Raw genomic sequence first — 57,671 nt, 5'->3', positions numbered from 1 at the left:
CATAATGCTTCATAACCTTTTAATCAATTCATTATCATGGCATTACTGAACATCCAGTGCTGATAATGTTTACAATCATAATGTCTCTATTGTAATACGAATATGACGACACTTCACCCTATTCAAACCATTAAACCCATTTAATCTTATTATTGAGACCTATATTTGTGCATTGCCCATTCGCCTTAAAATTCGAATTAGCTGACGAAGTTAACCTCATTTCACCCAACACATGCAAAGTGTCGAACGTGACGGCTAAAACCACACATTTACCTACATTTTATAACCGCGAACAACAATAATCTGCCCCGCAACCAGACAACAGACAGACAAAAATAGAAATATACACACTAATCGGCACTTCAGCTCGCACGTGCATCCAAACCATCAAAAGTTACACTTTTCTTATAAAAAGCTAGCCAATCGAGTGAAATATGTGCATAATGTATTCAATCAATCAACCGAAGGACATTATCATGAAAGAATTTGTAGCCGTTTTTACTGTTTTAACAACTTTAGCTATCACAAGTGGTGTTTTACCATCAATCGCTAGCCTATAGTTTTAAAATTCCGAAAACAGCATGGAAAAGTTTCTTGTTTTATACTATTTGTTTATATTTTATATATAAGTATTTATAAATAATCGAAAACTTCTCTATGCTGTTTTTTTTATGCCTAAAAACCCTATCTTTCACTCACTTCCCCGCTAATCTCATCTGAAAGATAATATTGTTTACACTCGCTATTACCTCGTTAATAATTCAAATTTTATTTATATTCTGCAACTTTATTTGTTAAAACTTCGATATAGCTAAAAGAAATCATTTTCTCTTTCCGTATACTCTGCACTTCTTTATATGGATAGATATACCTGAGGTAGTTTGGGTATGTAGAAAGGATTAATAAGTTTACTGATGATGAACATGGATATTATTTATTTACTCGATTTAGCGGGTACTGCCGTTTTTGCGATTTCAGGCGTACAAGTCGCAGGGCAGATGCGCATGGATCCATTTGGTGCAACCGTATTAGCAGCGGTTACCGCGATTGGCGGTGGCACAATACGTGATGCTATTTTAGATGTAGGCCCCGCATTCTGGGTTCACGACCCCGTTTATCTCAGCGTTATTATTCTGACGTCTTTGTTCACCATTTTGTTTGCTAACCGTAATCATCGTATGCCACCGATATTACTGCCCCTTGCCGATGCAGCAGGTTTAGCCTTATTCACCGTAATAGGCACGCAAAAAGCCTTAGCTTATGGCGCGCCGGGAATGACAGCCGTGGTCATGGGTGTGATCACGGGTGTCGCAGGCGGTATCATCCGTGACCTATTAGCGAGTCGCGTGCCGATGGTATTACAAAAAGACATCTACGCGACAGCTTCTGTTCTAGGAGGGGTGGTTTACACTGGTTCACTATTCATTGGTATCGGTGAAGGTTTCGCTATGTTACTCGCCATGACAGGGGTGTTTACACTCCGAATGGCCGCTGTACATTGGCATTTAAGATTACCTATCTTTATTTTAAAGCATCATCGTTCTTAAACGACGCTATTCACCAGCCTAAAATGAAAAAGCCCGTTATGACAGACATCATAACGGGCTTTATTTTTTAGTCGCGATTAGCCAAGGGTAATGCGCGCAAACTTACGTTTACCGACTTGGTATACAGCAGTACCAGCAGCAGGCACAAAACGTGTGTCTTCTACTTTCTCGCCATCAATCTTAACAGCGCCTTGCTTAATCATGCGCATCGCTTCTGACGTACCTGATACTAGACCAGCTTCTTTTAGCAAGTTAGCGATAGCCAATGCATCACTTACTGCAAAATCAAATTCTGGCATTTCATCTGGGATGGCATTTTTAGAAAAACGCTGAGTGAAATCATTATGAGCACTTTCTGCTGCAGCTTCATCATGGAATCGCGCAATGATTTCTTTTGCTAATGAGATTTTGATATCACGCGGATTAACAGCATCTGCCGCGATATCGGCTTTGAACTGTTCAATTTCAGCTAATGGGCGGAATGATAGTAATTCAAAGTAGTTCCACATCAAATCATCAGTGATAGACATAATCTTACCGAACATGTCATTCGGCGAATCAGTCACTCCGATGTAGTTGTTCGATGACTTAGACATTTTTTTAACGCCGTCTAGACCAACAAGCAGTGGCATCATGATCACAGTTTGTGGCTTCTGACCTTCCGCTTTTTGCAGTTCACGACCCATTAATAGGTTGAATTTCTGATCCGTACCGCCAAGTTCAACATCAGATTTTAGGGCAACTGAATCATAGCCTTGTAGTAACGGATACATGAATTCGTGGATCGCGATACCTTGATTAGACGCATAGCGTTTCTTGAAGTCATCACGTTCTAGCATACGTGCAACGGTTTGTTGCGACGCTAAACGGATCATGCCCGCAGCACCCAATTCGTTTAACCACGTTGAGTTAAACTCAATACGGGTTTTTTCTTTATCTAGGATCTTAAATACTTGGTCAGTATATGTTTTCGCATTAACCAGAACATCTTCACGCGTCAGTGGTGGACGTGTTGAGTTTTTACCCGACGGATCACCAACAGTAGCAGTGAAATCGCCAATCAAGAAGATAACTTCATGACCAAGATCTTGGAATTGACGTAACTTGTTTAAGATAACAGTATGGCCTAAATGCAGGTCAGCACCTGTTGGATCAGCACCTAATTTAATTCTTAGCGGACGACCTTCTTTCAGTTTTGCAACTAGCTCTTCTTCAACTAGGATTTCTTCTGTTCCACGTTTAATTTCGCGTAACGCATCATTGATTTGCGTCATAATGTTAAGCTCCACACTTATTACCTAAATATAATGACTCTATAGTACTGGATAGCGTTACAATTGAAAACCGTTGCCAGTCGGCAATAGCGTTAATTTACTGATAATTTTTTTTGCACAGGCCTTAAGATTTGTTAGAATATGTGACTTATTTTTATATTCTCACAAGGTAGTGCGTTCTTATGTCATTCGGTAACCGTTTTAAGCAATTACCAAAACAGCACCGAACCTTCATTGTCATTATCTTGGGTTTGATCCTTACCTTGCTGTTTCTCCCTGTATCCACCAGCGCACCGCAATCTTCAGATGCTGAAGCGTTCTATATTTATCAGGTTGGTGATCGTTACAGTTTAAAATTACCGACGATCGTCTCGACGGCAAACAAGCCCGTTAAAACCCTATTAACCAGTGAAGAGATCATCGTTAGATCTGGCGATAACTTGTCATTAATCGGTAAACGTGGGCATTTATCAGCCAAAACCATCTATGAAATAGACCGATTATCCTCAGCAAAACGCTTACGCAGTATTTATCCTGGACAAAAACTAACCATCACCACCAATGATGCAGGCCAGTTTATCGCGCTTTTTTACCCTTATAGCGCAACAGAATCTTTATATATCAATAAGACCAGTGATGGTTACGATACCAAGACCGTTAAAAATAAGGTTGAAGTACGCGAGCAATTTGCCCGCGCGGATATCACCAGTAACTTCTGGAATGCTGGGGCAAAAGCCGGTATGCCCGCAAAACAAATCATGAACTTAGCCACAATATTTGGTTGGGATATCGATTTCGCTTTGGACATTCGTGCAGGCGACAGTTTTGCCGTCATTTATGAAGAGCAATTTATTGATGGTGACTTTGTTTCTACGGGACATATTTTAGCCGCCGAATTTATTAACCAGGGTGATAAGTTCCAAGCCGTCCGCAATAGTGATGGCAGTTATTATACGCCGTCAGGACGCTCGATGCGTAAAGCCTTCTTACGTGCGCCCGTCAACTTTAAATATATCAGTTCGAGCTTTAATCGTAATCGCCGCCATCCCGTTACCGGTAAAGTGCGTGCCCATAATGGCATTGATTATGCCGCAAAAACCGGTACGCCGATTGTCTCAGCGGGTGACGGTAAAGTCATTGCATCAGCTTATAATCGCTTTAACGGTAATTACGTCTTTATTAAACATAACACCAATATTGTCACTAAATATCTGCACATGAATAAGCGTAGTGTCAAACAAGGACAACGTGTTAAGCAGAATCAGAAGATTGGTACGGTTGGTGCGACAGGCCGTGTTACCGGTGCCCATTTACACTATGAATTCTTGGTTAATGGTAAGCACAAAAATCCGAAAACAGTGTCACTACCAAAAGCAGATTCATTACGTGGTAATGAGAAAACCAAGTTTGTCTCGAAAGCAAAAGGTATCATTGAGCAGCTGGAAAACAACGCGAAATTATACAGCTCAATCGAGCTATAAAATACACAACAGGTGTAGGAAGCGACAATGCGAAACAAACGTGAGTTATATATCGGCCTGATGTCTGGCACCAGTATTGACGGTATTGATGCGGCGTTGGTCGCATTTGAAGATGGCAAGTGTCAGTTGCTGGCTCAGCATTTACAGCCAATGCCAACGACACTGACCGCGAAACTGCATCAATTATGTCGCCCACACAATGATGAGATAACCGCGCTTGCAACCCTGGAGCAACCGCTTGCTCAAGCCTTTGCACTTGCTTGTCAGCAGTTACTGGCTAAAACACCTTATACAGCCAGTGATGTAACAGCCATTGGTTCTCACGGCCAAACCATACGTCATCATCCCGAGCACGGTTTCACCTTACAAATTGGTGATGCTAATATCCTTGCTGCGTTAACCAACATTGATACCGTTGCAGACTTTAGACGCAAAGATATGGCGCTTGGTGGTCAAGGTGCACCTTTAGTCCCCGCGTTCCATCAAGCCGTGTTTCAACACCCAACACTCAATCGCGCAATTATTAACATTGGCGGTTTGGCCAACATCACTTACTTACCCAGCTTAGAACAAGATAAACCTGTTATTGGCTATGATACCGGCCCCGGTAATACCCTACTTGATACTTGGTTTACGACAAAAAACAAAAGTACAAAAGGCTATGACGAAAATGGGCAATGGGCGAAGTCCGGCGTTATTATCCAGCCTTTATTAAGCTTATTATTACAGCACCCCTATTTTGCGCTGCTCCCGCCTAAAAGCACTGGCCGAGAATTATTTAACTTAGCCTGGTTGCAGTCTTATTTAGATAGCGATGTAGATAATACGCGTCAAATATATTCAGATGCCAACGTACAGCGCACATTAACCCGCTTCACAGCGGTATCTATTGCGAATGAAGTGACTAAATTGCAGAAAGCCAGTACGCTTAATAACGGTAATACTCTTGATAAAAATACTGAAGTCTATATTTGTGGTGGCGGCGCTGCGAATCCATTACTGATGGCGGATTTAGCCCAGCTCTTACCGCATAGTCCAGTAATGACGACAGCCGAGATTGGTATTGATCCCGATTGGGTGGAAGCCATTGCGTTCGCTTGGCTAGCCAAACAACATATGCATAAGCAGCCGGGTAATCTACCGGCAGTCACAGGGGCTAGTCGTACAGCGATTCTAGGTGCGTTTTATCCTGCGGGTTAATAGCAATATCGACTAAATTATAGATAAAAAAATAGAGCCAAACGGCTCTATTTTCACAACTGTGCCATCACTATTGATATAACAGCTATTGATACAACAACTATTAATACAACAATGGCTTGCTACATTAGCAATTAAGCTTGTGTATCAATTGTTGGTGTCGCTGCTGGTGCTGCTTTAGAGATCATCACCATTGCAGGTCGAATTAGACGACCGTTTAGCTCATAACCTTTTTGCATAACAGTAATCACTGTATTTGGCGCAACGTCTGCACTTTCAATCATGCTCATCGCTTGATGTAATTCAGGATTAAACGGTTCGCCTTCAGGATTAACCGGCTTAACACCAAATTTAACTAACGCAGATTCCAGTGATTTAGCCGTTAGCTCAATACCTTCAATCAGTGGTACAAGTGCTTCATTTGATTTGTCAGCATGTTGTAGACCACGTTCCATGTTATCAATAACAGGCAGTAGTTCATTTGCAAATTTTTCTAACGCGAATTTCTTTGCTTTATCAACATCAATCGCAGCACGGCGACGAATGTTATCAGCGTCAGCTTTAGCGCGTAATGCAGCATCTTTAAATTCAGCTGCTGATGCTTTTGCTTTTGCAAGTTCAGCTTCTAGTGCAGCGATGCGTGCAACAGACTCATCAACTTCTACAGCTACTTCTTCAACTGTTACGTCTTCAGCTGTAACACCTTCAATGACAGGCTGTGCTTCTGTTACTAACTGTTCTTCAACTTGCTTTTCAGCCTGTACTTTTTGATCTTCGCTGCTCATTACTTTCTCCGACATTCAATTCAGCATACTTTATATAAGTACACTATATTACAATTAAGGGTTTATACCGAAATATAATGGGGATCCTAACACGAGATTCAAGTCAAATTCATATCTAGTTATCCTCCAGCGCAAAATAGTGCAAAAACATAAGCTAATTTGCTCACTCGGGGCTATATATATATCGTCTTTATACTTTGAATCTTGAAGTCGCTTAAGTATATACTGAATCTATACTTAATTAGTGGAATCAAGGCAATGAAGAGAGAGTTCAAAACCATCGGGTTAATCGGCAAACCTAAACACCCAGAAACAACTAAAACCCTTATTGCCCTACACAATTTTTTAACCAAACATAAATATAACGTGATAGTGGATAGCCGAGTGTCCCAAGATCTGGGTATGGCAGAAGTTGTATCACGCCCATTGATGAATTTAGGCGAAGAAGCCGACCTCGCCGTCGTTGTTGGCGGTGACGGTAACATGTTAGGTGCTGGCCGCGTATTATCGCGTTTTGATATTGCCGTTATCGGGGTTAACCGCGGTAATTTAGGCTTTTTGACCGATCTTGATCCTGAAGCCTTCGACGAGCATTTACTGGGGGTATTAAAAGGTGAGTACATCTCGGAAAAACGTATTTTATTAAATACCTCGATTTCTCGCTACGGTATGTTAAAAGCAACCAACCTTGCTTTTAATGAAACAATCTTACATCCAGGTAAGATCCCAGCCATGATCGAGTTTGAAGTCTATATCGATGATAGCTTTATGCTCAGTCAACGTGCCGATGGCTTATTGGTATCAACACCAACTGGTTCAACCGCCTATTCATTGTCTGCAGGTGGCCCGATTGTATCGCCAAATTTAGAAGCGATAACTTTAATGGCCATGTTCCCCCATACTCTTTCGAGTCGTCCCATTGTGATTAGTGCCAATAGTACGGTTCGCTTAGTGGTGTCACCGAATAATGAAGAGAATATGATGGTCAGTTGTGATGGTCACGTGCACATAGGTGTACTGCCAGGTGATGAAATTATCATCAAACGTGATAAAAACCACCTGCATTTGATCCACCCAAAAAGCTATGATTATTTTAAAGTGTTACGTGAAAAATTAGGTTGGGGCAGTAAATTATTTTAACCTCTGCTCGCTAACGGTAAGGCTTAGCCCCAGTTAAGCCTTACTTCTCACCAACTTTTCCTTATTTCACGCTTACCGCAGCCTTATTCCACTCTTACCTTAATATGGCCCTAATCTAGATCACAAATCAAAAATAAACACGACTTATAAAAGCAAAGTATTTACAGTTATAGGCTTGCGCATATATACTGTATATAAACCCAGCCTGATAAAATAAACAGGATACGCATGCTAACGCAACTCACTATTCATAATTTTGCTATCGTTAAATTTTTAGAACTTGAACTGAAGTCGGGAATGACTACCGTAACGGGTGAAACCGGTGCCGGTAAATCAATTGCGATTGACGCATTAGGCCTTGCTTTAGGTTCTCGTGCAGATGCCAGTACTGTGCGCCCCGGTGAAAAGAAAGCCGAAATAAGCGCTATTTTTACCGTTGAAGCAAGTTCTCTCGCCTACAAGTGGCTAGTCGAGCACGAATTGAATAATGAAGATGAATGTATCCTGCGTCGTATTATCACCGCAGAAGGTCGATCTAAAGGTTATATCAATGGTATCCCAGTACCATTACAACAACTTAAATCACTGTCTCAGTTCTTGGTTCAGGTACATGGTCAACACGCCCACCAAACCTTGCTAAAGCCTGAAATTCAATTAGCGATCCTCGATGGTTATGCCAGCCATACCAAATTACAAACCAACGTGCGGGATAGTTATCGCTTTTGGCATAATCTTGCCAATGAAGAAAAGAAGCTATTACAGAATCAGCAACAGCGAGCTGCCCGTCAGCAGCTATTACAATACCAAGTATCAGAACTCGATGAATTTGGCCTTGCAGATGGTGAATACAATCAAATTGAAGCTGAACATAGATTACTCGCAAACAGCACTGAGTTAGTAGAAGAATGCATGAGCAGTGCCGATACTTTGTATGAAAATGAAGACAACACTATCTGCAGCATGTTGCAAGTCGTTACCCATCGATTAGAAAACTTGCTCGACATGGACCCGAAATTAAAATCCATCACCGATACCTTGCAAGAAGCCGTAGTGCTGGTAGAAGAAGCCGGTAATGAACTACGCAGCTATACGGATAATCTAGAGCGCGATCCGCAGCAATTTGAATACCTCGATGAACGTTTAGGTAAAGCCTTAGAACTTGCGCGTAAACACCAAGTGCCCGCCGCTCAACTGGCAAGCCACCATCACATGCTAAAATCTGAATTAGATAATATTGCTGGTGATGATGAGCGCATTGAGACCATCAAGCTAGAGTTGCAAGAATCACAAGTGAAGTATCATCAACAATCAGAAAAATTATCCCTTAGCCGTCAAAAATACGCTAAACAGTTAAATAAGCTGATCACAGCCAGTATGCATGAACTGAGCATGGAAAATGGTTGTTTCGAGATCACGCTTGAAAACGATGGACAAAAAGCGCCAAACCCACAAGGTTTAGACAATATTAACTTTTTAGTTTCAACCAACCCGGGTCAACCATTACAGCCACTGGGTAAAGTAGCATCGGGTGGTGAATTATCACGTATCAGCTTAGCTATCCAAGTTATTACTGCGCAGAAGATCTCAACCCCTACATTGATTTTTGATGAAGTCGATGTGGGTATTTCAGGACAAACGGCCTCAATTGTCGGCAAGCTATTACGTCAATTAGGTGATAAAACCCAAGTTATGTGTGTCACCCATTTACCGCAAGTGGCATCAAAAGGCCATCAACAAATGTATGTGAGTAAAACTACCGACGGTAAAACCACTGAAACTTGTATGATTGCCTTAAGTCAGGAAATGCGTATTGAAGAGTTAGCCCGATTACTGGGTGGTGATAAGATCACCGCATCAAGCCTAAATAATGCGGCCGAAATGTTAGTTTAACCTCGCACAATCAACATAATGCGGGGAACTAATCTCTGCATTTAACTTCTAATCAGCGTATCGTTAAGTAAGTCGGTGAAATACACCGATTTACTTCACTCGCCAGCCGAGTTATTATTTACCTTTCTATATGGACTTAATTAGCAAAATACTTATGCGCTTAAAACACTTACTTATTGCAGGCTTGGCTATCTTTAGTTTATCGGGCTGCTCAATTCTAGAAAAACTGGTTTATAAAATTGATATCCCACAGGGTAACTATGTTGAGGATAACCAAGTAGACAAATTACGTGTTGATATGACAAAAGAGCAAGTCACGTTTGTACTTGGTAGCCCAATGCTGGTTGATTCATTCGATCATGATGTGTGGAATTACTTATATCACTTCAAAACGGGTCGTGGTGTCGTCACCAGTAAACAGCTGGTATTAACGTTTGCAGGTGATAACTTGAAAACCGTGGTTGGTGATTATCCACTCAACCCTGACTTTTCAACACCGCTCGGTCAATAGCGTTAAGTTGCTAGATAAGCGCGATTTGTAAGTTAAATTGATAAGTTAGAAGGATAGGTATAAGCAAAAAAATCACAATCTGCACGAGATTGTGATTTTTAATATGCCAATGTTATTACTTTATTTTTTGACCGGTCTTTTCGTGCAGTCGCCCTTCTTCTTTGGCTTTTCCTGCTCTGCGCTTGCGCATTTCTTTTGGATCGGCAGTTAACGGTCGGTATATTTCAACCCGCTCACCGTCTGCGACTACAGTATCTAGTTTGATTAAACGGCTGTAGATACCAATTTTATTCACCGTAAATTCTATCTCTGGATATTTAATTAATATCCCAGACGCTGCAATCACTTGCTGTGCTGTCGCACCTTGGTCTACGCTAACCTTAAAGGTAATTTGTTCTTTCGGTAATGCATAAATCACTTCAACATTAATTTTGGTCGACACCATAAACCTCTTTTGCACGATCTGTAAAAGACTGCACCATGTTATTCACTAAATCAGAGAAAATACGGCCAAACGCCACTTCCACTAACTTACTGCTAAACACAAACTCTAAATCGAGTGTTACTTTACACGCTGTTGCATCTAATGCTTTAAACGTCCAACCACCGGTCAATTTTTTAAATGGACCATCTACTAGATCCATTTTCACTTGTTGTCCTGGTATCAGGGTATTTCTGGTGGTAAAGGTTTTGCTAATACCGGCTTTGGCAACATCAACCGCTGCCGTCATTTGGTTATCATGCTCATCTAAAATACGTGTACCAGTACAACCTGGTAAGAAATTTGGGTATGCATCAACATCGTTTACTAAATTAAACATTTGGTCAGCGCTATACATTAACAGTGCGCTGCGCGTTATCCGTGGCATACATGTCCCTATCTTCAAACTATAATCTAAAAATCAAATCGTTTACTAAAGGCTCAATATCACTCTACCATTAGTAATAAGCAGGCAACTTTAGCATTTATCTAGCTAAAATTCATTTGTTATTCCGCGCAAAGCAAGACAAGTACTAGGATAAAATGCGATTTTGTTATAATATTTATAACATTAAATTCCGTCAATGATGGGTGCATAAAGATAAATTATGGCTAAGAACAAACCAAAAAACAGCGAAAACACCATAGCGAGAAATAAAACCGCTAGTTTCGAATATAAAATCGAAGACCGCTTGGAAGCTGGATTAGAACTCCAAGGTTGGGAAGTTAAATCATTACGCGCAGGTAAAGTAAATATTACCGAGAGTTATGTGTTTATTAAAAACGGTGAAGCGTTTATGTCTGGTGCGCAGATCATGCCACTCGACGCAGCATCGACACACGTAGTTTGCAACCCGACTCGAATTCGTAAGTTGTTATTAAACAAACGTGAATTAGAAGTACTAGCAAGTAAGGTTGAGCGTCAAGGTTACACGATTGTCGCCACCTCTATGTACTGGAAACAGGCTTGGGTGAAAGTTAATATTGGCCTTGCTAAGGGTAAAAAAGAGCACGATAAACGTTCAGATGTGAAAGATCGAGAATGGAAAATAGACAAAGAACGAATGATGAAGCACAAAGTTCGTTAATTTGTTGCAATTCCAAACTAAAGGCGTAGAATTTTAGTTCTGGGGTCGATTTAGGATTCGACGAGATTCACGAAACCCTAGGTGCATGTCGAGGGGCGGTTGGCCTCGTAAAAAGCCGCACTGTTATAGTTGCAAACGACTCTAACCACACTCTAGCAGCTTAGGCTCGCTAGCCATCATTTAGAACCCTGCTTGAGGGTCCCTAATATTGTATGGTCATTAAATATCAAGATCGTGTGGACTCTTCGCTCGTAGAGAAAGCACTAAACACAATCGAGCACGCTTTTGTTCGGCCTGTCACTCGGCTTAATAAAAAGTTAAATTAATAGAGATGACTAAACATGTAGTACCGCGGATGTAGGTTTTTCGGACGGGGGTTCAACTCCCCCCGACTCCACCAAACGCAAGTTAGAACGGCACCCTCCTAAGTGTCGCAGCCCATTGAATGGTTTGATTCAATGGGCTTTTCTTTATCTGCAGTTTGATGAAATGGATTTTAAACCATTGATTTTAAAGGATGGAATTGATATGAGCATGAACAAAATAATACCAGTAATTTTCATTTGTCTATCGATTCAAGCTTGTAGCGGTGTCGGCGATAAATTAAAATCGGATGATCCATCGATACTTGGCGCACCGAAAGCAGAAAAAAAACAAGAAAAGAATGGCCTCCTTGCCATTACAGAATTCATGGCAGTAATGACGCTGCTAAAAACCCAAGTAGACTAAACGATAGTATTAGGTGTTTATGAGATTTTTACCGTTAATTATATTCATCTGCTTGTTGAATCAAGGTTGTAGCACCAACGCCAACCTGCCAATGAACCAACCAAGCAGTAATATCCAATCTTTTGCACCTGCCAGCATTGAAGATGCAACAGCAGAACAACCAATTAGCGTTGATGACCTGGATATCGATAAGCAAAAGACAGAGACAGAAACTAAAGACGAAGTGTTAGAAGAACCAAAAACAGGCAATGTTGATGGTGATATTAAAAACATGTCGGACACGAGCGACTTTATGCCAGAACAAAAGTCTTACTGGATGTAAGTTGTCACAAATATAAAAAAGCCCATTGAATCGCGTATTCAATGGGCTTTTTGCTTTGTATCGATTAACCAACACCCAAGATCTAAAAAGCCTCCAAACGAGGAGGCTTTTACTAACTTCACTAAGCTATAATATTAACTGGCTAAGATTAGAAAGAGTAACGAGCACCAACGATGAATTCGTCTGCGTTAACGTCATTCTTACGATCAGCAGAAATATCTGAACCTAATGCAATTTTATAGCCTGCGTATGCAGCTACATCACCAATATAACGGCCATATTCAAATGCTACGAAGTTAACATCTTGACCTTGATCGTCGCCATCAAATTGTAGATAGTTATATGAAACACTTACTTTATTTTCGCCAAAGCCATAAGATGCAAATGCATCAACAGCATTGAAATCTTCATTGTTTACAGAACCTTTTTGTACTAGACCTGAAACTAAAACTCCAGCATTAGTATAGCGAGCACCAAGCATGTATACATCTGATGAATCTGTATCGCCCACAGCGGTTTCTGTTGCTGCATAACCAGCACTTACTTCAACACTTGGTAGCAATTTATAAGCAACCATAGCACCGCCGCCTTGTGCATTCTCTTGTAAGTTAGCAGAAGCGTTAAATGTTAAATCACCTTTAACTACGCTATAAAGCACTGTATCTTCAGAACGGTCACCGCTTGCTGAAAATTCTTCGTTTGTGTAACCACTGTAAACTTCAGCTACATCGGTAAAGTTAGTTAGATATGTAACAGCATTATCTTGTGTACCGTATGTTAATGTACCGTGCGCAGTTTCAACACCAACATATGCATAACGAAGGTTATTAGCAACACTAGTATCACCACCATTACTAGAACCATCATCCTTTTTTTCTTGTGTAAATTCATATTCAAATTTACCAACAGCAGTTAAAGCTTCATTAATTTCATGCTTACCTTGACCACCGAAACGAACACGTGATTTATCATTGAAATCACTATCAGTAAGCGCGCCTCTTGCTTCTACACGACCACCAAAAGAAAAATCGTCAGTGTTGATATTTGCAGCCAGTGTAGGCATAGATACGATTGCAGCCAGAGTAAGAGATAATGCTTTATTTATGTTGTTCATGAACAGTTCCATTTTGCTTGAGTTGATAATGATGTTGATGTTGATATCCCAATATGTTTAAATCGCAGATTAAGGCCAAATTTATACACACAGAGGACCATAAACATTTTTATCATACTTAATTGTAGATAGTAAGTTTATTCTACTGTAATTACGATACTTTACCTTGATCACTGTCAGTGTATTAGTTAGCTGAATAAGACTTAAGCAGCAAATACACTCTACGAACAACTTCAAATTCCATATAATAATCTATTTCACTGTAATTAATAACGTAAATACAACATAAGTTGAGTCTAATATTGGTCTACACGTCCCATCTGCTTCGTCGTAATCTCAGTTAATTTCCCGTGTTTAAATGTGAACTGCACATCAAATTGACCACCAACAGACGCATTCAAAATATAATGATTACGTCCAATCTGCTCCGACGATTTTTCTTTGCTGATCAATGTCATCACTTCTGCATATTGCATTTCAATACCGCTAATCAATAACCCTCCACCGCTAAGACGAAAGAAGTCCTCAGCTTTGGCATAAGATAGTGACGAAAAAGACAGTAACGTGACACACATTAATCCGAGATACTTTAATTGCATAAACTCACCTTAAGTTCACTAAATGTAATCAATACATAGCATGTTAAATACCAGCGATGAGTCGTCATGCATTGTTTTGTTACAGACACAAAAAAGCCTACTGAGTATTTATCTCAATAGGCTTTCTTTATGATCTGTAATTCACAGGCACTAATTCAATGCTTTAACGCTATCTCGCTCAACCAAGGTAGGCTCTAATTCGATGATCTGATTAATTTCAGACTTGTTGTTAATTTTTTCGAGCAACATATCCACTGCTTTTTGCCCTAAACGATGTTTAGGCTGGTGAATAGTGGTTAATGACGGGGTAATGTATTTCGCCAACTTAATGTCATCGTAACCAATAATAGACAGATCTTGCGGTACCGAGATACCCAGCTTACTGGCGCTATTAATCACGCTCATCGCCATCATGTCATTGCAGACAAAGAGCGCTGTTGGTAATGGACCATTGGCAACCATTTCAGCAAAGGCTTTTTCTCCACCTTCACATTCAAAGTTACCCGCGGTCACCCAGTTCGGATTTATCGCCAAACCCGCTTCTTCCATTGCTTGGGTAAAACCAGCAAAACGTTGCTGTGCAGTTAGCTTATCTAATACACCGGTAATACAGCCAATGTCAGTATGGCCTTTAGCAATCAAATGCTGAGTAGCCATATAACCACCACGATGGGAGTTATCTTGGATCTTATCGCACGAAAAATTAGTTGGGCCCCAATCCATCACCACTGTCGGTACTGGTTTATGACGTTCAAACAGATTAAAACCTTGGCTTTCAACTTCACTGCACATCAACATGAGTCCATCGACACGCTTCTGTAACAACGTATCAAGGTTGGCGTGCATACGGGCTATATCACCTTCGGTATTACAGAGAATAAGCGTATAACCATGTTCATAGCAACGGCGCTCAACACCTTTCAATACTTCACCAAAGAAGGGATTGGTTGAGGTGGTGACTAACATACCAAAGGTTTTGGTATTCTGGACTTTAAGACTACGTGCTAATGCCGACGGTGCATAACGCAACTCATCAACCGCGGTTTTTACCCGCGCAGACACATCTTCACTAACATAGCGTGTATTGTTTAATACATGACTCACCGTTGACGTGGATACGCCCGCATGTCTTGCTACGTCTTTAATTGTTGCCATTGGCTAATATTGTCCATCATCTTGTATAAAGAAATTAGAAGGTTATTAAATAAAAAATTGTGTAAATAAGGCAGCGCAATACTCGCTACCAGTCCTTACGCTAATCTTGTAACGCTAAAAACGCTGTAACTTCCGCTTTGCTTGGGATCGATGTTTGCGCACCAACACGGGTAACAGAAATTGCAGCGGCTGCATGGGCAAAAATAATCGCGTCATCTAATGCTAACCCAGCTTGCAGGCCAGCTAACAGTCCACCATTAAACGTATCACCTGCCGCGGTGGTATCAACAGCTTCAACACGGAAACCTTTTACTTGTTTACCCGTGCCAGCCTTGCTGATCCATACGCCTTGACTGCCTAACGTGATCATCACTTCGCTAATGCCTTTAGCATGCAATACATCCGCAGCGACTTGCGCCGATGCCATATCTGTTACTTTAATCGCCGTCAACAATTCCGCTTCGGTCTCATTGGGGGTGATCAAGTCAACCAGCGATAATAATTCATCTGTTAATGGCTGTGCAGGTGCAGGATTTAATACTACACGTGTTCCCGCTTGTTTAGCTATTCTAGCGGCTTGGGTGATAGTTGCAATCGGTGTTTCTAATTGCATCAATAGTGTATCAGCTTGCGTGATTAATTCACGGTGTGGCGCTAGACGCTCTGGGGTTAAACAAGCGTTGGCTTCAGCCGAGATACAAATGCTATTTTCACCGGTTGCTGCCACTTGGATCATGGCGATACCGGTTGGCGTACCTTGTTCCGTCATGACCGCTTGGGTATTAATACCGTCACGGTCAAATTCGATAATCATATTCGATCCAAAGCTGTCATCACCAACACAAGCGATAAACGCAATTTCAGCACCTAAACGTGCAGCGGCAACAGCCTGATTCGCACCTTTACCGCCAGGGATCACAGCATAGCTATGCCCGAGTAACGTTTCGCCTGGACGCGGGAAAGAAGCCACTTGTAAAACATGATCAGCGTTGACGCTGCCTAACACAACTAACTTATTCATAAAGAAGCCTTAATACTTGTAACTGGAGAGAATAAAACATGACTTAATCGCACGATAGTTAATGCACATACTATTAAGTCATATTTTTCATATGTTGAATTGAAAAATAGGCAGAGGATAACGACGCGCGCTATCCCCTGCTACATTATTACTTGGTGATAACTTTAAGTGGTACCGCGATACTTTTTTCTACCGGTAAACCTTTAAGTACTTTATCAGCAGCTTCAACACCCAGCGCACCGATTAATCCAGGTTGCTGTGCAATAGTCGCGCCTAAAATACCGCGATTAACCGCAGCGATACCGTCTTTAGTACCATCAAAGCCAACGATTAATACGTCTTTACCCGATGCTTGCACAGCGCGTAATGCACCTAATGCCATTTCATCGTTTTGCGCGAATACAGCTTGTACATCAGGGTTAGCAGCAAGCATGTTTTCCATTACGTTAAGACCTTTAGTACGGTCAAAATCAGCTGGTTGACTAGCGAGCAGATCCATCTTGTTTTTATCAACAGCTTGCATGAAGCCTTGACCACGTTCACGTGCTGCAGAAGTACCAGCGATGCCTTCTAACTGAATAACTTTGGCATTAGCGCCAATCGTATCAGTGATATATTGACCGGCCATTTCGCCACCAGCTACGTTATCAGAGGCAATGTGACTCACGACTTTACCGCGACTTGCACCACGATCGAGTGTTAATACCGGAATACCAGCACGGTTAGCCATACGGATAGCATTTGATACGGCATCTGAATCAGTTGGGTTGATCAGAATCGCTTTCACGCCACGTACTGTTAGATCTTCAACGTTCGATAATTCTTTGCTTGGATCATTTTGCGAGTCCAACACAATTAATTTATAACCTAAAGCTTCAGCTTTATCTTCCGCCCCTTCTTTCATTGTCACGAAGAAAGGGTTGTTTAGCGTCGATACGACCATGGCAATAGAATCTTGCGCCATCACAGTTGCACTAAAAGATGCTGAAACGAGAGCAGCAGAGATCAAGGTTGCTAATTTTTTCATTACATATACCTTCTGTTAGTTCTGCTGCCTCGATAGGGTATGAGGTTCACAGGTTTTGTTATGATTATTTATCGTGTTTTACTATTTTTGTTATTATTCTTGTCTTTATTTCGGTCTATTTCTTTTTCGTTTCGACTAATACTGCAAGTAATATAACTACAGCTTTAGCAATCATTTGGAAATATGAAGATACATCCAATAGGTTTAAGGCGTTATTCAAGAAACCGATAATCAATGCACCAATTAACGTGCCCATAATACGGCCTTTACCACCAGCAAGACTGGTACCACCGACAACTACCGCAGCAATCGCATCTAACTCATAACCCATACCAGCTGTTGGTTGCGCAGATGAAAGACGTGAAGTCACAATAAGACCCGCTAATGCAGCTAGTACACCACAAATCGCATACACACCAATTTTCACTTTATCTACGTTAATACCTGATAGACGTGTCGCCGCTTCATTACCACCAAGCGCATAAACATAACGACCAAAGCGTGTGTGGTTGAGTAAGTACCATACCGATGCAAACACAATAACCATTAACCAGATTGGCACTGGCACACCTAATAAGTAACCCGTACCGATCCACGAGAAGCTATCCGCAACATCAGTAAAACCAGTTGAAATGGGGCGACCGTCAGTATAAACCATCGTCACACCGCGTAATAATGTCATGGTAACCAGTGTAGCGATAAAGGCTTGCACCTTACCTTTGGCGATAATAATACCGCTCATGGCACCCAATGCTGCACCCGCAAACAATGCCACAGGTACGGCAATCATCACAGACACTTCCATGGCGATTAAAGACGCTGCAAAAGCACCACAGAGGGCTAATACCGAGCCAACACCTAAATCAATACCACCAGTTAAAATAACCAAGGTCATGCCCACAGCAATAATCGCGCTCACTGATGTTTGACGTAATATGTTTAAAATATTGCCCATGGTGAAAAAGTGCGGGTTCAAGAAGGACACCACCACAATCAACAAAATTAAGGCAATTAATGATTTTTGTTCAAAAAGCCATTCTTTGGTAAAGAATTTTTGGGTTAAAGTTTTCGTCATAACATCACCGGTTACATTATTGTTGGAATTAGAGTTCGAGTTCGCATTGCTATTCGCTGCTTGGTTCTGGCTCATAGCACTGCCTCATTGATTTTTTTGCCAACGGCACACGCCATCAGTTTTTCTTGATTCGCGTCTGCAGCCATAAACTCACCGCTGATCCGACCTTCGTGCATCACTAAAATACGATCGCTCATGCCCAACACTTCCGGCATTTCTGACGACACTAAAATGATACTCATGCCTTCGGCTTTGAATTGATTGATTAACTGGTAGATCTCTTTTTTAGCGCCAACATCCACACCGCGGGTTGGTTCATCTAAAATAAGTACTTTCGGACGAGTCATCAAGCCTTTGGCAATCGCTACTTTCTGTTGGTTACCACCAGACAAGTTACCAATTATTTGATCGCGACTCGGGGTTTTAACATTAAACTGACGCATGAAGTCTTCTACTGCGGTTGCTTCTTTAGCGTGGTCTAATTGTAGACCTTTCGATAAGGCGTCTAACGCACACAAAGACATGTTTTCTTTCACTGACAACCCAAGAATAAGACCATCGCCTTTACGATCCTCAGAGATATAGGCAATACCATTAGCCAGGCCATCACGCGGGGTGATCGGACTCACCACTTTGTCATCGAGAATAACATCGCCTGACTGGCGTGGTAGCGCGCCATAAATCGCTTTCATTAATTCGGTTCGGCCTGCGCCCATTAAGCCTGAGATACCTAAGATCTCACCATGGTCTAACGTGAAGCTGACATCACGTACACCCGGTGCCACTATGTTTTCAACTTCCAAACATAAGGTGCCGTGTTTAGCATCGATACGCGGATAAATTTCGTCAAGACGGCGGCCGACCATCTTTTCAATCAAGCCATCTTCATCAATATCGGTCACTGCAATTTCTGCAATAAATTTACCATCACGCAGTACGGTAATATCATCACAGATTTCAAAAATTTCTTTTAAGCGATGCGAGATATAAACGATACCGCAGCCTTCATTACGCAGTTCGTTAATCACTTTAAATAATGATTTAGTTTCGCTCTCCGTTAAGGCATCGGTCGGTTCATCCATCACAATCACTTGCGATTTAAATGACAACGCTTTGGCGATCTCCACCATTTGCTGTTCACCTAAACTCAGTTCACCCAATAACTGACGCGAACTGTGTTTTACATTTAAGCGTTGTAGCAATGCATCGGCATCAGCAAACATTTGCGTCCATTTAATACCGCCAAACGCATTCGTTGTCTCGCGACCTAAATAAATATTTTCAGCAATCGTTAACTCAGGGATCAAGTTTAGTTCTTGATGAATGATACTGATACCGACTTCTTGGGAATGACGTGGACCATCAAATGTCACATCACTACCTTGATAGTTGATAGACCCTTTGTCCATGTGATAGATACCCGTAAGTACCTTCATCAACGTCGATTTACCGGCACCATTTTCGCCCAGTAATGCCATTACTTTACCTGGGTATACATTCAAACAGGCATTATCCAATGCTTTCACACCTGGAAATGATTTTTCGATACCACTGAGTTTTAAAATTGCTTGCGTCATGTCAGTTCCTACTTTATTCCGCATAAATAGCTGTTATTACGTTTGCTTTAATCAATACACTGCTGAATGAAAACAGCCGCGTTAAAACACCACGCCCGATTGAAAAATTACATTCGCATAAGGGGTGCATTCACCGGTACGCACAACTGCTTTACTTTGCTCTGTTCGTTGCTTAAATGCTTCGTGACTAATATAAGTGATTGCGATTGTTTTATTGGTTAGCTGTTCTTCATGTTTAATCACAGCAAGTAAGGCGCTATGTAATTCAGGGCTAACGCCTGCAAATTCTTTTGCCAGTATGATGCCTTCAATTTGCATCTCGCCCAGTATCGCTGTAACCGTGGCGATGAATGTTGGTACACCCGGAATAAGCGCAAGATCGATACGCTGCGTTGACGCGGGAACCGGTAAACCAGCATCACAAATGGTGATCTCGTTGGTATGTCCAAGCGTTGCAACTAAATAAGATAAGTCTGCGTTGATAAGTGCATTTTTCTTCATGGGTCACGCCTTACAAGGTGAAAATAACTAAATCTGAGTGTTCAATATTCAATTCATCGAAACGTTTGCGCAAACGTTTCGATGAATTGAATATAGTTTAAAATGAAGATAATTCTAGTACTGAAGTATAAAAATGCGAGTTAGATCTAACAACGGATGGATTGGTTTCACTTGAAATTGAGGTGTAATCCTTACGAAGCAACTACTTATATCAGAAGTAATGGAGCTGGTTATATTTTCGCCATAACATTTTAATATCATGGCTATTTTAATATCATATTTACGATCGAGTTCAAGTTTTCAGCTTTAATAATACTGTAATTTAACCACTAATATTATTTGTATATAATAGAGCTAAAAAATGAATAATCGTTATCAAGTAGCAATTTCAGCAGGTCTACTTGCTGCGCTATGGTGTGGTATAGCCGATACGTTTCATCTGGTTACCTGGATAGGTTTTTTAAGTTGCAGCACTTACTTTGCGCAACCCAAAGCTGGATTTCAAGGCGTATTAATGGCCTGGTTCACTAATTTATCTGGGGTATTTTGGGCTTGGTTGGCGATCACTGGCAGTGGCTTGGTTGATACGCCGCTATTAGGCTATCTACTCACAGGTATCGTCACCAGCATGATGTGCTTACAAGCCAGTTATAGCAAACTCGCCTTTATCCCAGGTGCTTTTATTGGCTGCTGTATTACCTTTGCCATGGCCGGTGATGTACATGCTATTATTCCACCATTACTGCTTGGTGGCTTACTCGGTTACGGCATGACCCAATTAACAGCCTTGCTCGTTAGTTTTAAAACCACGCCGCAGCACGCTTAAACGCGACTTTCCTCTACGTTGTTTACGCAATCTGCGGCGCTACAATAAGAGCTAGATGAAGATGACACTGGCTCTTTAGTCTTAACTATACCTCCCCCCGTTCTTAACTGCATAAAGATCATCGTATACTCCTACTTTAATTTACCTTACCAAATCAGCCCAACTCGCAATCATGCTATATAGACGTTTTCTATCACTAACAACAGCATCACTAAGGCTCAGCTTATTAAGTTATATAGTTAAGTTACATAGATAAGCACATCATAGAACACATGATTTAAATGGCTTCAAGGGGATGGAAATCATACAGAAGAAAATGATTTTTATAGGGCTGTAGGATTAGATAATATCAAATCGATAGTGAGACGAATTTAAGGAGTGACTTACAGAGTAGCACTAGGAAAGGTATAACTTGAAGGGAACTTGGAGCCACGCGAGAGGTGACTCCACAAACTTAAACTAAGATTAAGTTCTTAGAATTTGTAAGTTGCAGCGAAGTAATGAGCAAAGCCACTACCTACACTTGATTTGATTGTATAAATATCATTATACGCTTTCAAACCATAACCAACTGAGTAACGATCTGAATGCCAATAGATGCCATTGTACATCGCACCACCGCTACTTACATTAGTCGCGCTTGATTCAGCACCAAACTGGTAATCAATGTAACCTTGGTAAGATATGAAGCTGCCATTATCAAAATTAATCACAGGTTTAAACCAGTTCATCGAGAATTGGTAACCGTTCCAATCAGTTGCATTCACATCGTATAAACCGTAAAGGTTCATACCAACTTTACCTAACCAAGGTACCATCACATCTGAACCTAGACCAACGAATGCGTTATTAGTATCCTCGCCAATCGGACCGCCACCCCAGTTAAATAATGTAGCTACGTATAGTTCTTGAACTGGACCAAAAGATAAGTCTTTACCTGTCATGCCATCAAGTGAAAAGCGTGGTGCAAGTTTCATATATAACTTGCTTGCGCCATCATTTTTATCTGAACTACTAGAGTTTTTATTTGTTAGGTTAAATACATCAACATAACCGTATAAATCGACAACCCCTGAACGGCCGCCGAATTCCATTTCTAAATAGTCATGCTTTTTGCTATCAGAATCGCTTGGTTTTTCACCAACAACATACATTAAGTTGAACTGAGACCATTTGTAATCATTCTTGTGGATATCATCAGAATAATCAGCCGCAAACGCGTTGCAAGAAAGAGCAGCAAGAGTTGTTGCAGCTAATGCTGCATTTTTAATGTTTTTCATCATTACTTCCATTTTATGGTGCACAGCTCTGTATGAGTCAGCGCTATTTTTTATGGCGCGAGTGTATCGCGATTACGAAAAAGTTCAATAATGATAGGGTGAAATTAGAGTTAGATGTCTAAAAGTGTGATCAAACACAAACTTCCAATCAATATCTACTTCATAGTACTTTCACTCAAAACTTTGACGTTTACTAGTTGTTCGTATCGAATAATTACTCAAATTGAGTGGTTGCCATTTTAACTTGAAAACTTGCTGTAAATCGCATGGTTAGCTCACACAAATCGTTATAGCTATTTATTTTTAAGGCGCACGATGAATAATAAAAACAACACAAAAAAAGCTAATAAACACTGTTTATTAGCTTTTTTTAATAACCTTATTTTATAGCATCACGCTATAGCAAAACTACATAGCAATATTATTTATAAACCATTTTATTTTTTGGCTCGAAATCAGCAACGTTAATCGGTGAGTTAGCTTCGATGTATTCTTTCAGTACTTCAGCATCCACATAACCTGTGTTAACAAAGGTTGAATGCATCGATATTTTTGGATAACCATCACCACCCGCGGCGTTAAACGATGGGATCGTGAAACGATATGACTTAGCTAAATCAATCGCGTTACCTGTAATCACCACGTTAGACACTTGGCCGTTTGTAACTGTCATCGAGATACCAGCAAATTGTGCGAATGCACCAGAGTCTTTCTGCATCGTGCCAACGACGTTTAAGTAATCCATTACCTCGCTACCCGTCATATCAACATAAGTAATAATATTGCCAAACGGTTGTACCGTTAATACATCTTTATATGTAATATCACCAGCCTCGATAGACGCACGTACACCACCTGAATTCATAATACCGAAATCAGCTTTAGCGCGTTCCATGTGTGCAGTAGCAATTAAACGGCCTAGATTAGTTTGGTTGTTACGCACCACGTCACGGTCACCTTGCAACAAACCATTAGAGTAACCAATCTTGATATTTAACGCGCTTTGGCCTTTTTCTTGGAATGGTTTTAATGTTGCAAGCACTGTTGGATCTTGTGCAATCTCGTCTTGGATTAACACACGTGTTTTCTTACCATCAACTTTGATTTTTTGCTTTAAGTTAACCGGAATAAGGTTGTAAGACGCCAGTGTAAATTCACCATTCTTGAAGGTGTAATCCGCACGTCCTACGTATTTACCCCATTCGTGTGCTTGTACAATGTCAGTGCCGTTTTGCACATCTGGCGTACAGCTTTGCCCTGGTTTGAAGTTTGCGTATTCAGCGCCTTCCATACACACAGGTTCTTGCGAGTGACCGCCGACGATCATATCTAAATCGCCTTCATTCAGGTAACGCGCTAACTGCACATCGCCCGGTGCATTGGAACCATTATCACCGTTTAGGTAATGGCCCATGTGCGTTGCAGCAATAATCACATCTGGATTTTCTGTTGCTTTCAATTCAGCAATGATTGCTTTAGCTTCCACTTTCGGATCGCGGAATTCTAATGCACTGATAAATTCAGGATTACCAATCTTGGCCGTATCTTCTGTCGTTAGACCGATAACAGCGATCTTGATACCGTCTTTATTAAAGATTTTGTAAGCGTCGAACATGCGTTCGCCATCTTTATAGATATTGGCAGAAATAAACGGGAAGTTTGCCCAACCTTCTTGTTTAGCTAGTACGTCTAGTGAATTATCAAACTCATGATTACCTAATGTCATCGCATCATAACCAATCATATTCATGCCAATGAAATCTGGTTCAGCATCTTGCAGATCTGATTCAGGTACACCGGTATTAATATCACCACCAGATAATAGTAGTACAGAGCCACCTTCAGACTTTACTTCAGCGCGGATGCTATTGATAAGGGTTGCACGTGCAGCCATACCACGTTCACCGTATTTGTTCTGCCAGAAATTGCCGTGGTTATCATTGGTGTGTAGGATCGTCAGATTATATTCTTTATCTTGTGTCCATTCGTGCTGAGGTTGTTGATCTGCTGTAGCGCAACCTGTTGCAATAGCAATGGTTAAAGCAGAAAGTGCTATGTTTTTAAGTTTCATATAATTATCCGTAATCAGAGGAGCGAGACAAAAAAATACCCATCAACACATTGCTGACAGGTATAGAATATTATAACTATTTTATATTATAAGGCTGTTAATCAACTCATCCAGCCAAAGGTCTAAGCTACGAGCAAACAAGCTACAGCATGTTCGTCATCACCGGCTAACGTCGGTTTAGTCTCTGCACAAGCAGCTGTCGCTACCGGGCAACGTGTACGGAATACACAACCCGATGGCGGATTAAGTGGTGAAGGTAAATCACCTTCCAGCATTTCAATTTTTTTCTGACGCTCGAGTATCGGATCAGGGATCGGCACGGCAGACATCAAGGCTTTGGTGTACGGATGTTTAGGCTCGGCGAACAAGGCTTTTGACTCACCCAGTTCCACTGCATTACCCAGATACATCACTAATACACGATCGGAAATGTGTTTCACAATCGATAAATCATGGGCAATAAAGATCAGGCTTAAACCCAGTTCTTTTTGCAATGATTGTAATAAGTTAACTACCTGCGCTTGAATCGATACGTCCAATGCCGATACCGGTTCATCACAAATAATCATCTTAGGTTTCAAAATAAGTGCACGGGCAATACCAATACGCTGACACTGGCCGCCTGAGAACTCATGCGGGTAACGGTTGATCACGTTTGGTAGTAAACCTACCTTGGTCATCATGTCCTTCACCTGTTCTTTTACTTCCTCTTTAGTAAGACGAGGGAAGAAAGTACGTAGCGGCTCAGCAATAATATCACCCACCGTCATACGCGGATTAAGCGACGCTAACGGATCTTGGAAAATCATTTGAATTTCTTTGCGTTTTTCACGCATTTCATTGTGCGGTAAACGCGTCAAATCTTGACCTAACCACACCACATTACCGGCAGCAGCTGGCACTAAGCCAATAAGTGCACGAGCAAAGGTTGATTTACCACAACCTGATTCCCCTACTACACCCAGCGTTTCGCCTTCGTATAGCTTAATACTCACACCATCAACCGCTTTCAGTGGTAGTGATGGCGCCCAAGGCCATAATGACTTTGACGGAATATCAAACTGAACTTTAAGGTTGTTCACTTCTAATAACAGTTCTTTTTTTACTGCTTGTACAGCAACTTGAACTTGTTGTGTTGCTACACCTTGCTTCTCGGGTACAGCGTGCTCTGTTGCTACTTGTTGTTTTTCAATAACTGTCATTACCATGTCCCCTGGTCTGAGAAGCAGGCACGTAAACGGTCGCCAGCAAATGGGAGTAATTGTGGTGGTGCTTGCGTGCAACTATCTTGTGCACGATGACAACGTTCGTGATACGCACACCCTTTTGGCAGGGATAACATATTCGGTGGATTTCCCGGAATAGTCGGTAAAATATCACCTTCAGAATCTAAACGTGGAATCGACTTAAGCAGCCCTTCTGTATAAGGGTGGCTTGGTGTATAGAAGATGTCATTCACCTTGCCATACTCCATCGTACGACCCGCATACATCACTAATACTTTGTCACAACTACCAGCAACCACACCTAAATCATGGGTAATCATAATAATCGCGGTATTAAACTTGTCTTTTAATTCATTCAACAACTGCATGATCTGCGCTTGAATGGTTACGTCCAATGCCGTTGTTGGTTCGTCAGCAATCAGCAATTTAGGGCGACATAATAACGCCATCGCAATCATTACACGTTGACGCATGCCACCCGAGAATTCATGTGGGTACATGTTAATACGTAGACGCGCTTCTGGGATCTTTACCGATTCCAGCATGAATACAGATTCTTCAAACGCTTCTTTACGTGACATACCTTTATGATGAATAAGCACTTCCATCATCTGTTCACTGACCTTCATGTAAGGGTTCAATGAGGTCATCGGGTCTTGGAAAATCATCGCAATTTGTTCTGCACGCACATGGTTAAGTTCTTTTTCCGGTAAATTTAAAATCTCTTTACCTTCGAACTTGGCACTACCAGTAATAATACCGTTTTTTGCCAGCAATCCCATGATCGCAAATACGGTCTGAGATTTACCCGAACCAGATTCGCCAACAATACCCAGCGTTTCACCTGGGCTTAGAGAGAAATTTAAATCATTAACCGCCGTTACATTACCGTCTTGGGTAGTAAACTCAACCCGTAGGTCTTTAACATCTAGTAAACTCATTCTGACATCCTTAATCTTGTTCTAGCGCTACATCTAACTGTGTAGTCAGCAATATATTTTACGCTAGAATGGCTTAAATTAGGTTCTGCTCACTTTAAGCCATTCTATTTAGCAATTATCTGTCTTTTGGATCAAGCGCGTCACGTAGACCATCACCGACATAGTTAAAGCAAAACAGAGTGACAACCATGAACAGCGCTGGGAAACCTAATTGCCAGATAGCCAGTTCCATCGTTTGTGCACCTTCTTGCAATAACGCGCCCCAACTAGTCATAGGCTCTTGCACGCCTAAACCAAGGAAGCTAAGAAAAGATTCAGTTAAAATCATGCTTGGAATAAGCAACGTTGAGTACACGGCAACAATACCTAATACATTCGGCACAATGTGACGCGTAATAATGCCCCACTTGCTCACGCCACAAACATGTGCTGCTTCGATGAACTCTTTACCACGTAAGCTTAATGTTTGGCCACGGACAATACGTGCCATGTCTAACCATGCAATAGCACCAATCGCCACAAAAATTAAGATAATGTCACGACCAAAGAAAGTCACTAATACGATAACCAGGAACATGAACGGAATCGCGTAAAGGATCTCTAGGATACGCATCATTACACGGTCAGTTTTGCCGCCAATAAAGCCAGATGCAGCGCCATATAAAGTACCGATAAGCACTGCAACAAATGCGCCCATCACACCAACCATCATCGAAATACGACCACCAATAAAGGTACGTACAAATAAATCACGGCCTAAACTATCAGTACCAAACCAATGGTCCACTGATGGCGGCGCATGCATCGCATACCAATCGGTATCATCGAATGCATATTGACTGAACATCGGCACGAAGATTACTGACAGTGTGATCAAAAATAAGATGAATAAACTGACCATTGCCGCTTTATTACGCATAAATCGAATACGCGCATCCTGCCACAAACTACGGCCTTCAATCTCTAAATTTGTCGAGAAGTTGTTTAACGCTTCGACTTTTGCTGTTTTAGATAACATACCTAATCCCTTAGTAACGAATTTTCGGATCAACATAAGCAAGTAGAATATCGACTACTGCATTGAATAAGATAAACAAGAATCCGATGAGGATCGTGACACCCATAACCAAAGAGTAATCTCGGTTAAATGCCGCGTTTACAAACAGCTTACCAATCCCTGGTAAACCAAAAATTGTTTCAATCACCACTGAACCGGTGATGATACCAACGAAAGCAGGACCCATATATGAAACCACAGGTAACATCGCTGGTTTCAATGCATGTTTCATTACTATGTATGGGAAACTCAAGCCTTTCGAACGCGCAGTACGAATAAAGTTACTATTCATGGTTTCAATCATGCTACCGCGGGTAATACGCGCGAAAGTAGCAACATATAACATCGACATGCCTAATACCGGTAAAACCATGTATTTCAGCGAACCATCTAACCAACCACCAGCAGGGAACCAGCCAAGATCAATCGAAAATAAGTAAATAAGCGCGGGTGCGAGTACAAAAGAAGGTAATACGACCCCGATCATGGCGGTGGACATAATACTGTAGTCTAACCACGTATTTTGATTTAAAGCAGCTATGGTGCCGACAAAAACGCCGAATACCAGTGCGAATACAAACGCGAAAGCACCAATTTTTGCTGATACCGGTAATGCCGAAGCAACCAGCTCATTTACGGTAAAATCTTTGTATTTAAAGGAAGGACCTAAGTCACCTTGAATGACATTGGTAAGGTATGTTACGTATTGCTCAAGTACTGGCTTGTCTAAACCATACTTAGCATTAATATTTGCCATCACTTGTGGCGGCAGTGTTTTCTCACTTGAGAATGGGCTACCAGGGGCGAAGCGCATAAGGAAAAAAGACACGGTGATCAATACCAGCATGGTCGGTATTGCTTCTAGAATTCGTTTTAAGATGAATTTAAGCATAATCTAACTCAATCTATGACAATTTAAAAATGAAGAAGACCGCATGCGTAATACCGCATGCGGTTGGTATAAATACTATTGATAGATAAAATTAATAGTATGGCAAACGTTTACTCAGCGATGATGTACATATCTTTAGAGTAAAGTTTATCTTCAGCATTGTTTATTGCGTAACCACCCAAGTATGGGCTTACTAAACGCGCTTTAACATACTGATAGATAGGCGCGATTGGCATATCTTTAGTTAACAGCGCTTCTTGAGCATAATAAAGCTCTGTACGTTTTTCTTCAGACGTTGCTTTCACTGCATCTTTTGTTAGCTTGTCGTATTCAGCACTCTTATAGTGGATACCACCCGTTGTGTTGTTGCCTTCCATTAATGAAGTGAATGTCGATGCTTCATTATAATCACCACACCAACCAGCACGAGAGGCTTCAAAATCACCCTGATTTTTGCTTTCTATATAGGTTTTCCACTCTTGGTTTTCGAGTGTTACCGATACACCTAAGTTTTTCTTCCACATAGACGCAATTGCGACTGCAATTTTCTTGTGATTTTCAGAAGTATTATACAACAGGTTGAATTCTAGAGGATTTGACTTGTTATATCCCGCTTCCGCTAACAGCTCTTTCGCTTTTTCATTACGTTCTTTTTGCGTTAGCTTGCCATAGGCAGGTGTTTCAGGGTTAAAACCTGCAACAATTTCAGGCGTTAAGAAGTAAGCTGGTTTCTGGCCTTGACCAAGAATCGCGTTGGCGATGATATTACGATCAATTGAATAAGAGATCGCTTTACGTACACGCACATCATCAAATGGTGGTTTATGTGTATTGAAGTTGTAGTAATAAGTACACAAATCACCTTTAATCGAAACTGATTCAGGGTATTCTTTCTGCAGGCGGCGGAAATGCTCATTCGGGATCTCATAAGTGAAATCAATCTCACCAGATAAGAAGCGATTCATATCTGCGACTTGGTTTTCGATCGGTAAGAAAGTGACTTTATTTAAAACTGTTTTTGCATTATCCCAATATTGTTCATTACGAACTAATTCTAGACGTTCGTTCACAACCCAGTTCTTAACTACAAATGCACCGTTACCAACGAAGTTTTCTGGTTTAGTCCATTTATCGCCGAATTTTTCTACCGTTGCTTTATGTACTGGTTTAACCGTTGTGTGGCCCATCATTTTAACGAAATAAGGGACAGGACTGTCAAGCGTTACTTCAAATGTGTTGGCATCAATCGCTCTAACACCCAACGTAGACTTGTCCTTTTTGCCACCGATGATATCAGAAGCATTCACCATGGTCGTCATATCTAGATACCATGCATAAGGTGAAGCAGTAGCAGGATCAACCGCGCGTTGGAAGCTATATACAAAATCATCCGCCGTTACAGCATCACCATTCGACCATTTCGCATCTTTACGTAGGTAAAAAGTGAATACTTTATTATCTGTAGTTTCCCAACGTTCAGCTACACCCGGTATAGTGACACCATTCGCGTCTTGGTTTACCAGACCTTCAAGTAAATCACGGATTACATGCGATTCTGGAACACCTTGAGTTTTTTGAGGGTCTAACGAGGCAACTTCAGTGCCGTTACCACGAACGAGCTCTTGAATTTTAGCAAGTTTAACGCCGGCAGGAACTTCTGCAGCAGTAGCAGTGAGGGAAGTGGCAGCAAACGCAAGACCTGCGCTTAATAATAATGATTGGGTGATTTTATTTTTTAACATGTACAAACTCCAAGTACGACAATTACATCCATGACCTTTAAATTTGTTTTACATTTCAATTTTTGTTGAATTGAAATATCAAGCAACCCTAAAGGAGTAGTATTTACAGTAACAATTAATTCATTTAATTGCTATATATTCTAAACTATCATCAATCCACAACCGTTAATACCTACAATACGACAATTGTTAAGATTAAGTATCTAAATGTGATGCTAATATACTTAATTGACCCTTATTAGAATACATACTCAACAATCAACCCGTATTAATACTTATGGGTTAATACTACTCGCTGAATCAATAGCCAAAAAAAAGCTCGCAACATGTGTCCATCCACGTTGCGAGCCTCTCTAACCTGTTATTTAACCTTATCTAACTACATCTAACGGCTCTGATAGTTTCGCCTTCCCTTGCATTATGCTGATTTCAACCCGACGGTTACGGCGTAGTTCACTTTTGACATCGGTTAACGGCTGAGTATCTGCCATGCCCTGCACGATCAAGCGGTTTTCAGTGAAATCTTTAACCTTCAGCATTTCATGCGCCACTGACACAGCACGCTGGCTCGACAGATCCCACTTCGAACGATAGAGTTCTGAATGTAGCTGCTCTTTACCCGTATGCCCTGCAATGGTAATTATGCCAGGTATAGTCGCTAATAACTGCGCTACCTTTTGGATCACAGGACGGAAACGTGGTTGTAAAAAAGCTGACCCAGCAGGAAATGAGCCCTTTTCATTAATACGAATAATGATTTGCTGACCGAGATTTTCAACCTCAACGCCACCACTTTCCACTTCTTCTTTTAATGCTTCAGCCAAGGCTTTAACTAATTCACTGGTATCTTCGGTTACTTCTATCTTTTCTGTTGGGGTATTATCACGCGTCGACGTTTCAGGTGACTTACCGCCATTATTGTCTTCTGCAAGTTTATTTTTACCACCCGCATTTTGATCTTCACCATCTTTAAAGTCCAACTCAGCTTCACTGTTATCAATCGTGTGCTGCATGATGGTTTCAATCGGCGTTGGGTCTGGACGGCCAGGACGAAACTCCTGAGCAATAACCGTCGTGCCCTTGGGAATATTCTTTACATCAATCTGATTTTGGACGCCAAACGCAAACTGCATAGAACCCGCAATTTGCTTAAATTTCACCACGTCCATTTCTGAAAATGACAGCAGCAATACAAAGAAGCACATTAACAGGCTCATTAAATCGGCAAATGTTCCCATCCAAGCGGGTAGGCCTGGGGGTGGACAATCACATTCTTCATCTGACATAGGGTTTCTCTCTATTCACGAAAACTAAACCTCTGAATCGCCAATTGCTCGTTTTGATGAATTGAGGTAATTCTTTAATAAACTTTCGATGACCCTGGGGTTTCGACCTTCTTGAATACCTAAAATCGCATCCATAATTAAAGTGTTATTCAACATCTCCTCTTCAGAACGAAGTTTCAATTTACCTGCAATCGGAATGGCAATCATATTGGCAAAAACAGCGCCATATAATGTGGTTAGCAAGGCAACGGCCATCGCAGGGCCAATTGATTTGGGATCATCCATGTTTGATAACATCGCCACCAGACCAATCAAGGTACCAATCATTCCCATTGCTGGCGCAACTTCACCAATCATAGTAAACACATGAATACCGGCTTTATGGCGCGCTGTCGTTAGTTTAATATCTTTTTGTAAAGTTTGACTGACAACCGTAGCATCATGGCCATCGACTAATAAATCGATGCCTTTTTGCATAAATTCATTTTTAACTTCCGCTTCTTCAAGGGCTAAAAAACCACCTTTACGCGCTGCATCCGCCATTTCTACCGCTTGCTCGATTAACTCTTCTGGTTTATCTATTTTGAACATAAACGCTTTAATCGCAATTTTTGCTGCGGCTAAAAATTGGCCAAAGTTAAAATGCATCAATACCACAAACAGTGAGCCGATAAATACAATCAATACCGATTGTGTATCAACAAACGTACTTATATCGCCACCCAATACCATTGCCATTACAACAAAGGCAAACGAGCCGACCAATCCTATTAAAGTTGCTAAATCCACAACATTCCCCATCTCAAGCAAATTATGATCATATTTATAGCGAGTGTATTCATTGAACTATATCGGCAAGCAAGTAAATATCTTAAGTGATCTTGTCTTGCTTATTGCTGTCATCTCACAGTTAAGCTGTATATACCTTATTAATTGGGTATAATACCCGAGTATATTATCAGAGGGACAGACGATGGCGGTAAAAAAACCAGAAAATATGACGTTTGAGGCGTCTATTGCAGAGTTAGAGACAATTGTGAGCAGTCTAGAGCAAGGTGATTGTGAACTTGATAATGCGTTAAAGCAATTTGAACGTGGCATTAGCTTAACACGCGCTAGCTCGCAAAAACTGCAGCATGCTGAACAGCAAGTAGCTATATTACTCGCCAACGGTGACCAGCAAACACTTGCTCCCTTCAATTCTGACAGTAGTAATTAAATAGTGCAGCTTTCAAATTCAATCGCCTTATACCAAGGCCGTATCAATGATTATTTGCAGCAGCAAATAAACTTGTTACCAGTACATGATACTCAGCTTGCCCCGGCGATGGAATATGGTCTATTACAAGGTGGAAAACGTATTCGCCCCGTGATCGTATATGCCGTTGGTGAAATGCTTGGTGTTAATCTTCGCGATCTTGATGGTCCTGCTGCTGCAATCGAATCAATTCATGCGTATTCATTAATTCATGATGATTTACCCGCAATGGACGATGATGATTTACGCCGTGGCCAACCGACTTGCCACATTAAATTTGATCATGCGACGGCGATCTTAGCCGGTGATGCCCTACAACCTTTTGCTTTTGAAATGTTACTCGATTGTGCATTGGCGCCAGCAGCAGAAAAAAATCGTTTAGCCATGTTAAAATCACTGACACAAGCCAGTGGCTATCGCGGCATGTGTGGTGGTCAAGCCATGGATTTAGCCGCAACCGGTAAACAGATATCACTGACTCAACTTGAAGCTATTCATAATAATAAAACCGGTGCATTAATTAATTGTGCAGCAAAGCTCGGTGTGCTCGCATCACCACATCGCTCGGTTGAGTTATTAGCGGCATTGGATAAATGGTCTAACGCTATCGGTTTAGCATTCCAAGTGCAAGATGACATTTTGGATATAATCAGCGATACTGCAACGCTGGGTAAACCGCAAGGTTCGGATATCGAATTAAATAAATCAACTTATCCAGCATTACTCGGTTTAGCTGGGGCGCAAGAAAAAGCCCAAGCACTGTATCAACAAGCGATGTTCGCCTTAGAAACAATTCCGCATGATACGACCACTCTCGCATTATTTACGCAGTACATCATCGAGCGAAATAAATAACCGATTCTAACAAAGTATAAAAATTATAAAAATTATGAGCTTAGATATTTCGAACTACCCTACATTAGCATTGGCAGACATTCCTGAAGAGTTGCGTCAACTACCCGCAGATCGTCTCGATGACTTGTGTGATGAACTGCGTAGCTATTTATTACAATCGGTAGGTAAAAGTGGCGGTCACTTTGCTTCTGGTTTAGGCGTTGTTGAATTAACGGTTGCCCTGCATTATGTCTACAATACCCCACACGACAAATTATTATGGGACGTAGGTCATCAAGCTTACCCACACAAAATTTTAACGGGTCGTCGTGATCGCATGTCTACTATTCGCCAAAAAGGCGGATTACACCCGTTCCCTTGGCGGGATGAAAGTGAATATGATCATCTGAATGTAGGTCACTCATCTACATCCATCAGTGCGGCACTCGGTCTCGCGGTTGCTGCAGATCAAGAAGGTAAAAACCGTAAGACTGTGGCTATTATTGGCGATGGTGCGATTACTGGCGGCATGGCGTTTGAAGCATTAAACCATGCAGGTCATATCAACAAAGACGTACTGGTTATTTTAAATGATAACGATATGTCGATTTCAGAAAATGTTGGCGCAGTAAATAAACATTTAGCCAAATTATTATCTGGTGATATTTACTCTAGTTTTCGTGAGAACGGTAAAAAAGTACTCTCTGGTATCCCACCAATTAAGGAGCTTGCGCGTCGCGCTGAAGAGCACTTAAAAGGCATGGTCGTACCAAGCACATTATTCGAAGAATTCGGCTTTAACTATATCGGTCCTATTGACGGTCATGATGTGAATGGTTTAGTTGAAACATTGCGTAATATGCGCAGTCTAAAAGGGCCGCAGTTCTTACACGTGGTAACGAAGAAAGGCAAAGGCTATGCACCAGCTGAACAAGATCAGCTGGGTTATCATGCCGTACCTAAATTCAACCCTGAAGAAGATACATTACCTGTTGCAGCACCGTCTAAACCAACCTTTTCCAAGATCTTTGGTAACTGGTTATGTGATGTCGCAGCAACAGATGACAAGCTAGCAGCAGTGACACCTGCGATGGGCGCGGGCTCGGGTATGATCAAGTTCTCTGAGACTTACCCACAACAATATTTTGATGTGGCGATTGCCGAACAGCACTGTGTGACGTTTGCTGCGGGTCTGGCTATTGGTGGTCATAAACCAGTTGTGGCAATCTACTCAACGTTCTTACAACGCGGTTACGATCAACTTATTCACGATGTAGCCATTCAAGATCTACCGGTATTATTTGCTATTGACCGTGCAGGTCTCGTTGGTGCAGATGGTCAAACGCATCAAGGTGCGTTTGATATTAGCTTTATGCGTTGTATCCCGAAAATGGTGATCATGACGCCAAGTGACGAAAATGAATGTCGTCAAATGCTGCATACCGGTTACCAGTATAATGGTCCTGCTGCAGTACGTTATCCACGTGGTAGCGGTACTGGCATTGATGTTGAACAGGCATTTACTGAATTTGAAATTGGTAAAGGTATTGTTCGTCGTCAAGGTGAAAAAGTGGCGATCTTATGTTTCGGTACCTTAATGCATAACGCGATACCTGCAGCTGAGCGCTTAAATGCGACGGTTGTTGATATGCGCTTTGCTAAGCCTCTAGATGAAGCGTTATTAGTGGCAATGGCCAAAAGCCATGATATCTTAGTCACGATTGAAGATGGCGCGATCATGGGTGGCGCTGGTTCAGGGGTGAATGAGTACTTGATGGCGAATAAGTTAATGACTCCGACATTAAACTTAGGTCTGCCAGATACGTTTATTCATCAAGGTACTCAAGATGAAATCTATGCTGAATTAGGCTTAGATGATAGCGGTATTGAAGCCAGTATTAAGGCGTTTGTGGCGCTGTAATCTTCGTCATTACAAATGCTAGCTAATAAAAAGGCTCTACTCGATTCACATCAAGTAGAGCCTTTTTCGTTTCGCCTTTCGCCAAATTATACCAATTCCGAAAACTAAGTGATCAAAATGATATTACTCCTGCAAACCGCTCAAGACATCCCTGTTCGCTTAGACAAGGCCATCCATGGCCATGTATGTTTGCGATAGCAATAGCATTTTTCTGTACCGTTATTTATAGGCATTGGTATTAGTTAAAAACGCTCTACACGCTGTAAATCCATCCCTGGAAGCTTGGGGCTGGCATCCATGCCAGCAACAGTAGGCTTATTTTAACTAATCCAGCTTGTACGTTTACTGTTTACCCGCTTATCTAAAAGTTAAATACGTTGTTCTTCAACCGCATGACAAGCAATTAACGATTTACCATATGTAACTAATGTCGGTTGCTCAACATTGCAACGTTCATTAGCAAACTGACAGCGCGCGTGGAAAGCACAGCCTTTTGGCGGATCAAGTGGTGATGGTAATTCCCCCACCAGCTTAATACGTTTACGACGGTGTGCAGGGTTTAACTGCGGGGTACTTGATAACAAAGCTTGGGTATAAGGATGACGTGGATTAGCAAACAACTCTTCTTTAGTCGTATGCTCAACAACGCGGCCCAGATACATCACAATCACGTCATTAGCGATGTGTTCAACCACAGATAAATCATGTGAGATAAACACATAGCTTAAATTCAGCTCGTCTTGCAGATCCATCATCAAGTTTAATACTTGCGCTTGTACCGATACATCCAGTGCTGACACAGGTTCATCTGCAACAACCACACTTGGATCTAACATCAAGCCACGGGCAATAGCGATACGCTGACGTTGGCCACCCGAAAACATGTGCGGGTAACGGTCGTAATGCTCCGTCTTCAAGCCTACTTTCGCCATGATCGCTAATGATTTTTCTTTACGCTGCGCTTTAGTTAACTTGGTATTAATTTCTAATGGTTCTTCTAAAATTTGTCCCACTTTTTTACGTGGGTTTAGCGAACCATACGGGTTTTGAAATACGATCTGGATCTTCTGACGCAATACTTTGAATGTGTCTTTATCCATTCTCAATAAATCTTGACCTTGGAAATCAATTTCGCCATTTGTTGGCGTTTCAATCATCGTCAGCAAACGCCCTAGCGTTGACTTACCACAACCTGACTCGCCTACAATCGCTAACGTCTTACCTGCGTCTAACGTAAATGATACGCCATCAAGCGCTTTAACAGTTGCGCTTGGCTTACGGAAACCTTGCTCAACTTGGTAATGTTTTTTCAGATCAACCGCTTTTAATAATGGTTGTTGCTCTGTAGTATTTATATTTACAACTTCACTCATGCTGCAGGTCTCCCTTCGATAGTTAACGGCGTATGACATTTAACCTGACCTAATGGGCTTTCATGTGCGCCTGGCTCTTCGGTGCGACACTTATCGATTGCATACGGGCAACGAGGATTAAGCAGGCAACCAACAGGACGGTCATATGCACCAGGAACCACACCAGGTAAGGCCGCAAGGCGTGATTTACCGATGGCCGATTCTGGCGATGAGGCTAGCAGTGCTTGAGTGTACGGGTGCTTAGGATGCTTAAATACTTCCTCTGCGATCCCTGTTTCCACAATTTGACCGGCGTACATCACCACAACACGATCAGCCACTTCAGCAACCAAGGCTAGATCATGAGTAATAAGGATCAAGCCCATGTTATTTTTCTTCTGCAGGTCAACCAGCAGGTCAATAATCTGCGCTTGAATAGTTACATCCAATGCGGTTGTTGGTTCATCAGCAATTAATAGTTTCGGATCACAGGCCAATGCCATGGCAATCATCACACGTTGGCTCATACCGCCAGACAGTTGATGTGGATAGACATTCAAACGACTTTCCGGCGCAGGAATACCGACTAAATCCAATAATTCAATCGCCCGTACTTTACGTGCTGATTTACTACCGCCTTGGTGTACTTTCAATGTTTCCATGATCTGATAACCCACCGTGAAACACGGATTCAAACTGGTCATCGCGTCTTGGAATATCATCGAAATATCAGCACCCGTCAATTGACGTCGTCGCTTTTCAGGCATAGTTAACAGGTCTTGACCTTCATACAACAAACTATCTGCAGTAACGATTCCCGGATGGTCAATTAAGCCCATGATAGACATAGAGCTTACTGATTTACCTGAACCAGATTCGCCAACAATACCGAGGATCTCGCCTTTATCAACACTATAACTAATGTTATCAACCGCTCTGAAGCCGCTGAATGTGACTGATAAGTTTTTAATTTCTAACAGTGACATAAACCAACCTCTTATTGTTTCAATTTAGGATCAAGTGCATCACGCAAACCATCACCCATTAAGTTAAATGCTAATACGGTTAACAAGATTGTCACGCCAGGGAAGGTAACAACCCACCATGCGCTTTGTACATATTGACGTGCGTCCGCTAGCATGGTGCCCCACTCAGCTGTTGGCGCTTGAGCACCTAAACCAAGGAAACCCAGTGCCGCCATATCTAGAATTGCATTGGAGAAACCCAATGTTGCTTGTACGATCAGCGGTGCTAAACAGTTTGGTAAGACCGCATTGAACATGATGCGCAGTGGACCAGCACCAGCAATACGCGAAGCGATGACATAGTCTTTGCTCATTTCTGTCATTGTTGATGCGCGGGTTAAGCGCACATAATGTGGAATCGATACCACGGCAATCGAAATCGATGCATTCACAATGCTAGGTCCCATAATAGCCACAATCGCAATCGCTAATAATAGGCTTGGCATCGCGAGCATGATGTCAACTAAACGCATTATCACGGTTTCAATACGACCACGATAATAACCAGCAACCAGACCTAATAAGATGCCGATACCCAGTGATAAGGTCACCACTAACATACCGACAAACAGCGATAAACGCGCGCCGTGAATCAAACGCGATAAAATATCACGACCAACCGCATCGGTACCCAACAGATAACCGCCAGTCCATGATGGTGGCTGTAATAGCGCATCACGGAACTGTTCAATCGGTGAATAAGGGGCAATTAAATCTGCAAACACAGCAACAAAAATCATCATTGCGATATAAACCAGACCCACAACGGCGCCTTTATTGGTACTAAAATATTTCCAAAATTCTTGTAATGGTGTTAACGGTCGCAGTTCAATCACTGGCGCGTTATTTGAAACTTCACTCATAATCTATTCCTTGTACCTTATACCCTGTATCCAGCATCCGGTATTCTATTTCGCGTGACGAATACGTGGATTAACCACACCGTAGATAATGTCTACCAGTAAGTTAACTAAGATAATTAATGTGGCGATAATTAAAATACCACCCTGCACTACTGGGTAATCACGGCGGCCAATGGATTCAATTAACCATTTGCCAATACCCGGCCAAGCAAAGATTGTTTCGGTTAAGATGGCGCCGGATAATAGGATACCGACCTGCAGACCAATTACCGTGATCACTGGAATTAAGGCATTCCGCAATGCATGGATAACAATGACACGCCAAGGCGCTAGGCCTTTCGCACGTGCAGTACGGATATAATCTTCACCCAACACTTCTAACATTGAAGAACGCGTCATACGGGCGATAACAGCCAGTGGAATGGTACCTAATACAATAGACGGTAGAATGAGGTGATGAATAGCAGAGCCAAACGCGCCCACTTCATCTGATAATAACGAATCAATCAGCATGAAACCGGTGACGTGATCGATCCACAGTGACACATCAATACGCCCAGAAACCGGCGTCCAGCCCAGATTCACTGAGAATACCAACATCAACAGTAATGCCCACCAGAAGATCGGCATTGAATAACCCGTCAGTGACACACCCATAACGGTATGATCAAATATCGAACCACGTTTTACTGCAGCAATAATACCGGCGGGTAAGCCAATACAAATAGCAAATAGCGCGGCTAAAAAGGCCAGCTCAACGGTCGCAGGGAATAACTCGAAGAACTCCTCTACAACTGGTTTTTTGGTTACCAGAGAGTTACCTAGATCGCCTTGCAGGATACCACCTACATAAGAAAAATATTGCTTCCAGATTGGCTGATCTAAACCGAGTTCAGCGGATAGGATAGCGTGACGTTCTGGTGAGATACCACGTTCACCCGCCATGATCTCAATCGGGTCACCGGGGATCATATGGATGAGCGTAAAGGTGAGTAAGGTAATACCGAAGAATGTCGGGATCACAGTACCTAGTCGCTTTAAAATAAATTGGAACATAGAAAACTCTGCGGGTATTTAAAGGGTTATGGTAAAGATAACGCGAGCCATGAGGGTCTCGCGTTATCTTATTTTCGTTATTTAAACGAGATACTTTCTAAGCTAGCGCTATGCTTACTGTTCTAAGCTAACGCTATACTTATTTTTCTAAGCTAACGCTGTAGAAGTTGTGACCACCAAGTGGATCAATCACGTAACCTTTAACTTCTTTACGCACAGGTTCAAATACAACCGAGTGTGCAATCGTTGCCCACGGCGCTTGTTGTTTGAATATCACTTGTGCTTTTTCGTACAAGTCAGTTCTTACCGCTTGGTCTGCCGTTGTTTTTGCTTCTTTAACCAGTGCATCAAATTCAGCATTACACCACATAGAACGGTTAGCACCGCCAACAGCATCACAACCCAGTAATACCGCTAGGAAGTTATCTGGGTCACCATTATCACCAGTCCAACCCAGTAGGATTGTTTCATGCTCGCCTTTCGACGCACGTTTTAGGTACTCGCCCCATTCAAACGTCACAATCTTCGCTTTAACACCAACTTTAGCCCAATCAGACTGCATGATCTCAGCCATACGACGTGCGTTCGGGTTATATGGACGTTGTACTGGCATTGCCCAAATATTAGTTTCAAAACCATCTGGATAGCCTGCTTCAGCAAGTAATGCTTTCGCTTTAACTAAGTTGAATTCGTAATCTTTAATATCAGTATTATAAGACCACATTGTTGGTGGAATTGGGTTTGTTGCCGCTTTACCAGAACCATTGAATACAGCATCAATGATCGCAGGCTTGTTCACAGCCATATTTAACGCTTGGCGTACACGTACATCATCAAATGGTTTTTTGTTGACGTTAAACGCAAGGTAACCAATGTTCAGACCTTCTTGAGAAAGTAGGTTAATGTTTTTATCTTCTTCCATCATTTTACGATCTGATGGATTTGGGAATGCCATGACCTGGCATTCATTGTTTTGCAGTTTAGCAAAACGTACCGATGCATCTGGTGTGATAGAAAATATCAAACGGTCGATAGCAGGAGCGCCATCCCAATAGTCCGCGTTACCCGCATAACGGATAAGTGAATCTTTTTGGTATTGTTGTAGCGCAAATGGACCCGTACCTGAAGGCATTACGTCAAGTTGTGCTGCCATGCCTTTTTCAAGGAATACTTTCGCTTGTTCTGCTGACATGATTGATGCAAAGTCCATCGCTAAGTTAGCAATGAAAGGCGCTTCAGGTTGATTAAGCACGAACTGAACTGTGTACTCATCTACCTTGTTAATTTCTTTGATTAATGAGCCCATGCTCATTGCGTTGTAGTACTCGTATGAACCACCCGATACTTTATGGTAAGGGTTTTCGGCATTACCTTGGCGGTCAAATGAGAAGATAACGTCATCAGCATTGAATGAACGAGTCGGGGTAAAGTCTTTCGTCGTATGGAATGGTACGTCATGACGAAGTTTGAATGTGTAAACCAGACCGTCTTCAGATACATCCCAGCTTTCTGCTAGTGCAGGAATAACTTCTGTTGTACCTAGCTTAAATTCAACCAGACGGTTAAAGATAGTTTTTGATGATGCATCAAACGTTGTGCCAGTGGTAAACAGTCCAGGGTTGAAACCTTCTGGGCTTGCTTCTGAACAATATACAAAAGAAACAGGTTTTTTAGCTGCTACTGAAGATGAATCTTTCGCTGCTTTATCGTCTGAACAACCACTTAAACCTAACGTGATAATACTGGCGATAGATAGCGATAACGCGACTTTCCCTTTATTCATGCCTTACTCCATTATGCGATGTTGATAACGTTAACAGCAGATACTAGACTAGATTTGAGTTAACGCCATTTTTGCAGATACATTGTCCGCGAATTGTAGTTTTCATACAGAAATTACGTTTTTAGCACAGTGATGTAAACCTCTGACAAAGTAATAACTAATAACAACACCACGCAATTGCTCCCTAAAATAGTCAGATCAGCTGCCTGAGAAATTAAAAATAACAGATATGACAATAGATTAAAGTTATGCTGCAAAGATAAAATATAGTTTAGCTCGGCTAACATTACGAATAACTCATATAATTCAAAGGACTAATAGATAACAAAAAGGAATAACGATAAAAACCAGGAGGATGGAATCAGAATAGATGACTAAATGTGATTAAACTCACGAATTTTGTAAAATTGATAATATCACTGACTATTGACGAAAATTAAACCAGTGTAATTTATCGATTTAGACTAATAACACAGTCAAATAAATGGTTATAGCATTTAGGGGGGGGGTTAATTGATATTTTATAAAAATAAGCACTGTTTTAATAAAGATTATCCAATCAGTGTTTTACATGCCGCTCGACCTATTTAAATAGATTAAACGGCAACTAGTGTTTAACTAATCCAGTGTTTAACACCAGGAAATTTTAGTTTTACAACACTATATATGCAACAAGCTGAACACCAACTAAAGCGAATCCCCCCGCCAGTACATCATCAATCATAATGCCAAAACCGCCGTGAGTATTTCTATCTAACCAACCAATCGGACCCGGTTTCACAATATCAAAAAAGCGAAACAGTGCAAAACCAAGCAGCACCCACATCCAGCCTTGTGGTGCGGCAATCATGGTAATACCGTAACCGGCAAATTCATCCCAGACGATAGCGCCGTGATCGTGTACGCCCATGGCCTTACTCGCACTGGCGCAAATATACACACCAATAACCGATGCGAACGCAACAATGGCGATGTATTGCCATAAGCCGAGCTCGAGTACACTGGTCATTAACAGATACAAGGGAATAGCTGCAATCGTGCCCATGGTGCCAGGCGCTTTAGGAAACAAACCACTGCCAAAACCAACCGCAGCCAGATGCATTGGATTGGCGTAATTTAATTTTTGTAGTGCTGGCGATAAAAAATCTTTATTCATTGGAAATGATCCCATCCTTGCAAAGCTAATGACGTTAATTGTTTATCGTTAAAATAGTGAATTTGTTGAGTTTCTGTTTTCTCAGTTTGTTCGACATTAACTATCTCACCAATATGGCTATAAGGTAAACCTTGTTCAGCCATTATGGTTTCCAGCTGTGCTTGATTCTCAGCTGATACGGTGAAGAGTAATTCATAATCATCGCCACCAGCAAGGGCATACTGCGGCCATAATGCTTTACTGACATAAGATTGCAAAGCTGTTGATATCGGCAGCGCAGAGAGCTCAATATTGGCGGACAGTGCAACACCACTCACGCGACTAGAAACGTTAAGTATATGCTTTAAATCTGATGCTAAGCCGTCAGAGAGATCGATACAGCTGCTGGCAATACCAATCAGCGCTTGCCCTGTTGCTATACGTGCAGTCGGGCGTTGATGGCGAGCGATTAGAAAATCTTTGTCAGCATCCGCTAGAGATTCTTCATCAATGTTTTCAGTAAGCTTTTCAGTGGTCTTTTTATCCGCATCGATTAATAGTTTTAATCCCGCGGCGGCATCACCAATCGTGCCACTGCAATAAATTAAATCACCGGCTTGTGCACCGCATCTACGCAACGCTTTACCCTGTTCAACAAAACCTTGTAAGGTCAGCGTTAATGTCATCTGACCTTTAGTGGTATCACCGCCAATAAGACTGACACCATAGCGATGTAATTGCTGATGCAAGCTATCACTGAATGCACTTAGCCAGCCGCTATCATAGTTTGGTAAGGTTAACGCTAATGAAGCCCAAGCAGGTTGCCCGCCCATTGCGGCAATATCACTGATGTTTACAGCCACTAACTTATGGGCGACATCAACCGGATCTGCATCAGCAAGAAAATGCACGCCAATAACCATGGTATCTGTCGTCACAACTAATTGCTTACCTGCAGGCACAGACAAAATGGCACAGTCATCACCAATGCCTGCAATAACGTCATCTCGTGACACCAATTTATGCGTGAAATATTGCCCAATTAAATCAAATTCACCTGTTGCCATAGTTATCTTACTTTCCATTATCGGTGTTAAATTAATAACACTATTATACTGTTGTTTATGCCAATGCCTATAAACTACTATCTATAAATAACTGTGCAGAGAAATGTTATTGCTATCGCAAACATACATGACCATGGATGGCCTTGTCTAAGCGCACAGGGATGTCTTGAGCGGTTTGCAGGAGCAATATCATTTAGAGCGCTTAATTTTAGGCATAAAAAAAGCCAGCAACCAGTGCTAGCTTTTTTTGCATTGAAGAAAATAATTAAATTATTTTTTCAAACGTAATTGCAATTTACTTACAATTTTATCTAATACGCCGTTAACGAATTTATGGCTGTCTTCAGCGCCAAAATCTTTCGCTAATTCGATAGATTCATTGATCACAACTTTATAAGGTACATCTTGACGCTTAGTTAGCTCAAAAGTAGAAAGACGTAAAATCGCTTTCTCAACCAAGTCTAAATCGCCGATTGGACGAGATAGGAATGGTGACATTAACTCATCAAGTTCTACAGAATTTAAGCTTACACCTAATACTAACTCACGAAAGTAAGTTGCATCTGTGTCGCTAAAATCTTGTTCTGTTACAAATTGGTGTTCGATATTTGCAACAGTTTCTTTTGTCATTTGCCATTGATAAATTGCTTGTGTGGCAAACTGACGTGCCTTACTACGTTCCGAAGGTTTCATTTTTTCTCCAATGATACATCTAATTGATGCAAAACATTCACCATTTCAAGTGCACTTAGAGCAGCCTCCGACCCTTTATTACCAGCCTTGGTACCAGCACGCTCAATTGCTTGCTCAATAGTGTCAGTCGTTAGAACACCAAATGCAACAGGTACATCGTAGTCCATTGAAACTTGAGCAAGACCTTTATTACATTCGCCAGCTACGAATTCAAAATGTGGTGTACCACCACGAATTACCGTACCTAAAGCAATAATCGCATCAAACTGTTTTGTTGCAGCAACACGCTTAGCGATAAGCGGTAATTCAACAGCGCCAGGTACGCGAACAACAGTGATGTTGTCATCGCTAACTTGACCAAAACGTTTTAGTGAATCGATAGCACCGGCTAACAAGCTTTCATTAATGAAGCTGTTAAAACGAGAAATAACAATTGCAATTTTTGCTTCTGGAGCAGGAACATTCCCTTCGATAATTTTCATGTGTACAAATCCTATATCACGGCGCGTAATTTTACGGCCAATTTAAATTATTGTGAATCGGCTGACGAAAGGGCTCGGATTGTACCAAGCTTTCGTCAGCAAGCAAACTTATTCTACGACTATCGCTAAAACTTATTTAGAGATAGTGCGAAAACTTATTTAGAGATGTATTCGACCACTTCTAAGCCAAAGCCAGACAGTGAATGGTAACGTTTGTCTGAGCTTAATAGCTTCATTTTAGACACGCCCATATCCGCTAAAATTTGCGAACCAACACCAACGCGGCGCGATGTGCCCTGCCATTTTGCTTTTGGCTGTGCTTCGCCTTTATCTTCTTGCGCAAACTGTTTTACTTTTTCAATGATATCGTTAGAGTCTTCTTCATTGCCCAAAATAACCATTACGCCACCATCAGTGCCGATACGCGCCATGGCATCATCCAGTGACCATGAGATCTTACTTGCACGGTCTGTATGCAGAATATCTGTCATGGTATTTTGTACATGCACACGCACTAATGTTGGCTGCTCGGCAACAACATCACCTTTACGTAATGCATAGTGTACTTGGTTATCAATGGTATCGCGGTAAGTTACTAAATCAAAATCACCGTGTTCTGTCGGTAATTTACATTCAGCAACGCGCTCAATTGTGGTTTCATTACTGTTACGGTATTCAATTAAATCAGCCACTGTGCCTAATTTAAGACCGTGCTTTTCAGCAAAGATTTCAAGATCAGGACGACGCGCCATTTCACCGTCATCTTTTAAGATTTCAACAATCACACCCGCTGGTTCACAGCCCGCTAGACGTGCAAGATCACAACCCGCTTCAGTATGACCTGCGCGTGTTAATACACCGCCGTCTTGCGCTGCAAGTGGGAAAATGTGGCCAGGCATCACAATATCTGCCGGTTTAGCATCGCCAGCAACCGCTGATAATACCGTCACCGCGCGATCTGTTGCCGAAATACCGGTCGTCACGCCTTCAGCCGCTTCAATAGAAACAGTGAAGTTAGTTGAGAATTGCGCCGTATTGTCTTGAACCATCAAAGGCAGTTGCAGTTTTGCTACGCGCGCTTTGGTTAACGTTAGACAAATTAAACCGCGACCGTGGGTCGCCATAAAGTTAATCGCTTCTGGCGTTACTTTGTCAGCAGCCATGATCAGATCACCTTCGTTCTCGCGATCTTCATCATCCATCAAGATAACCATTTTACCTAGGCGGATGTCTTCAATAATATCTTCAATACGACTTAGTGCCATGTTCATAGCCCCTTAATAACAATTAAAAACTGAACGTGAATAGATGTTTTACTTTAAAAATCCGTTACTCGCAAGAAAATCCATGGTAATACCTTGTTCAGGCGTGCTTGATTCAGCCGCTTTATCACCTAGCATGATCCGTTCTAAATAACGGGCAATAACATCTACTTCTAAATTAACTTTACGACCGACGACATAACTTTCTATCGTTGTTTCTAACGCGGTATGCGGTACGATCGTTAATTTGAATTTAGCGCCGTCAATCTCATTAATAGTTAAACTAATACCATCAATGGTAATTGAACCTTTTTCGGCAATATAACGGGCTAATTCATTCGGTGCTTGTAACCAATACTCAGTCGCACGACCAAGTTTAGCTATCTTAATAATCTCGGCAACGCCATCGACATGACCACTGACTAAGTGACCACCAAGCCGTGTGCTTAAGGTTAACGCTTTTTCTAAGTTTACCTTATCACCAATTTTGTAATGCGCAAAACCAGAGCGCTTAATCGTCTCTAATGACACATCTGCGCGGTAACCATTGCTTAGTAATTCAACAACCGTCAGGCATACCCCATTAGTCGCGATACTATCACCGAGTTTTACATCGCTTAAATCAAGTTTACCACTGTCGACAGTGATACTCACATCAGCCCCTTTTGGGGTTAAACCGGTGAGCGTACCCACGGTTTCAATAATTCCTGTAAACATTAGTATTCCGGTTTTGCTGTGATACGAAGATCGTCACCGACCTGCGTGATATCGGTAAAGCTAAATTGTGGCACTTGCGCCATGTCAGTTAGCTCGCTTAATACTGCTAGTCCTCTGGCACTATCACCCATGAGCTTAGGCGCCAGATAAATAATTATCTCATCCACCAGCTTATTTTCAAGTAACGCACCTGCTAGCGTTGCGCCTGCTTCTACCCACAGGTCATTAATATCCTGCTGAGCTAGCGTCTTCATTAACTGGTTTAGATCTATGTTATGGTGACTATCTCGGCCAATTTCAATTCGCGAGACTGATTCATCCATCATTATCGTTGCTGACGCTGGATCATGAGCTACGCCATTAACGTTATTTGCGATGCCATCAACATTATTTTCGATAGCATCAACACCATCTTCAGTGCCGTTAATTAACAGTATCTTCCCGGGCTGAGCAAATAACTTTAATGCGCTAGCGGATGATGCACTATGCGTATCGAGTCGACGATGGTTATCCAGTACCACTCGAATCGGCTGACGTACTTGAGATTGGTTTGATTGCGTTAAGGGCTGCTTTGATTTAGCGAAGGGATTCTCTAACGGATAGTCTGCTTGACTCGCCCCTAATTCGCTATAACGTACATTAAGTGATGCATCATCCATCATCACTGTACTAGCCGTTGATAAGATGGCATTGGCTTGAGCACGGTAAACTTGCACATCACTGCGCGCAGCAGGACCTGTGATCCATTTGCTTTCACCGTTTTTTAATGCCGTGCGTCCATCAAGACTTGCTGCCATTTTTAGACGTACAAAAGGACGTTGTTCACGCATACGCAAAATAAAGCCTGGATTGAGAGCATGGGCTTGATCTGATAACAAACCGATACGCACTTTAATGCCGGCAGCGATTAAAATAGCAATGCCATTACCTGCGACTTTTGGGTTCGGATCTACCATGGCGATCACAACTTCACTCACCTGCGCCTTAACCAAAGCGGCGGCGCATGGCGGCGTACGACCATAATGACTACAAGGCTCTAGAGTCACATAACAAGTCGCACCCTGAACCTCGCTATCTGCAGCACTAGCAGCAGCGTTTAAAGCATGCACTTCGGCATGCGGCTCACCGGCTCGTAAATGAAAACCTTCACCGAGGATTTGTCCTGCTTTAACAAGCACACAGCCAACATTGGGATTAGGCGCCGTGGTAAAACGGCCTTGTTGTGCAAGTGCGATCGCACGTTGCATATACTGAACGTCAGTATCAGTGAACTGACTTGTTGAGGTGAGTGTTGCCACTAGTTGATCTAACTCGGTGCGTGATTTTTTTGGCATAGTCAATGAGGACTCAGATATCGGATTATTTGTCGAGTTTGGCGATTTCTTCATTAAATTCTTTTACATCTTCAAAAGAACGATAAACCGAAGCAAAACGCACATAAGCGACTTTATCGAGTTTTTTTAATACGTCCATAACCAGTTCACCCAGAAAACTTGATTCGACTTCACGTTCACCCGTGGCTCTTAAACTTGATTTGATCTGATTAATACCAAGTTCAATCTGCTCGGCGGCAACAGGACGTTTTTCTAACGCACGATAAATGCCATTAACCAATTTATCTTCGTTAAAAGGTTCACGCTTATCATCTGTTTTAATGATACGAGGCATAACTAATTCGGCAGTTTCAAAGGTAGTAAAACGTTCATGACATTTCGCACACTCACGGCGGCGACGCACCTGATGGCCTTCAGCCACAAGACGAGAATCGATAACTTTAGTTTCAGTCGCAGAACAAAATGGACAGAACATAAACAATCCTATTGAATAATATTATTGTGAGTCTATCGTTAAACAGCAGGCGGGTACAGAAAAGTGCAGATAATTAAGTGGAATTAATAAATAAGTTAACAAATTGTTGAATAATCAGTCGGTTTTTAACGCTTATTTTAAGCACTAAAAACCGACGACATTTGCTTCGCGTTTATTCCGCGTTACGATTTACTTCGTTTACAAACTGACTTGATGCGTCGATACCTTGGATATCAAGTTGGTTTATACCCGTTCCCAATAACGGTAAACGCGCCTGCTGATTGTAGCTTAATCGACTTAGCATTAACGCTGAGTTAACTTGCTTTGCAGATGGTGCTTTCGCTTTGTTTGATTGACTGCTGTTGCTAATTTCATTTTCAATCGCTTTAATTTCATCTGCACCCTGTATTAACTCTTTATTCTTCACCGTCGTAGTACGACGACTGTTGCCGTTAATATCAGCGTTAGAGTGAGAGCTAGAGTTAACTAATGTCGCAACTGGGGTGTTATCCGCTTCGCTATTATCCGTGGCTAAATGTGCTCGGAATAGCTTTTTATTTATTTCGGCTAAGAATTTATTCTGAACTTGCTCAGGTGTCGCTCGCAACGGTTTACCAGTCGCGGCGCTACTTGCAACGACTAATTCATTTGAGGTCGCGAGGTTTTGGCTGGCCAGCTTTTGACTCACTAGGTCCATTGGTTCATCAATCTCTTGTGCTTCTTGTTTACGGTTTAATTTTCTTTTAATTCCCGCTAAGAAAGCGTTCCTAGGTTTTGCCTTGCTCTTACGGGTAACCTTCGCTATCGAACGAGATTCTACGACTGGTTTTAATACTGTCGGTGTTAATACGGCAGCTTGCGTTTTAGCTATCACGACAGGTTCAATGTGTGAAGAAGGCTGGCTTAATTTCACGCTATGTTGACGCTTTAGCTTATTTTGAATGCCCGCTAAGAATTTATTTGCTGATTTACGCGGTTGCTTTGCTTCGACATTGGCAATAACATTTAAATCTGGACCTGAGGTAGACGCAAACGGCGTAGGCTGAATCACGTCATTACTTTTGTTATCGGCATTGCCGTAAACACGTTTGTGAATACCAGCCATAAAGCTATTCTTAGCAAATTTTCGTTTCGTTTCGACACTGTTTATTTGAGTGCCAGCAACAAGCGCTAACTGTTCTTTGATAATCTTCTCTTTGAAAATCTGCTCTTTAAGTACTTGTTGTTTCGCAACCAGTGCTGCATGTTGCTCAGATTGTTGACGGGCGAGTTGTTGCTCAATTAACACCAACTGAGGATCACGGCGCGTGAGTACCTTTTCAATTTGACGTTCAACGTTAGCATTTGCAACGATATCATCCAGACCATCTAGTAAGTTATCTCGTTTTTTGGTTGAAGCTAAATCGTTTACGACATCATTTATATCCGCTTGTTTGCGACTCGCTCGACTTTGCGCAGCATTTTTTTCCACTATTTGACGTGGAAACTGACTATAATGCATCGCACCATCAGCATCGCGCCAACTATAGATTTGTGCAAATGTTGAATAGCTCATTGAGCCACATACTAACGCTAGTAATAAACGTTTATTGTTACTTTTTGAATTCAGCATCATCCTTTATACCTCACCCTATCCATTGCTTAGACTTGAGCATTCCATCTCAAGTGTTTATTTATTTATCTATTCATTTACTTCAAAAGGAATTTATTGACCTAACAATCTATCTCTAACGACTTAATAGAAAAACAGAAAAGCATGTTGCAATTATGTTAACACCCATAAATAGTATTTGAAACTAGTTGATTAGATTTAACCCCCATTGACTTCACAGTTAAGATGAAAACAGATCTTACGCTATGAGCTGTACTTTATGATCAGAACTTTATGAGCAGTGAAAGATAAGCGTATTGTATATGCGGTTAGCATCAGAGTAACGATTAGTTAGTTCTGCATGTTTACCATATTGACCACAATGCTCCTTCGCCATATCAACTATTTCTATCGTTGCAAACTGACCAATTTGATATTCATAAGAAGCACCATTTTCGGTTTTAGTTAATACGTCAACTGAGCTACAGCCAGTGACCACAACAGCAAATGTGACAATGCACATCCTTTTACATATTTGCTGTAGACTTGTTTTCGGGATTATTTTCAATCGTAATTTATTCATCATATTTCCCATCCTTGGTCTATAAAATTGGCTTGATAGCCGTTCGGTGGACTAACATGCAATAGCAGCAGATCATATGATCCTGAGACAATAAAAAAGCATGGAAATAGCATGATTTTGAGTATTAGCAGGAATGAGATAGGGTAGTACAATTTATTTTTAGACATAAAAAAACCGTAAATGACCAACTTAAACGTTTATTTAAGTTAAGTAGCATTTACGGTTAACAAATTATCAGTTTTTACAAACCTGGAGGTTTAGAAACTGACTATTTATATATAAACTATTGGATACGGTTATTTATAAATAGCTTATTTGTATACTGCTTATTTATAAACAGGATAGTCAGCACATAGCGCTTGTACATTCGCACGTACAGTTGCAGCTACATCTTCATTACCGATGTTATCTAATACGTCACACATCCAACCTGCAAGTTCACCGGCTTTATCAGCTGGGATACCACGGCGAGCTAGTGCTGGCGTACCGATACGTAGACCAGATGTAACAAATGGTGAACGTGGATCGTTAGGTACTGAGTTTTTGTTTACTGTGATGTGTGCATTACCCAAGGCAGCATCTGCTTCTTTACCTGAGTATTCTTTACCAATTAGATCAACTAAGAACAAATGGTTTTCAGTTCCATCAGAAACAATTTTGAAACCACGTTGTTGTAATACTGCAACCATGCTTTTCGCAGTATCAAGTACATTTTGTTGGTAAACAGCGAATTCTGGTTCCATCGCTTCTTTAAATGCAACCGCTTTAGCAGCGATAACGTGCATTAAAGGACCACCTTGACCACCAGGGAAGATTGCTGAGTTTAGTTTTTTCTCAAGCGCTTCGTCTGCTTGTGCAAGGATAAGGCCACCACGTGGACCGCCTAATGTTTTATGCGTCGTAGTTGTTACAACATGAGCATGTTTTATTGGGTTTGGATATAAACCAGCTGCAATTAAACCAGCAACGTGAGCCATATCAACAAACAGGTAAGCACCTACTTTATCAGCAATTTCACGAAATTTAGCCCAATCAACAACACCAGAATATGCAGAGAAACCCGCAACAATCATTTTTGGTTGATGTTCAACAGCCAGAGCTTCGATTTCAGCGTAATCTAATGCGCCAGTTTCAGGGTTAATGCCGTACTGAACTGCGTTGTAAATCTTACCAGAGAAGCTTACACTTGAACCATGTGTTAAGTGACCACCATGAGCAAGACTCATACCTAGTACAGTATCACCTGGCTTAACTAATGCCATGTAAACAGCAGCATTGGCTTGTGAACCCGAGTGTGGTTGTACGTTTGCGTAATCAGCACCAAACAATTGTTTAGCACGTTCGATTGCTAAAGACTCAGCAATATCAACATACTCACAACCGCCATAATAACGTTTGCCAGGGTAACCTTCTGCATACTTGTTAGTAAGCTGAGAGCCTTGAGCTTCCATTACGCGTGGGCTTGTATAGTTCTCTGAAGCAATAAGCTCGATGTGGTCTTCCTGACGAGTTACTTCTTGTGTCATTGCTGCCCATAATTCTGCATCATAGTCAGCTATATTCATATCACGTGTAAACATCCGTTTTCTCCTGATTGAGATTATACAAGTTGGTCAGTTAACTTAACGCCTAGTTAATAAATGCAACACCAAGTTAATAAATGCAACATATGGCTGGTAAACTTAACATCTAATTAGTAGTTTTAACATTATACTAGTAAACCTAAAATTTAGCTAGCAACGCCAAACTGGAGCACATTGTAACGTGAATGTTGCCGACTTCCTACTAGAATGCCTTGAGAAAATTTCAATTTTGCGTGAATACACTGCATTTTAGATTAACTTTGATCAAAACTGACTCCCCGGTTAATTTAATTCCGCTATAATGCAGCCAAATAACAGTACTCAACCCTATTTGGAGAAGACAATGGATGAACTAACGCAATTATGCCAGACCCGCTCAGAGATCTACTGGTGGCTTTCAACAACATTAGCAACAGAGTTATCTGATGAACAACTGGGTAAATACCAGTCTGCTGAGATCCAAGGTTTCTTACAAGGGTTAGCAGCAACACCAGCGTTAACGGCTCCCGTTGAGAAATTAGTAAGTTCACTGGCTGCAGCAAACCTACGTAACGATGCACGTTTAGAACTATGTGCCGATTACGCTCAAATATTTTTAGGTAACAGTAAATCATCGGCGCCACCGTATGAGTCGGTATTCACCAGCGAAAATGGTCACTTGATGCAAGAAGCGTATCAACAGATGACAGCGCTATTAGAACAGCACAACATCAATATCAGTGATAAATACAGTGAACCTGCGGATCATATTGCGATCCAGTTAGACTTCATGGGTAACTTGATCTTAAAAACATTAGATTCAGAATCAGAAGAACAGATCCGCGCTAATTTCGCACTGCAGCACGATTTCTTGCAAACGCACTTACTTAACTGGTTAGGTGATTTTGAAATGAAAGTGAAAGACTGTGATAAATTTGGCTTTTATGCGGCGGTAGTTGAACTGTTATTAGCATTCGCGCAGCTAGATTCAGATTGGTTAGAGACTGAATTAGACTAGTCGTAAGATTAAGAGCAGAGCGACCCCACCCTAGCCCTCCCCTTAAGAAAAGGGAGGGAACTAAAACAGCGCCAAGCCAATGCAATTTCAGCACTCAATTGACAATGAAGTCTTGTCTTTGCCCTGCTCCTCCCCTACTTTCTGTAATAAAAAGTTAGGGGGAGGTTGGGAGGGGGTCTCTCTTATATCTTTACTTCAAGCCACTAATAAATTCCTGTAAATCAGCGCCTACTTCAGGATGACGTAAACCATATTCAATAAATGCCTTCATGTAACCTAACTTAGAACCACAGTCATGTAACTTGCCACTAATATGGAAAGCTTCAACGGTTTCTAATTTCATTAGGTCATCAATCGCATCGGTTAACTGGATCTCATCACCAGCACCAGGTGCTGTACGTGCTAATAGCTCCCAGATAGACGATGGTAATACATAACGTCCAGCAACCGCTAAATTAGACGGTGCTTTATCTTGTGCCGGTTTTTCAATCACTGCGGTCATCTTGGTTGATTCACCAGGGCTAAGTTCAACACCACCACAATCAGCAACACCGTAACCAGACACCAAGTTCATTGGTACAGGTTCAACCATTATCTGACTAAAACCGGTTTCATCAAAACGGCGCATCATGCTGGCTAAGTTTTCAGTTTTTAGATCGGCACTCACTTCATCCATCAATACATCAGGTAATACCACGGCAAACGGTTCATCACCAATAATAGGTTTGGCACACAATACTGCGTGACCTAAGCCTTTCGCGACACCTTGGCGAATATGCATGATCGTCACACCTTTTGGTGCAATGGCTTGAACTTCAGCTAATAACTGACGTTTAACACGGTGCTCTAGTGTCGACTCTAATTCAAACGAGGTATCAAAGTGATTCTCAATGGCATTTTTTGATGCATGCGTAACCAGTACGATCTCGGTAATACCCGCTGCTGCACATTCATTAACGATATATTGGATCAGTGGTTTATCGGCCACTGGTAACATCTCTTTTGGGATCGCTTTAGTTGCAGGCAACATACGCGTACCTAAACCTGCTACTGGAATTACCGCTTTAGTGATCTTAGTTTGCTTCAAAATCTAATCCTTTTGTATTTTATATACGCTGTACTTTATATATATGTTCTTTATATAAGTTGCATCTTAAACATTATAAAAGTCACGATACCAATCGACAAAAGCTTTCACGCCTTCTTTGACTTTTATTTTTGAGGTGTAACCTGTGACTGCAAATAAATCTTGAGTATCGGCATACGTTGCATAAACATCACCCGGCTGCATCGGCATAAAGTTTTTCTTGGCTTTAATGCCTAACGAGTCTTCCAGCGCTTCAATGTAATCCATTAATTTAACCGGGCTACCGTGGCCAATATTGTAAACGCGATAAGGTGCACTACTGGTCGCTGGGCTACCCGTTTCGACTTTCCATTCGCTATCTGGCGTTGGTATTACAGCTTGAATCTGTAAAACACCCGCGACGATATCATCGATATAAGTAAAGTCACGTAACATGTCACCGTTGTTGTATACGTCAATGTCTTCACCAGCAATAATAGCTTTGGTAAACTTAAACAACGCCATATCTGGACGGCCCCAAGGACCATATACAGTGAAGAAGCGTAATCCAGTCGTTGGCACACCGTATAAGTGTGAATAAGTATGTGCCATCAATTCATTGGATTTCTTCGATGCCGCATATAACGAGATCGGATGGTCAACACTGTCACTGGTGCTAAACGGGGTTTTGTTATTCAAGCCATAAACTGAACTTGATGATGCGTAGACTAAATGCTGCACTTTGTTGTTACGACAGCCTTCTAATACGGTTAAGAAACCAGTTAAGTTGCTATCAGCATAGGCCATCGGGTTATCAATTGAATAACGCACACCCGCTTGTGCAGCAAGGTGAATTACGCGGTCAAATTGATGTTCTGCAAATAATGCCGCAACACCGTCACGATCGGCGAGATCTAATTCAATAAAACTAAACAACTCAGATTTTTTAGCATTTGCTAAACGCGCGAACTTAAGATTCACATCGTAATAATCATTTAAATTATCAACACCAATCACTTGATGACCCTGTTGACACAGTAACTCCGCACAGCGCGAGCCAATAAACCCAGCAGCGCCGGTTATTAAATATTTCATTTTGGTTCCACTTTTATTATGACTTCATTGCAATATTTTTAATCAAGCTTAATTTAATCATTACCAAACTAGTCATTACCAAACAAGTCTCGTGTATAAACTTTATCGGCGACATCAAGTAGTTCATCCGCTAAACGGTTTGATACGATGACATCAGACAGTGCTTTAAATTCATTAAGGTCTGTCAACACAGGCGATTTAAAGAATTCACGCTCGGTTAATACCGGTTCGTACACCACAACTTTAATGCCTTTGGCTTTAATACGTTTCATGATGCCTTGGATTGACGAGGCACGGAAATTATCCGAACCAGACTTCATAATTAAACGATAAACACCAACAACGTGCGGATTTCTGGCAATAATAGCATCCGCGATATGATCTTTCCGCGTCGAGTTAGCATCAACAATGGCACTAATTAAACTGTTAGGCACATTTTCATAGTTGGCACGTAATTGCTTGGTATCTTTCGGTAAACAGTAACCGCCATAACCAAACGATGGGTTATTGTAATGACTGCCAATACGCGGATCTAGCCCCACACCTTGAATGATCTGACGGGTATCTAAACCATGCGTTTCAGCGTAGCTATCCAGCTCATTGAAATACGCTACACGCATAGCAAGGTAAGTATTAGAAAATAGTTTTACCGCTTCAGCTTCGGTTGAATCAGTAAACAAGACATCGATATCAGTTTTAATCGCACCTTGTACTAACAGACCAGCGAAGACTTCGGCGCGTTCAGATTGTTCACCGACTATAATACGTGACGGGTGTAAATTATCGTATAACGCACTGCCTTCACGTAAAAACTCAGGCGAGAATAAGATGTTATCGCAGCCAAGACGCTGTTTGACTTCTTTAGTATAACCAACCGGTACCGTTGATTTGATCACCATCACCGCATTTGGGTTAATCGCCATCACGTCTTTAATGACCGCTTCAACAGATTTGGTATTAAAAGAATTATTCACTACATCATAATCCGTTGGTGTGGCGATGATCACATAATCAGCATTGGCATAAGCAAGGTACTTGTCGGTTGTCGCGATAAGATCAAGTTCTTTGTTGGCCAGAAAACATTCAATTTCATTATCTGAAATAGGTGATTTTTTCGCATTAATAAGATTTACTTTTTCGGCGATAATATCTAACGCGATCACGCTATTATGTTGCGCTAACAACACCGCATTTGATAAACCAACGTAACCTGTACCAGCAATGGTAATGTTCATGGTATTGACCTGATTATGAGTGGAAGTAATATATTCTTGTATTCTAACAGTAAAATAATAATTATAGTAAACATCATGATTTTATAACGCTCACCTATCAGTAACTATGGGATAGATTTTCGACTATATCTATGAAACTTTATCTCGCAAAAAATTTACTTCAATAGCTATGATATCATTACGTCGCATAGCCTAACTACTAAATTAACCTAGCCAACCAAGGTAATATTATGAACTTATACGTATGTTCAACTTTGCGACATCTGCTTTTTTCATTATTAAAAGCATGCTCACAGCCAGAAACAAAAAGTCACATTTTTATCATTGCAGACCAGCAAAACATAAATCCAGATAACTTCGAACCAAATAGCTTGCCAGCTAATGTTGAAGTACATTTCATCATGCGAGAAAATATTCGCGCACAGC

At 41.5% G+C, this 57,671-nt stretch carries 56 protein-coding genes and 1 other RNA gene (2 of these 57 cut by a window edge); 16 read left to right on the top strand and 41 right to left on the bottom strand.

Annotation, left to right across the window (positions count from 1 at the left end; genetic code table 11):
• A protein-coding gene (gene greA, locus A923_RS0107955) for a transcription elongation factor GreA (protein WP_017221139.1) crosses the window boundary here: on the bottom strand, positions 1-3 show its beginning. 477 nt of this gene lie to the left of the window's left edge; only the first 3 of its 480 coding nucleotides appear in the window; the start codon lies at positions 1-3; its stop codon lies beyond the left edge, outside the window.
• A 920-nt stretch (positions 4-923) separates the two neighbouring features.
• Between greA and A923_RS0107945 the strand changes: the two genes are divergently transcribed.
• A complete protein-coding gene (locus A923_RS0107945; protein ID WP_026006142.1) occupies positions 924-1,547 on the top strand; it encodes a trimeric intracellular cation channel family protein in 624 nt (207 codons plus the stop codon).
• Between the two features lie 77 nt (positions 1,548-1,624).
• Here the strand turns inward: A923_RS0107945 and tyrS are convergent, their stop codons facing one another.
• Positions 1,625-2,821, bottom strand: coding sequence for a tyrosine--tRNA ligase (gene tyrS / locus A923_RS0107940; protein WP_026006141.1), 1,197 nt, complete (start codon positions 2,819-2,821; stop codon positions 1,625-1,627).
• A gap of 182 nt (positions 2,822-3,003) precedes the next feature.
• On the opposite strand from tyrS, the gene A923_RS0107935 reads away from it, so the two are divergent.
• Together A923_RS0107935 and A923_RS0107930 are read left to right on the top strand one after the other, a co-directional pair.
• Entirely contained in the window at positions 3,004-4,302 is a 1,299-nt protein-coding gene (locus A923_RS0107935) for a peptidoglycan DD-metalloendopeptidase family protein (protein WP_017221136.1), read from the top strand.
• A 27-nt stretch (positions 4,303-4,329) separates the two neighbouring features.
• Positions 4,330-5,502 (top strand): anhydro-N-acetylmuramic acid kinase, encoded by a 1,173-nt coding sequence (locus tag A923_RS0107930; RefSeq protein ID WP_017221135.1) that lies wholly within the window; start codon positions 4,330-4,332, stop codon positions 5,500-5,502.
• Between the two features lie 134 nt (positions 5,503-5,636).
• Here the strand turns inward: A923_RS0107930 and grpE are convergent, their stop codons facing one another.
• Entirely contained in the window at positions 5,637-6,287 is a 651-nt protein-coding gene (gene grpE / locus A923_RS0107925; RefSeq protein WP_017221134.1) for a nucleotide exchange factor GrpE, read from the bottom strand.
• A 258-nt stretch (positions 6,288-6,545) separates the two neighbouring features.
• Here grpE and nadK point away from each other — a divergent pair, with 258 nt between their 5' ends.
• The 3 genes from nadK (at position 6,546) to A923_RS0107910 (ending at position 9,828) form a co-directional block, all read left to right on the top strand.
• On the top strand, positions 6,546-7,427 hold the full coding sequence (nadK, locus tag A923_RS0107920; protein WP_017221133.1) for an NAD(+) kinase: 882 nt from the start codon (positions 6,546-6,548) through the stop codon (positions 7,425-7,427).
• Between the two features lie 228 nt (positions 7,428-7,655).
• A complete protein-coding gene (recN, locus tag A923_RS0107915; protein WP_017221132.1) occupies positions 7,656-9,317 on the top strand; it encodes a DNA repair protein RecN in 1,662 nt (553 codons plus the stop codon).
• A 154-nt stretch (positions 9,318-9,471) separates the two neighbouring features.
• Positions 9,472-9,828, top strand: coding sequence for an outer membrane protein assembly factor BamE (locus A923_RS0107910; RefSeq protein WP_017221131.1), 357 nt, complete (start codon positions 9,472-9,474; stop codon positions 9,826-9,828).
• A gap of 115 nt (positions 9,829-9,943) precedes the next feature.
• On the opposite strand, the gene A923_RS0107905 is transcribed toward A923_RS0107910, so the two are convergent.
• Both A923_RS0107905 and A923_RS0107900 read right to left on the bottom strand, forming a co-directional pair.
• Complete coding sequence (locus tag A923_RS0107905; protein ID WP_017221130.1) at positions 9,944-10,273, bottom strand: RnfH family protein; 330 nt, start codon at positions 10,271-10,273, stop codon at positions 9,944-9,946.
• On the bottom strand, positions 10,254-10,697 hold the full coding sequence (locus A923_RS0107900) for an SRPBCC family protein (protein ID WP_017221129.1): 444 nt from the start codon (positions 10,695-10,697) through the stop codon (positions 10,254-10,256). The genes A923_RS0107905 and A923_RS0107900 overlap by 20 nt, the downstream gene beginning before the upstream one ends.
• A gap of 220 nt (positions 10,698-10,917) precedes the next feature.
• Between A923_RS0107900 and smpB the strand changes: the two genes are divergently transcribed.
• From smpB to A923_RS0107885, 4 genes are all read left to right on the top strand, one after another.
• Positions 10,918-11,397, top strand: a complete 480-nt coding sequence (gene smpB, locus A923_RS0107895; protein ID WP_017221128.1) for an SsrA-binding protein SmpB — start codon at positions 10,918-10,920, stop codon at positions 11,395-11,397.
• Between the two features lie 41 nt (positions 11,398-11,438).
• Positions 11,439-11,797, top strand: a transfer-messenger RNA (tmRNA) gene (gene ssrA, locus A923_RS22745).
• A 128-nt stretch (positions 11,798-11,925) separates the two neighbouring features.
• Complete coding sequence (locus A923_RS0107890) at positions 11,926-12,126, top strand: hypothetical protein (protein ID WP_237716187.1); 201 nt, start codon at positions 11,926-11,928, stop codon at positions 12,124-12,126.
• Between the two features lie 19 nt (positions 12,127-12,145).
• Positions 12,146-12,448 (top strand): hypothetical protein, encoded by a 303-nt coding sequence (locus A923_RS0107885; protein ID WP_017221126.1) that lies wholly within the window; start codon positions 12,146-12,148, stop codon positions 12,446-12,448.
• A 148-nt stretch (positions 12,449-12,596) separates the two neighbouring features.
• Here A923_RS0107885 and A923_RS0107880 read toward each other — a convergent pair whose 3' ends face one another.
• The 8 genes from A923_RS0107880 to rbsD all read right to left on the bottom strand — a co-directional run bounded on the left by A923_RS0107880 (position 12,597) and on the right by rbsD (position 20,517).
• On the bottom strand, positions 12,597-13,562 hold the full coding sequence (locus tag A923_RS0107880; RefSeq protein ID WP_017221125.1) for a porin: 966 nt from the start codon (positions 13,560-13,562) through the stop codon (positions 12,597-12,599).
• A gap of 296 nt (positions 13,563-13,858) precedes the next feature.
• Entirely contained in the window at positions 13,859-14,161 is a 303-nt protein-coding gene (locus A923_RS0107875; protein WP_017221124.1) for a hypothetical protein, read from the bottom strand.
• Positions 14,162-14,311: 150 nt separating this feature from the next.
• The gene (locus tag A923_RS0107870) at positions 14,312-15,316 is read right to left on the bottom strand and encodes a substrate-binding domain-containing protein (protein WP_017221123.1); all 1,005 of its coding nucleotides are present in this window, start codon (positions 15,314-15,316) and stop codon (positions 14,312-14,314) included.
• 100 nt (positions 15,317-15,416) lie between these two features.
• On the bottom strand, positions 15,417-16,337 hold the full coding sequence (gene rbsK / locus A923_RS0107865; RefSeq protein ID WP_017221122.1) for a ribokinase: 921 nt from the start codon (positions 16,335-16,337) through the stop codon (positions 15,417-15,419).
• A 148-nt stretch (positions 16,338-16,485) separates the two neighbouring features.
• Positions 16,486-17,364 carry a ribose ABC transporter substrate-binding protein RbsB gene (gene rbsB / locus A923_RS0107860; RefSeq protein ID WP_017221121.1) on the bottom strand — a complete coding sequence of 293 codons (879 nt, stop codon included), beginning with the start codon at positions 17,362-17,364 and terminating at the stop codon, positions 16,486-16,488.
• Between the two features lie 115 nt (positions 17,365-17,479).
• On the bottom strand, positions 17,480-18,514 hold the full coding sequence (gene rbsC, locus A923_RS0107855) for a ribose ABC transporter permease (protein ID WP_017221120.1): 1,035 nt from the start codon (positions 18,512-18,514) through the stop codon (positions 17,480-17,482).
• The gene (gene rbsA, locus A923_RS0107850) at positions 18,511-20,016 is read right to left on the bottom strand and encodes a ribose ABC transporter ATP-binding protein RbsA (protein WP_017221119.1); all 1,506 of its coding nucleotides are present in this window, start codon (positions 20,014-20,016) and stop codon (positions 18,511-18,513) included. Before rbsA ends, rbsC begins: the two co-directional genes overlap by 4 nt.
• A gap of 81 nt (positions 20,017-20,097) precedes the next feature.
• A complete protein-coding gene (gene rbsD, locus A923_RS0107845) occupies positions 20,098-20,517 on the bottom strand; it encodes a D-ribose pyranase (protein WP_017221118.1) in 420 nt (139 codons plus the stop codon).
• A 361-nt stretch (positions 20,518-20,878) separates the two neighbouring features.
• On the opposite strand from rbsD, the gene A923_RS0107840 reads away from it, so the two are divergent.
• Positions 20,879-21,343: a DUF1097 domain-containing protein gene (locus tag A923_RS0107840; protein ID WP_017221117.1), complete on the top strand. Its 465-nt coding sequence runs from the start codon at positions 20,879-20,881 to the stop codon at positions 21,341-21,343.
• Positions 21,344-21,816: 473 nt separating this feature from the next.
• Here the strand turns inward: A923_RS0107840 and A923_RS0107835 are convergent, their stop codons facing one another.
• The 9 genes from A923_RS0107835 to pomA form a co-directional block, all read right to left on the bottom strand.
• Entirely contained in the window at positions 21,817-22,623 is an 807-nt protein-coding gene (locus tag A923_RS0107835; RefSeq protein WP_017221116.1) for a nucleoside-specific channel-forming Tsx family protein, read from the bottom strand.
• A gap of 421 nt (positions 22,624-23,044) precedes the next feature.
• Positions 23,045-24,694: a bifunctional UDP-sugar hydrolase/5'-nucleotidase UshA gene (gene ushA / locus A923_RS0107830; RefSeq protein ID WP_017221115.1), complete on the bottom strand. Its 1,650-nt coding sequence runs from the start codon at positions 24,692-24,694 to the stop codon at positions 23,045-23,047.
• Positions 24,695-24,816: 122 nt separating this feature from the next.
• The gene (gene oppF / locus A923_RS0107825) at positions 24,817-25,896 is read right to left on the bottom strand and encodes a murein tripeptide/oligopeptide ABC transporter ATP binding protein OppF (RefSeq protein ID WP_017221114.1); all 1,080 of its coding nucleotides are present in this window, start codon (positions 25,894-25,896) and stop codon (positions 24,817-24,819) included.
• On the bottom strand, positions 25,896-26,861 hold the full coding sequence (oppD, locus tag A923_RS0107820; protein ID WP_017221113.1) for an ABC transporter ATP-binding protein: 966 nt from the start codon (positions 26,859-26,861) through the stop codon (positions 25,896-25,898). Before oppD ends, oppF begins: the two co-directional genes overlap by 1 nt.
• A 115-nt stretch (positions 26,862-26,976) precedes the next feature.
• On the bottom strand, positions 26,977-27,879 hold the full coding sequence (oppC, locus tag A923_RS0107815) for an oligopeptide ABC transporter permease OppC (protein WP_017221112.1): 903 nt from the start codon (positions 27,877-27,879) through the stop codon (positions 26,977-26,979).
• 10 nt (positions 27,880-27,889) lie between these two features.
• Entirely contained in the window at positions 27,890-28,810 is a 921-nt protein-coding gene (oppB, locus tag A923_RS0107810) for an oligopeptide ABC transporter permease OppB (RefSeq protein ID WP_017221111.1), read from the bottom strand.
• A 110-nt stretch (positions 28,811-28,920) separates the two neighbouring features.
• Complete coding sequence (locus A923_RS0107805; protein ID WP_017221110.1) at positions 28,921-30,552, bottom strand: ABC transporter substrate-binding protein; 1,632 nt, start codon at positions 30,550-30,552, stop codon at positions 28,921-28,923.
• 371 nt (positions 30,553-30,923) lie between these two features.
• A complete protein-coding gene (locus A923_RS0107800; RefSeq protein ID WP_017221109.1) occupies positions 30,924-31,838 on the bottom strand; it encodes a flagellar motor protein MotB in 915 nt (304 codons plus the stop codon).
• A gap of 24 nt (positions 31,839-31,862) precedes the next feature.
• Positions 31,863-32,627 (bottom strand): flagellar motor protein PomA, encoded by a 765-nt coding sequence (pomA, locus tag A923_RS0107795; RefSeq protein WP_017221108.1) that lies wholly within the window; start codon positions 32,625-32,627, stop codon positions 31,863-31,865.
• A gap of 184 nt (positions 32,628-32,811) precedes the next feature.
• Between pomA and A923_RS0107790 the strand changes: the two genes are divergently transcribed.
• The 3 genes from A923_RS0107790 to dxs are packed head-to-tail and all read left to right on the top strand — an operon-like array spanning position 32,812 to position 35,851.
• Complete coding sequence (locus A923_RS0107790; RefSeq protein ID WP_017221107.1) at positions 32,812-33,057, top strand: exodeoxyribonuclease VII small subunit; 246 nt, start codon at positions 32,812-32,814, stop codon at positions 33,055-33,057.
• Positions 33,058-33,060: 3 nt separating this feature from the next.
• Complete coding sequence (ispA, locus tag A923_RS0107785; RefSeq protein WP_017221106.1) at positions 33,061-33,951, top strand: (2E,6E)-farnesyl diphosphate synthase; 891 nt, start codon at positions 33,061-33,063, stop codon at positions 33,949-33,951.
• 34 nt (positions 33,952-33,985) lie between these two features.
• Positions 33,986-35,851: a 1-deoxy-D-xylulose-5-phosphate synthase gene (gene dxs / locus A923_RS0107780; RefSeq protein ID WP_017221105.1), complete on the top strand. Its 1,866-nt coding sequence runs from the start codon at positions 33,986-33,988 to the stop codon at positions 35,849-35,851.
• Positions 35,852-36,219: 368 nt separating this feature from the next.
• On the opposite strand, the gene A923_RS0107775 is transcribed toward dxs, so the two are convergent.
• The 16 genes from A923_RS0107775 to glyA all read right to left on the bottom strand — a co-directional run bounded on the left by A923_RS0107775 (position 36,220) and on the right by glyA (position 52,849).
• Positions 36,220-37,224, bottom strand: coding sequence for a peptide ABC transporter ATP-binding protein (locus tag A923_RS0107775; RefSeq protein WP_017221104.1), 1,005 nt, complete (start codon positions 37,222-37,224; stop codon positions 36,220-36,222).
• Positions 37,221-38,189, bottom strand: coding sequence for a dipeptide ABC transporter ATP-binding protein (gene dppD / locus A923_RS0107770; protein ID WP_017221103.1), 969 nt, complete (start codon positions 38,187-38,189; stop codon positions 37,221-37,223). The genes A923_RS0107775 and dppD overlap by 4 nt, the downstream gene beginning before the upstream one ends.
• Positions 38,190-38,200: 11 nt before the next feature.
• Positions 38,201-39,091, bottom strand: coding sequence for a dipeptide ABC transporter permease DppC (dppC, locus tag A923_RS0107765; RefSeq protein ID WP_017221102.1), 891 nt, complete (start codon positions 39,089-39,091; stop codon positions 38,201-38,203).
• Positions 39,092-39,136: 45 nt separating this feature from the next.
• Positions 39,137-40,147, bottom strand: a complete 1,011-nt coding sequence (locus A923_RS0107760) for an ABC transporter permease subunit (protein ID WP_017221101.1) — start codon at positions 40,145-40,147, stop codon at positions 39,137-39,139.
• A 139-nt stretch (positions 40,148-40,286) separates the two neighbouring features.
• Complete coding sequence (locus tag A923_RS0107755; protein WP_017221100.1) at positions 40,287-41,930, bottom strand: ABC transporter substrate-binding protein; 1,644 nt, start codon at positions 41,928-41,930, stop codon at positions 40,287-40,289.
• A 652-nt stretch (positions 41,931-42,582) separates the two neighbouring features.
• Positions 42,583-43,086, bottom strand: a complete 504-nt coding sequence (locus A923_RS0107750; protein ID WP_017221099.1) for a phosphatidylglycerophosphatase A family protein — start codon at positions 43,084-43,086, stop codon at positions 42,583-42,585.
• The gene (gene thiL, locus A923_RS0107745; protein ID WP_017221098.1) at positions 43,083-44,132 is read right to left on the bottom strand and encodes a thiamine-phosphate kinase; all 1,050 of its coding nucleotides are present in this window, start codon (positions 44,130-44,132) and stop codon (positions 43,083-43,085) included. The genes A923_RS0107750 and thiL overlap by 4 nt, the downstream gene beginning before the upstream one ends.
• 270 nt (positions 44,133-44,402) lie before the next feature.
• On the bottom strand, positions 44,403-44,825 hold the full coding sequence (gene nusB / locus A923_RS0107740; protein WP_017221097.1) for a transcription antitermination factor NusB: 423 nt from the start codon (positions 44,823-44,825) through the stop codon (positions 44,403-44,405).
• Positions 44,822-45,307: a 6,7-dimethyl-8-ribityllumazine synthase gene (gene ribH / locus A923_RS0107735; RefSeq protein WP_017221096.1), complete on the bottom strand. Its 486-nt coding sequence runs from the start codon at positions 45,305-45,307 to the stop codon at positions 44,822-44,824. The genes nusB and ribH overlap by 4 nt, the downstream gene beginning before the upstream one ends.
• 155 nt (positions 45,308-45,462) lie before the next feature.
• Positions 45,463-46,572, bottom strand: coding sequence for a bifunctional 3,4-dihydroxy-2-butanone-4-phosphate synthase/GTP cyclohydrolase II (gene ribBA / locus A923_RS0107730; RefSeq protein WP_017221095.1), 1,110 nt, complete (start codon positions 46,570-46,572; stop codon positions 45,463-45,465).
• A 48-nt stretch (positions 46,573-46,620) separates the two neighbouring features.
• On the bottom strand, positions 46,621-47,286 hold the full coding sequence (locus tag A923_RS0107725) for a riboflavin synthase (protein WP_017221094.1): 666 nt from the start codon (positions 47,284-47,286) through the stop codon (positions 46,621-46,623).
• Entirely contained in the window at positions 47,286-48,674 is a 1,389-nt protein-coding gene (gene ribD / locus A923_RS0107720; protein WP_017221093.1) for a bifunctional diaminohydroxyphosphoribosylaminopyrimidine deaminase/5-amino-6-(5-phosphoribosylamino)uracil reductase RibD, read from the bottom strand. Before ribD ends, A923_RS0107725 begins: the two co-directional genes overlap by 1 nt.
• A complete protein-coding gene (gene nrdR, locus A923_RS0107715) occupies positions 48,646-49,095 on the bottom strand; it encodes a transcriptional regulator NrdR (RefSeq protein WP_017221092.1) in 450 nt (149 codons plus the stop codon). Before nrdR ends, ribD begins: the two co-directional genes overlap by 29 nt.
• A 172-nt stretch (positions 49,096-49,267) precedes the next feature.
• The gene (locus tag A923_RS0107710) at positions 49,268-50,710 is read right to left on the bottom strand and encodes a DUF4124 domain-containing protein (RefSeq protein ID WP_017221091.1); all 1,443 of its coding nucleotides are present in this window, start codon (positions 50,708-50,710) and stop codon (positions 49,268-49,270) included.
• A gap of 268 nt (positions 50,711-50,978) precedes the next feature.
• Entirely contained in the window at positions 50,979-51,272 is a 294-nt protein-coding gene (locus A923_RS22110) for a hypothetical protein (RefSeq protein WP_017221090.1), read from the bottom strand.
• A gap of 323 nt (positions 51,273-51,595) precedes the next feature.
• Complete coding sequence (gene glyA / locus A923_RS0107700; RefSeq protein ID WP_017221089.1) at positions 51,596-52,849, bottom strand: serine hydroxymethyltransferase; 1,254 nt, start codon at positions 52,847-52,849, stop codon at positions 51,596-51,598.
• A 346-nt stretch (positions 52,850-53,195) separates the two neighbouring features.
• Between glyA and torD the strand changes: the two genes are divergently transcribed.
• The gene (gene torD / locus A923_RS0107695) at positions 53,196-53,849 is read left to right on the top strand and encodes a molecular chaperone TorD (protein ID WP_017221088.1); all 654 of its coding nucleotides are present in this window, start codon (positions 53,196-53,198) and stop codon (positions 53,847-53,849) included.
• A gap of 190 nt (positions 53,850-54,039) precedes the next feature.
• Here the strand turns inward: torD and galU are convergent, their stop codons facing one another.
• The 3 genes from galU to A923_RS0107680 form a co-directional block, all read right to left on the bottom strand.
• On the bottom strand, positions 54,040-54,936 hold the full coding sequence (galU, locus tag A923_RS0107690) for a UTP--glucose-1-phosphate uridylyltransferase GalU (protein ID WP_017221087.1): 897 nt from the start codon (positions 54,934-54,936) through the stop codon (positions 54,040-54,042).
• A gap of 66 nt (positions 54,937-55,002) precedes the next feature.
• Positions 55,003-56,010: an NAD-dependent epimerase gene (locus A923_RS0107685; RefSeq protein WP_017221086.1), complete on the bottom strand. Its 1,008-nt coding sequence runs from the start codon at positions 56,008-56,010 to the stop codon at positions 55,003-55,005.
• A 68-nt stretch (positions 56,011-56,078) separates the two neighbouring features.
• The gene (locus A923_RS0107680) at positions 56,079-57,245 is read right to left on the bottom strand and encodes a nucleotide sugar dehydrogenase (protein ID WP_017221085.1); all 1,167 of its coding nucleotides are present in this window, start codon (positions 57,243-57,245) and stop codon (positions 56,079-56,081) included.
• A 230-nt stretch (positions 57,246-57,475) separates the two neighbouring features.
• Here A923_RS0107680 and A923_RS22105 point away from each other — a divergent pair, with 230 nt between their 5' ends.
• Positions 57,476-57,671, top strand: the beginning of a protein-coding gene (locus A923_RS22105; protein ID WP_017221084.1) for a glycosyltransferase family 52. The gene runs 878 nt beyond the window's last position; 196 of the gene's 1,074 nt are visible here — the first part of the coding sequence; its start codon is at positions 57,476-57,478; its stop codon lies off the right edge, out of view.

Source organism: Moritella dasanensis ArB 0140 (assembly GCF_000276805.1).
Classification (GTDB): domain Bacteria; phylum Pseudomonadota; class Gammaproteobacteria; order Enterobacterales; family Moritellaceae; genus Moritella; species Moritella dasanensis.
The sequence above is the reverse complement of the archived record's forward strand: the minus strand, read 5'-3'. Positions and strand labels throughout refer to the sequence as shown.

Coding starts and splice junctions, on each gene's coding strand:
- A923_RS0107945 (WP_026006142.1), top strand. CDS start 924: ATGGATATTATTTATTTACTCGATTTAGCGGGTACTGCCGTTTTTGCG.
- tyrS (WP_026006141.1), bottom strand. CDS start 2,821: ATGACGCAAATCAATGATGCGTTACGCGAAATTAAACGTGGAACAGAA.
- A923_RS0107935 (WP_017221136.1), top strand. CDS start 3,004: ATGTCATTCGGTAACCGTTTTAAGCAATTACCAAAACAGCACCGAACC.
- A923_RS0107930 (WP_017221135.1), top strand. CDS start 4,330: ATGCGAAACAAACGTGAGTTATATATCGGCCTGATGTCTGGCACCAGT.
- grpE (WP_017221134.1), bottom strand. CDS start 6,287: ATGAGCAGCGAAGATCAAAAAGTACAGGCTGAAAAGCAAGTTGAAGAA.
- nadK (WP_017221133.1), top strand. CDS start 6,546: ATGAAGAGAGAGTTCAAAACCATCGGGTTAATCGGCAAACCTAAACAC.
- recN (WP_017221132.1), top strand. CDS start 7,656: ATGCTAACGCAACTCACTATTCATAATTTTGCTATCGTTAAATTTTTA.
- A923_RS0107910 (WP_017221131.1), top strand. CDS start 9,472: ATGCGCTTAAAACACTTACTTATTGCAGGCTTGGCTATCTTTAGTTTA.
- A923_RS0107905 (WP_017221130.1), bottom strand. CDS start 10,273: ATGGTGTCGACCAAAATTAATGTTGAAGTGATTTATGCATTACCGAAA.
- A923_RS0107900 (WP_017221129.1), bottom strand. CDS start 10,697: ATGCCACGGATAACGCGCAGCGCACTGTTAATGTATAGCGCTGACCAA.
- smpB (WP_017221128.1), top strand. CDS start 10,918: ATGGCTAAGAACAAACCAAAAAACAGCGAAAACACCATAGCGAGAAAT.
- A923_RS0107890 (WP_237716187.1), top strand. CDS start 11,926: ATGAGCATGAACAAAATAATACCAGTAATTTTCATTTGTCTATCGATT.
- A923_RS0107885 (WP_017221126.1), top strand. CDS start 12,146: ATGAGATTTTTACCGTTAATTATATTCATCTGCTTGTTGAATCAAGGT.
- A923_RS0107880 (WP_017221125.1), bottom strand. CDS start 13,562: ATGAACAACATAAATAAAGCATTATCTCTTACTCTGGCTGCAATCGTA.
- A923_RS0107875 (WP_017221124.1), bottom strand. CDS start 14,161: ATGCAATTAAAGTATCTCGGATTAATGTGTGTCACGTTACTGTCTTTT.
- A923_RS0107870 (WP_017221123.1), bottom strand. CDS start 15,316: ATGGCAACAATTAAAGACGTAGCAAGACATGCGGGCGTATCCACGTCA.
- rbsK (WP_017221122.1), bottom strand. CDS start 16,337: ATGAATAAGTTAGTTGTGTTAGGCAGCGTCAACGCTGATCATGTTTTA.
- rbsB (WP_017221121.1), bottom strand. CDS start 17,364: ATGAAAAAATTAGCAACCTTGATCTCTGCTGCTCTCGTTTCAGCATCT.
- rbsC (WP_017221120.1), bottom strand. CDS start 18,514: ATGAGCCAGAACCAAGCAGCGAATAGCAATGCGAACTCGAACTCTAAT.
- rbsA (WP_017221119.1), bottom strand. CDS start 20,016: ATGACGCAAGCAATTTTAAAACTCAGTGGTATCGAAAAATCATTTCCA.
- rbsD (WP_017221118.1), bottom strand. CDS start 20,517: ATGAAGAAAAATGCACTTATCAACGCAGACTTATCTTATTTAGTTGCA.
- A923_RS0107840 (WP_017221117.1), top strand. CDS start 20,879: ATGAATAATCGTTATCAAGTAGCAATTTCAGCAGGTCTACTTGCTGCG.
- A923_RS0107835 (WP_017221116.1), bottom strand. CDS start 22,623: ATGAAAAACATTAAAAATGCAGCATTAGCTGCAACAACTCTTGCTGCT.
- ushA (WP_017221115.1), bottom strand. CDS start 24,694: ATGAAACTTAAAAACATAGCACTTTCTGCTTTAACCATTGCTATTGCA.
- oppF (WP_017221114.1), bottom strand. CDS start 25,896: ATGACAGTTATTGAAAAACAACAAGTAGCAACAGAGCACGCTGTACCC.
- oppD (WP_017221113.1), bottom strand. CDS start 26,861: ATGAGTTTACTAGATGTTAAAGACCTACGGGTTGAGTTTACTACCCAA.
- oppC (WP_017221112.1), bottom strand. CDS start 27,879: ATGTTATCTAAAACAGCAAAAGTCGAAGCGTTAAACAACTTCTCGACA.
- oppB (WP_017221111.1), bottom strand. CDS start 28,810: ATGCTTAAATTCATCTTAAAACGAATTCTAGAAGCAATACCGACCATG.
- A923_RS0107805 (WP_017221110.1), bottom strand. CDS start 30,552: ATGTTAAAAAATAAAATCACCCAATCATTATTATTAAGCGCAGGTCTT.
- A923_RS0107800 (WP_017221109.1), bottom strand. CDS start 31,838: ATGTCAGATGAAGAATGTGATTGTCCACCCCCAGGCCTACCCGCTTGG.
- A923_RS0107790 (WP_017221107.1), top strand. CDS start 32,812: ATGGCGGTAAAAAAACCAGAAAATATGACGTTTGAGGCGTCTATTGCA.
- dxs (WP_017221105.1), top strand. CDS start 33,986: ATGAGCTTAGATATTTCGAACTACCCTACATTAGCATTGGCAGACATT.
- A923_RS0107775 (WP_017221104.1), bottom strand. CDS start 37,224: ATGAGTGAAGTTGTAAATATAAATACTACAGAGCAACAACCATTATTA.
- dppD (WP_017221103.1), bottom strand. CDS start 38,189: ATGTCACTGTTAGAAATTAAAAACTTATCAGTCACATTCAGCGGCTTC.
- dppC (WP_017221102.1), bottom strand. CDS start 39,091: ATGAGTGAAGTTTCAAATAACGCGCCAGTGATTGAACTGCGACCGTTA.
- A923_RS0107760 (WP_017221101.1), bottom strand. CDS start 40,147: ATGTTCCAATTTATTTTAAAGCGACTAGGTACTGTGATCCCGACATTC.
- A923_RS0107755 (WP_017221100.1), bottom strand. CDS start 41,930: ATGAATAAAGGGAAAGTCGCGTTATCGCTATCTATCGCCAGTATTATC.
- A923_RS0107750 (WP_017221099.1), bottom strand. CDS start 43,086: ATGAATAAAGATTTTTTATCGCCAGCACTACAAAAATTAAATTACGCC.
- thiL (WP_017221098.1), bottom strand. CDS start 44,132: ATGGCAACAGGTGAATTTGATTTAATTGGGCAATATTTCACGCATAAA.
- nusB (WP_017221097.1), bottom strand. CDS start 44,825: ATGAAACCTTCGGAACGTAGTAAGGCACGTCAGTTTGCCACACAAGCA.
- ribH (WP_017221096.1), bottom strand. CDS start 45,307: ATGAAAATTATCGAAGGGAATGTTCCTGCTCCAGAAGCAAAAATTGCA.
- ribBA (WP_017221095.1), bottom strand. CDS start 46,572: ATGGCACTAAGTCGTATTGAAGATATTATTGAAGACATCCGCCTAGGT.
- A923_RS0107725 (WP_017221094.1), bottom strand. CDS start 47,286: ATGTTTACAGGAATTATTGAAACCGTGGGTACGCTCACCGGTTTAACC.
- ribD (WP_017221093.1), bottom strand. CDS start 48,674: ATGAAGAAATCGCCAAACTCGACAAATAATCCGATATCTGAGTCCTCA.
- nrdR (WP_017221092.1), bottom strand. CDS start 49,095: ATGTTCTGTCCATTTTGTTCTGCGACTGAAACTAAAGTTATCGATTCT.
- A923_RS0107710 (WP_017221091.1), bottom strand. CDS start 50,710: ATGATGCTGAATTCAAAAAGTAACAATAAACGTTTATTACTAGCGTTA.
- A923_RS22110 (WP_017221090.1), bottom strand. CDS start 51,272: ATGATGAATAAATTACGATTGAAAATAATCCCGAAAACAAGTCTACAG.
- glyA (WP_017221089.1), bottom strand. CDS start 52,849: ATGTTTACACGTGATATGAATATAGCTGACTATGATGCAGAATTATGG.
- torD (WP_017221088.1), top strand. CDS start 53,196: ATGGATGAACTAACGCAATTATGCCAGACCCGCTCAGAGATCTACTGG.
- A923_RS0107685 (WP_017221086.1), bottom strand. CDS start 56,010: ATGAAATATTTAATAACCGGCGCTGCTGGGTTTATTGGCTCGCGCTGT.
- A923_RS0107680 (WP_017221085.1), bottom strand. CDS start 57,245: ATGAACATTACCATTGCTGGTACAGGTTACGTTGGTTTATCAAATGCG.